The sequence below is a fragment of the Burkholderia aenigmatica genome, from assembly GCF_048627025.1.
Taxonomy (GTDB): Bacteria; Pseudomonadota; Gammaproteobacteria; order Burkholderiales; family Burkholderiaceae; genus Burkholderia; species Burkholderia aenigmatica.
Map to the genome: position 1 here is coordinate 272081 of NZ_CP184471.1, position 49492 is coordinate 321572.

The following is a 49492-nucleotide window of genomic DNA, read 5'->3' on the forward strand; positions in this document are numbered from 1 at the left end:
ACGGTATGACGTGCTCCCAGGCGCGCTGCCACGATTGCACGATGGTCGGATATTTCTCGCCCCACGGGCCGTCGGCGAAGTCCTGTAACGCCTGCCTTGCCGCCTCTTCGCTAGCGGCTGCGTAGATCGGGCGCAGGGCTGTGGCGAGCGCCTTACGGTCCTTGTAGCTGGCGTACTCGAGGCTGTTGCGGATCAGATGCACGATGCAGGTCTGAACGGTTGTCCGCGGATAGGCTGCACTGATGGCCTCGGTCAGCCCCTTCAGGCCATCGACCACGGCGATCAGGATGTCCTGGCAGCCGCGCGTCTTGAGTTCGTTGAACACCTTGAGCCAGAACTTGGCGCCCTCGGTCTGCTCGATCCAGAGGCCCAGCACGTCGCGCTGGCCGTCGGCCTGGATGCCCAAGGCCAGATAGACGGCCTTGTTGCTGACCACGCCGTCGTCGCGGATCTTGACCCGCAGCGCATCGAAGAACACCACCGGGTACATTGGCTCGAGCGGGCGGTTCTGCCAGCTCAGCGCCTCGGCCATCACCTCGTCGGTGACCGAGCTGATGAAGTCGGGCGACACTTCGGTGCCGTAGTGCTCGGCCAGAAACCCTTGAATCTCGCGCACACTCATGCCGCGGGCGTACATCGCGATGATGCGTTCGTCGAAGCCGGTGAAGCGGCGCTCGTGCTTGGGAATCAGAATCGGCTCGAAGCTGCCGTCGCGATCGCGGGGGACTTCGACCCGAACCGGGCCACGATCGGTGATGACCGTCTTGCCGCTGGCGCCGTTGCGCTCGTTGGCTTGCCCGGTAGGCTTGGACTGGCCGGACGGGTAGCCCAAATGCAGATTCATCTCGGCGCCCATTGCGCGTTCGATGATCGCTTTGTTGAACGCCAGCATCAGATCCTGGACCTCGGTCGGCGTCATCGGCCCCTTGACCAGTTGGTCCAGCAGTTCCTTGGGCAACTCAGGCAGCGGCCCGCGGGCCGCTGCCTGACGCGCTACGGTTTGTCTTTTCTTCTTCATCGGCATATCCATGGCTTTTACACCTCATGATATGCCCCGCCCACAAAATGACTACAAGGGCTCCCCGTTGGTCGCAAGCTCAACGTTTCTTTGAAACCTTAAGTACTGCGCTGCTTCGCTGGTGCAAGTGAGAAGGTGAAGGACTGCGGTACTACAAGCGGTCATATTGGACCAATGGTCCGGACCCTGATGAAAGACGCGCGCGAGGGCCTCGTTCGGATATCGGGATTGAACTCCCAGTATTTTGTCCAGGTATGCCCCGCGCGGGTCCAACCCGCTTCACATCACCGCTGGCAGTGCAAAGTGATCTTTTATCCTGTCATGGGTACCATCGTGGTTTTCACGTGAATAGTTGGCAGATTGGTCCGATGCCTCACGTCGCCACCGGCCCGTGCCTAAAATCGTCGCCGTACTTCAGCACGGCCCAAGCCATCCGTGCATTCTTGGCGGCGATGGCGACGGCTGCCCGCCAGTAACCGCGACGCTCCATTAAATTTCTGATCCATCGGCTGAACCGGTCTTGCTTGTCGCCCAGGTTGGCCATCACGGCACGGGCTCCGAGAACCAGCAGGCTACGCAGATACGCGTCGCCTGCTTTCGTGATGCTACCCAGCCGGGCTTTGCCGCCACTGCTGTGCTGTCCTGGCGTCAACCCAAGCCACGCCGCGACCTGTCGGCCATTCCGGAAGTCATGCCCAGCGCCAATGCTGGCCAGCAAAGCGCTGGCCGTAGTCGGACCAATGCCGCGTAATTGCATCAGTCGCTTGCTGCGCTCATCTTCTCGGGCAATCTCGGCAATCGCGCGGTCATATTCACCCAGCCGGTCCTCTATGTTGCCGGCATGCTCCAGCAAATCGCTGATGCACCGCTGTGCCCAGCCAGGCAGCAAATCCATGTGAGTCGTGATGTCTAGCCGTAGCCTTTCGGGACTCTGCGGTAGAACCACTCCAAACTCCGAGAGCAGGCCTCGCAACCGGTTGTAGGTCGCTGTTCTTTCCTCGACAAATCCTTGGCGCGTCCGATGTAGGCAAAGCGTCGCTTGCTGGTGCTCGTCCTTGAGCGGCACGAAACGCATGCTGGGTCGTGTCACCGCCTCGCAAATGGCGGCCGCATCAGCCGCGTCATTCTTGCCGCGCTTGCCGGACATCCGGTATGGCGCAACTAGCTTTGGCGCCATTAACTTCGCTGTGTGGCCGCACCTCTGGAACACGCGCGCCCAGTAATGTGCTCCCGAACACGCTTCCATGCCGATCACACACGGCGGAAACTGGGCGATCAATGCGCTCAGCTGGTCGCGAGATACACGTGGCTTGATCAACACTGCTTTGCCGGCCTCATCCACGCCGTGGACGGCAAACACATTCTTGGCAAGATCGATCCCGACGGTGACAATTGGCACGGACTTCCCCTCCTGTTGGTGTTGATGAAGTTTCGACACTCCATCATGGCACTTCGATGCCGACTCGCGGCTTCCGCCGCTGCCTCGGGACGGGGAAGTCCCTTTCATTCGGATAGGTCCTCAGATTTCGCGATTTCGGCGGAAAGATAAGCTTCGCCGACACATTCGTGGCAAATCCTCGGCATGACTCGTTCCGTTAAAGCCGAACCCAATCGCTCGGAGACCAGTACGCACCCGGCAACTCCGAGCCATCTTCTATGATCACGCCATACCCGTCGCGGACTTCGACGACTCGGCCATCAACGAAACGGCATACCAATTCAAGCCCGCTACGCTCGCCGAGCAGATGAATCCAGTCGTTCAGGCGAGGGTTCCAGAATCGCCCCCTCGTGTCGATACGGACGAACAACCCTGTCTCGTCGATATCTCCATCAACGCAACAGGTGAGCTCATCGTCGTCCGGCATATCCTTCGACTGAAACTGCTCGCCCGCGCGAGCTGCCGCGGGAAAATGCTCGCAGTCACGCGAAATTTTGATAGTTGAGAAGTCGCTCATGCTTTCCGATTCAAAAATCGATCACGTCGACTGGAACATCAATCCCGTGGTGTTGGAGAACCGCCTCACGAAACGCTCTCCACTCGGCTTCCCCGGCTGGCTCATGCGTACAATGCAGGCATTGATCGGCCCCCTCCAGTTGCTCCGTCACGGTTCGATGCACATCGATCCCGAAGCGCTTGCTGAAGCGTCCAACGCACGAGCCATCGTGCGCTGTCACCCATACGATATCTCCCCTCGAGGACACATCTATGCTGTGAGGTTTCGTCACGCTTTTTCCTATTCCTTGGCCGTCGCGGGCGGCGCTGAGCAACCAGGGCAGCGCCAGCCCGTCGCGCGAGTCCATGTCCAACCATGCGCTTTACCAAAGGTAGATGCTTCGCGCTTCGTGCTGCCCCCGAACACCGCTTCACCGCATCCGCAGCCAAGCCAAAATTCCGGAAAGATTTGCCCGGGCGTCGCCATCACTGTTCCTCGATCAGCGTCTGCCGTTGCCGGCCTCTACGACATAAGCCTTCAATGGCAAATTCCCGAACTGAGTTTTTCAGCCCACGCCCTATCCTTAGTAGCATCACGTACCGTCAGGGCGCGATATGCGCGAGCCTCATCGAGGGCACGCTCGCCTGCCCGGAACCTCTCTTCCGAGAAGCCATCGAGAAATGCCACTTTCTGCACGCTACCGTCGGGGTAGTCGTGCTTCGTTTGCCCTGTGACCCCGTGCTTGCGAAATGCGGCGCGACCTTCGCGCTCGCAGTCGCCGATCGCCGGTGCTGCTGTCTTAAACAGATTCATTGATTGTTCCTATTCCTGTTGGAGCCGGTCACGCAGCGCCAAACCTGACGGCGTCGCTCGCCAGCATCCCTGATTGTCACGGGTTGCGAAACCAGCTCGATACAGCGCCTGCATCGTATCCACGTTGCAGATACGCACGCCGTTCACCATCACGGCTGACCCGGCGCCCGGCTCGGCCGGCCAACCACGAGACAGCCATCGCATGACGCGGACTTGTGCGTCCGTCAGCTTGGGCGAGATTGCTTCCATCGGTTTCCTTTCAATCCCCGAACTGGTGGTTCAGAATTTCACGATGCCAAACCAGACCACACCTCCGGTCGCGATCGCCCATGTTGTGGCCCACCCGTAGAGCCCGCGCCGCTTGGCGTGACCAATGACTACGATCACATGCATGACAAAATGAACATCCCCGCGCGCATCGTTACTGCTCCGATTTTCCTCGATATACGGACGGCGCGGCACCGCCATCTGCGTCCTTTGCCTTCCGTTCGCACTCGACGCACCGCACCTCCTGCGGCAACGTCATGAATTCGGCCAGCGGAACAAACTTCGCGCGCACGCTCGGCCTGGATGTGTAGCGGCAGCGCGATCGACCTCCGGTATCGTTGGCCAGGTGAATCCGCCTCACCTTCTTCTGCGGTCTGATCGGAAGCGTCATCGCATTTTCCTTCGTCGCCTAAGCGCGTTTCGAATCGACACTGTACCGAACAGCGCGCCTGGATCAAGCTCCTCCGACGGGAGCAACGAATCGCATGGGCCGTGCCTCTTCGCTGTTGCCGGACTGCGAAACAGTGCCCATGCGAGGGCCGTCGGTCAGATGACGGAGATCTTCAGGCTGTCCGCCAGCTGCAATACCTTGCTCCGGAGCGGATCGACCGCCAGTGAGTCATCGCCGAGAACGTGGAGACCGGGTGATGACAGCCTCTGCCCGAAAAGCATGACGCACCGGCCCGCGTCATTCCTGCGGGATCCGTACGCAATCCCGTGCGCCGTCGGGCATTGATCGTGTGCAGCCTGCGACCACTGGCGGGTCTGCGGATACTTGGCCGGAATGCTGTCGATCAAATCGGCCCGCGTCAGCTCCAGGGCGGGCAGATACGGCGTATGGAAGCTAACGCACTGGATCGAATCAGGCAGAAGCACCTTCGCGATCCGGTAATGCGTCAAGCGGTCAAGATAGAAGACCCCGGGCGGATTGAGCGTCACATCGTGGAAAAGCGACTCCATGATGGCGCACTCGAACGAGCTCGCCCCGTACCACGTGTGGACGGGCGAGCCGTCCAGAAGATTGATCGGTGCGAACCGCGTATTGCCCCAGCCTTCGGAGAACGTGGTCGCCGACGTGCTGTGAGGGTGAGTGCAATACGCGTGATACCAAACGGGTACATCCTCCCGGGAAATCGGCAGGACGGTGAACGGCTCCGCAGCGCCGGGTGCGTGCAGGCCGGCCATCAGGCGACATACTCCCCGTGCAGATGATGGGCGGCTTCAACGACGTCATCTCGACGGTCGAGTGCGTCCCGCGGTGCAACCGGTTCGGCCTCATGTACGCCTCGCCCGGCAATCCATCCATTCGGGAAATGGAACCACGCCGCGATCTTCCACGCATCTTCCACTGGCCCAAGCGCCTCGAGGATGTCTTTGATCACGGGCAGCGGCTGGCACATCGCGTCGAACTGGTAGCCCGCGAAGTATTCCTTGCCATTGAACGTCACGCCAAATACCCGCCCTCGCCGCTTCCAGTCACTCGCGGGTTGAGCCTTGTTGGTGGGGGGCGTCGCCTGCAGCGCATTGATCTGTTCTGCCGTGAGCCAGTCTCCCCGCGCGAAAACCTCGCGCATGGTCTTCTGGCGCCGGATACGCTCCTCGATCAACGGTGCCGCCGGCGCCGACAGGCCCGAAAAAACCCGGGCGATTTCATCCGCGCGCTGGAACAGCCCTGTTTCCCATTGAGGCGTGGCCAGAAGGACAACCAGCAACTCTTCGATCCCCTTTTGCAGCGAGGAAGCAACGACCGGATCGGTGCCGCTCGGGAGCGGCAGGCTCAACACTACGTTCGTGTTTGAGTCTTCATGGACTTGAATCATGACTCCCTCCCAAAATTTGCGACTCTGCCAACATTATAGTTGTCGTCGTCAAAATCGCAAGATTAGAGAGTTTGGGTACGAGGACGAAATCACCGTTCAGGGCATATCGGCAAAAAATGCTGCGTCTGCAATGCGAAATTTCTCGCCCGGCATCTCTTGGTGCAGAATACTGTGTTTTTGTACAGTGCCCCAAGGATTCGCCATGTCCGCCACCCCGGATCCCAACACCGTGCCGCAGATCGACTGTGGCAAGCCCGTGCCCGTGGCCGAAGTCCTGGCGCGCGTTCCGGCTGGCTTCCCGTCACCCGCGCAGGACCACGCCGTCTCGCGCATCGACCTGAACCAGGTCTTGATCCGCCACCAGCTTGCGACCTATTTCCTGACCGTCAGCGGCCCATCAATGCGCGACGCCGGCATCGACGACGGTGACCGCCTGATTGTCGATCGCGCGGTGCGACCGCGCCACGGCGATGTTGTCGTGGCGGTGGTCGACGGAGAACTGACCGTCAAGCGGCTCTATCAGCGCGGCGGCATCGTCAAACTGCAGGCTGCCAACCCCACGTTCCCGGACATCCGCCCACGAGACGGTAACGTGCTCGAAATATGGGGTGTGGCGACGTATTGCATCAAGGCGTTGCCATGAGAACGTCGCGCCCCGTCGCGCTTATTGACGGAAACGCCTTTTATTGTTCGTGCGAAAGGGTGTTCCGCCCGGCGCTCGCCGGCAGGCCGCTGATCGTTCTGTCGAACAACGATGGCTGCGCGATCGCACGCACTGCAGAAGCCAAGGCGCTGGGGATCAAGATGGGCCAGCCTTGGTTCGAGATTCGCCACCTCGAGCACGACGCAGGCCTCGTCGCACTGTCCGCGAATTTCGAACTGTACGCGGACATCAGCGATCGCATGATGGCTATCATCGGGCAATTCGGGCCCGACCAGCACATTTACAGCATCGACGAGTCGTTTCTGTTCGTCGACGGCATACGTGACAACCTGACCGACTACGCGCAACAGATGCGCGCTCGCGTGCTGCAATGGGTCGGCATCCCAACGTGCGTCGGCATCGGTTCAACCTACACCCAGGCTAAGCTCGCCAATCATGTCGCCAAGAAGCGGCCGCACTGGAACGGCGTGTGCGACCTCACTGCGATGCCGCGCGGTGCGCTGGCGACCCTGATGAGGGAAGTCGACGTCGGCGACGTATGGGGTGTGGGGCCGCGCTTAGCGCCGCGGCTGCGCGAACTGGGTATCGCTTCGGCACTGGACCTCGCACGCGCCGACCCCGAGGCGATCGCTGGTGAGTTTTCGGTGGTTCTTGCCCGGACTGTTCGCGAGCTGCGCGGCACGCCCTGCATCGACCTGGGCGCGGACACTGCGCCGCGCAAGCAGATCATGACGTCGCGCTCGTTCGGCCGCGCCGTGCTCGAGCAAGCCGAACTCGCCGAGGCGATCGCGGAATTTGCTGAGCGCGCTGCGCACCGTCTGCGCGCGCAGCGCTCGCGGGCGGGCGCACTGCAGGTCTTCATTCGCAACAGCCCGTTTCGGGAGCGGGAAGCACCTTTCTCCGCGTCGACCTCGATCCGGCTGACACCGGCAACCCAAGACACCCGGCAGATCGTCCAAGCCGCACGATACGCGCTACGCGGGATTTTCAGGCAAGGGGTGCGTTACGCGAAAGCGGGCGTGATGCTGTTCGACCTCAGTTCGGTTGATGTCGAGCAACTGGAGCTGTTCGGGGCCGACGAGCCGACAATGACGGGCAATGGCCGAGATCCGCAAGCGCTGATGCAGACTGTCGACGCATTGAACGCGCGCTTTGGTCGCGGCACCGTGAAGTTAGCCGGCGCCGGACTCGCGCAGGAGTGGCGGCACCGACCTGAGCGGCTAACACCAGCCTACACGACCGATTGGAACCAACTGCCAATCGTACGTGCTTAGGCTGCACGACTCGGGACAGGCGATGACGCCGGCGGTACGACGAATCAAAAAAAAAGCGTCGCACTTTCCAGCGCGACGCTTCAAAAGTGTTCTAGCCAATCCGAGGGCCGTGCTAGAACCTGAGAGGACTTCAGTATGGCATAACAGCTTCTCATTGGGAAGCTGTTTTTCCAAGCTACGCAACTCATCAATGCCAATGACTTTCAGCAGGACGATTGCTGCTACAACGACAAACGTGCAGAGATACATGCGGATCGGCGCCTTTCGCTTTCTGCCTCGATCGACAGCAGGGGCGACGAAATCATCGACTTTCCCCTGCCTTGGCGACCTTAAACTCAGGCAAGCGACATTGGCCGAGTACGGGCGGGCGTGGCCGAACGTACTCGCCGTTCCGTTGAAAGCCACGATGGCCGCTCGCCGGATCATCCACCGGCCATTTACCATGAACCATGAAATACAGTCGCATGAGGTAGTCATCTTGAGTCGCAAGATGACCCGCGTGCCACCAATGCTCATCGAAAAACGACGATTGGGAAAGCGTTTCGACCACTTCCCGATGTTCATCCAAACGCTTGCCGACGCTGCGAGAAAAGTTCAGTTGTGCAGTCAGGTCTTTGTGCCGAACCAGCCCTAACCGTCTGAGAATCGAATCGAAATTCATCGTCTCGCTCCGTCAGAGAACTCGGAGATTCGAGAGCATGACGTCACGCGTGTTCTGTGTCGGATGGTCCGTTCTGACCCCGTCTTCGTCTGAGGCTTCCCCAGGTTCGGCGAATGCGGCGAGACAGACCATCAGTTCCTTCGAGACGCCGAGGCCGATACCCATCGAGGCCACGTCTTCCTGCAGGAGCGGTCCGTGCATCAGTACCTTCGCCAGACCGCGCACGCTTTCCACGAGCGCGCGGTCGTTGTCAGTCCATCTGTCAGGCGGGAGATTGCGGAGGTCAAGGAATTCTTTCAGCCTTTGCGGCATGGGCCGCCGGCCGACGCGAGTCGCATACCCCGACATCACGGAATCCGTGATGGTGGTCCCCACGAGCATGTTCCAAAGGTGTTCCGGTTGCATTCACGCTCCTGTCAGTTATCCGATATGGGCGTGTCGCTGTTCTCGGCAGCGACAGGCACCCTTGGCCAAAATTCTATTGACGCCGCTTCCGCGCAGGAATCCGGAATGAGCGTCTATTCGGGCCTCTTTCTGACGTACGCGCGGGCAGCTCGAATGTTCCCCGACACGAACTTGCGAAATTTCGAAATTTCGCAAACTGGACGCACCAATAAAAAACCCGCCGGTGCTCCTTTCGGAGCAGACGGCGGGCTAACTTCATGTTGATGGATTACATGGTGGGCGAAGACGAATTGCCCTGCATGTGCCTCGGGTTCTCGAACGGAATGGCGAAGTGCGCCGCCAGTTCCGCGATCGATTGTGACGCGCACTTCACGGGAACGTCCGTGTGCTTCACTTCGGCTCGAAAGAAAAACTCGTCATCGGTAACCACCAGCATGTCGCACTCGGAACGGACGGAATTCTCTTCGCCCGCATCCAGTGCGTCTTCAGGATCAGTCTCCGGATCGTACTGAAGATACTGAGCACGACAGTCGTGCTTCTCGACCGTGTACAGATCGTTGGCTCTGACCACCGAGGACAGCTTGACGATATCCCGGGCCGACGCCTCACTCACCTCGAAGATTGCGACCCGAGGCTGGTTATCCAGATCGCCGCCGCCCGTCACTTCGACGCGGTAGGTCTTCGGCAAATGCGCGGGTGTGGCCACCGTAACTTCCGGCAGTTTCCCCGTTGCCTGTCCTGCGAAGGGATGGTTCTGGTAGGCTGACCATGCTTCATCGCTCGTCTCGGGACGGAATCCCAGGTTCTTCCACGCCAGTACGCCACGGACATAGCCGTGCGCATAGGCGCGATCCTGATGACCCTCCATGTCCCTGACCGCCGCACGTTCCGCTTCGGCCGTGCCATCGTGAAAGCCCCAGTTGAATCGCACGCGCTCCGGGAAGGAGCCATTGCGCTGCCCGTTCCTTTTCATGATCGTCAAAACGTCGCTGGGCGTGCCGCGTTCCAGCGCCTCTTCGACCATCTTCAGGAATGTCGCCTTGTCCTGCTCGGGGCCCACATGGGCAGTTGCTGCCGGATCCGGCTTCCCGGACCACGAGTTCTTTTCGCCTTCCGAGTTGTAAAGAACCACCTCGTATGCGTCGTCGTAATCCGGACGGCCGCGGAGCGCTACGTGACCGATCGCAACTCCATCCACCTTCGCGATTTCCGTAGCGAAACCGTTGGACACCCAGACGATTTCCGGCAATTTCACTTGATTCATGCTGCTTCTCCAAAGTTGATTGCAAGAAGCGCTCCCCACGATCGGGGAGCGTCCCCGCGAGGGTTTGAAAATTCACTCGAGACCCGTTGCCCCGCTAGGGGGCAACGGATAGCGAGTCGATTACTTGCTCTCGAGCACGCCAATCGCGGCGGAGATGGCCTCGGCCGATTCATGGCGTTTGCCAAGCTCGTTGAAGCGGAGGGCATTGCGCAGCATCTGCAACGGATCCGGAGTCGAACCTTGCGTCACCGAATCCGGTTGCGAAACCTCCTGCACACCGCAATCGACGGAGTCGACCGCACTGGACAGGTCAGTGCCGTTGTATTCCTCAAGCATCGCGGAAACGACGTTCCAAGCCGAGATTGCGCGAGGGTTTTCGCTCTTCCGTACTGCTTCGCCCGAGAATTCAAAACCCCAGGCCTTCAGCAGGACGCGCGCCATCCGTTCGGCGCCTTCCACGACTTCCAGGTCGGTTATCCCGATGGACTCCACAAGCGAATTGCGAGGCTCATGCAGTTTCCGGTCCAATTGCATGTCCAACAGGCCACGCAATCGAATGGAATACGCGTCTGCGTTGAGTCCGTCTACGAACGCTACAGCAGCACGAATGGCATCGTCCTTCGTTGCCGGGTCGGAGGCGTTAGCTGCTTCGCAAACCCGGCTGAAGAGTTCCGTGACTGCTTCCGCCGCTGCTTTATCGCCGACTGATATCTCGAACTGAATCAGATCCGGTGCATCCGCCGAATCGCCTTCATCGTAGGCCGCTTTGGTGGTCAAAAGCAGTCCGACAAACGGCGTGTTATCGGCAGATGTACCTTCATGCCAGTCCAAGCGTACACGATCGGTCGTTTGCAGCAGTTTCCTGTCGACTGCTGCGCCGAACGAGACGACTTGGTCGAGCCATGCCCACTTGAACGCTACTCTCGACCTTTCGCTCGGGACGTGGTTGTACTCGAAGTCGATCACCGGCTTCCCATCTTTGGTGCTGTGACCTGTCACAACACCCTTGATGAGTTCCCCGTGAATGTTGACCTCAACGGGATCGCCCACTTCCGGCAATTTCCGTGCATCGCCGTGTTCCATCGTCTCCAGGAATTCAGATGGCGAACCGAAATTCTCCCGAATTTGCTCTTCACGATACCGAGCAACCGTGGCTCCTTCCGGCATTTGCTGTTGTTCCATTTACTTCTCCACCGTGTGTGTGAGAAGCGCCCCGGCAGGGAGCGCTTCCCCGCAAGGGTTATAGAAAGAGGACTTTCAGGACACTGACTCCCCTTTCCATGCACGCCCAGCAAGGGCGCACAACAAAGGAAGAGGGCCTTGCGGCCCCATCCTGCGACTGAAGCCAGGCGCCGTCACTCCGCTACGCGGAGGCCGTTACCAAAGCTGACCAGCCTGACCGACGCACCGAGGCGCGGCTGATGCACGCGATCCGCCGTCGCGCTGTACAACTCACCGTCGCTTGCGCGCACGCTGACTTCGACGAGATCCTGCGCGGATACAGCCTGAACGGCATGGTTCCCTTGCGGGACCGGCGCCGGAACGAGACGGACACGCACGACAGTGCCGGTCCCGCCAAGCATCGCCTGCTGATCGGCCTGCTGCGCGAAGGCGTTTCCGCCGGCGAGCATGCTTGCGACGGCGAACGAAATGGCGACGATCGGGGAGATTGCGAATTTCGACATGGTTTGCTCCTGAATGAAAAATAGGGGCAAACCGATCCCTTTGGGGAACGGAGCCCCAGAGGGAAAGACAAGATGCCGGCAGGCGGCAACACGAAGCACGGACGAGGAATCGACCGAGCAGGCTGGAAAACGGACCAGCTACCGATGGAAAGCGGTTCCAAGTATAGCACTCGACTTCCTGATGGGAATCATCCTGATTGGAAAAACTTGCGGCGGACGTCCCTATCAGAACGTGTCCGCACTTGCTCCGCAGTCGAGCATTTGACGGACCAGAAGGGCTTCCGCGGACGGCCGCGCTGCAATGGCTCGCTCCGTTTTGCGATCGGTCGCAGCGGACTGCTTGGCCAGCTTCACGGTTGCGCACCTCGGGGGAACGAGAACGTGACTGTTGACTATTGACGCGACATGAAATGCTAGAAACTAACGTTCAATGTCAGTATCCGACATCCAATGCGGGAAAGCGAGATCGACCGTTCAGGATTGGCGTTGCGCGCTAAGTCACTGATTCCACTTGAATTTTAGCTTTTTTTGACGGAACCCACATCAGGTGCAGGAAACGGCTGTTTCCTGCACCTGATGCAAGAAACTCACGTTGAAAATTTACATTTTTGTTTATAAATCAATGGCTTAATATCTGTTGCAATAGTCAAGAATCCCGACGTCAAAAGTGAAGAGAGTGCATCTGGTCCATATCTAGCTCGGTTTCCTGTACGTAGGATATGGATAGCACGACGCTACGTTCAATTTTCCGTTCAGTCATCGGCCCGCTCGCGAGCCTGTTGATTCAGATCGACGACGGCGCGGCTCGATAGCAGCACGCGCACGTCGGTTGTGCCGATGACAACAAAGTCGTCGAGAACTTCGTTGCATCCGGCCTGGTCGAGTAGCGCGATAGCCGCTAGCGAGAGTTTCGTCGCCCTGTTTTCCGTGTCCTATGCCTCGCTATGCCGGAAAATTCCGCGGCCAGAGTTGTGACCGGAACCCACAAAAAATAACGCCCGCCAGGCTCTCCGAAGAGAGGCGTGGCGGGCGTGAGTTGCTGGTTAGCGCTTACGGGCGCGGCGAGATCGATGCCGATGCTTTGGCACAGATACCGTACTCCGCGAGCACGTCATCGGTGGACGCGCCATCGATTGCGGCGTGTTCGCTGGACAACGGCACATGCTGCACCAGATAGGCCCGGAATGGCACATCTTCGACCACGGAGTTCTCTTGGTCGTCAAAGTATTCGCTCACGCGGCTATCCCAATGGTTAGCGCCACGTATATCGATGTGACGCTCGGGGCGAACCGGGAATGCGTCGACGATCCTCTGAAGAGCCGTTTCGATGCCATTCGCCTCGGCCAGGGAGTCGACCTCGAACGTAGCGTTGCAATTGGCTCCCACGTACAAGGCGCTTTCCGACAAGCCCTCGATACGGCCAAGAGCGTCGTGGGCGAAGTTGCCGATTTCGTCACGATCGTAGCTTCCCGCATAGGCATGGCCTTGCGGATAGCAAATCACCCGCCTGTAGTCCCAACCTGCCCCAAAGTCATCAGGCAATTGAAACTTGAGCGACATACTGGCGAGCGACACCTTTCGTTCCGGTAGTTTCCCGTCAAATGAGACTACTGGCAATTCGGTAGTCGGGTCGATCCCGTGTTGGCAAACCGTACCCGTCCCGCATTCACCACCACCACAAACTTGCTGGCAGTAGCTTTCGATCGCGGGCTCATCCTCCGGCAGTTTCCCATGCGCTTCAATCTCGGGACCAGCTTCTCCCGAGATATTCAGCGCCTTCGCGGCGATCGGGGGCATTGCGAATTTCAACATGGTTTGCTCCTGAATGACAAATAGAGGCAAACCGATCCCTTTGGGGAACGGAGCCCCAGAGGGAAAGACAAGATGCCGGCAGGCGGCAACACGAAGCACGGACGAGGAGTCGACCGAGCAGGCTGGAAAACGGACCAGCTACCGATGGAAAGCGGTCCGAGTATAGCACTCGACTTCCTGATGGGAATTATCCGGATCGGGAATAAACTGCGGTCGTCCCGATCAGGGCGTGCCCGGCGGTCGAGTGTCTACCGTCACCGGGCTCTGCGCTGCGAAAGCGATCTGCGGTCCGCTCTCTCGCGTATGCGCTCGTCGATTTCGTCCTTCCAAAGTTCGTGCACGGCGTCCAATACCTCAGTCGCCTCCGGCTGATCGGTGGCGTCCTCATCAATTTCGACCTCTATCGATTCGATGGTTTCACCGTATTGCATCCACCTCGTGACATCGTACGAGTACTGAAAGAACATAGATACGACCGTCCCAAGCTGAAGGCTCAGGTAGTCGTATCCGTCTTCGATCACTACAGCCTTGGCGTCGCACGTGAGCAAACAGCCCTTCCGTGGCGACCCAACATAGATTCCAATCCGAAACACGCCACATCCGCAAATATTCTTGGTTTCCCTGTCCACCAAGATTAGGCGGACATCCTTGTATTGAATGACGGACGACAGACTCACATCGCATTCGACAACTGGCGACGTCACCTCCGCCCGACACACCTTCTCCACAATAGCGGCCACGCTTGCGCCGCGCGCAGCCCGAGTTCGCTCGACGAATTTCGCGATCAACGCGTTCGCGTCTAAGTCCCGCGGCAGGCTCTCGTAGCAGGCGAAGCATTCACCCTTCCCGTAATTATTCGAGCCGTAGTCGACACCTGGGGATTCGCGAGAGAAAAAGCGATCGTCGGCGGCAAAAGTCTGAAGCCGTGGCGTGCCATTCGGCACGTCAATCAGCCGCTTGGGACGCCTCAGAATCGAATGATTGTCCGCACGAAGCGTCCAGGCCGCCACGTCTTCGGCAAAGGGGGCTTCGTCGCCAAGAAGCTCCTGCAGCTTTTCGACTTGGTGCTCGTAGAGCTCATGCAACCGTTCAAAATCCTCTGCGTCAGGATCGAGTTGATTGAAAAGAGGCGTAGGCGTTGCAAACTCGTCGACAGAGCTCTGCAACTCATGCCAGTTCCGATACCCGAAGATCTCCGCTACCCATTCAAGCGCAGTAGCGTATTGGAGATTGGGGAAAGCGGCGGTGAGACTTTCCGCGACAAGCTTTGGTCGCTTCGTGTTGCGAAAGTAGGTACGCATGGACGGACTCCAGTAGGTTGAACGCCTGCGTTCCCACTTGGCCGGGCATTCTCTGGGGTCTGAGAAATCGGCGAAATTTTGCTGCACCGGGCCTGCTTGAGGCTTCACCATGACGTGGGAGGTAGGGACCGGTCTTCCCTATGCGGGACGAGTATATAGCACCTGACTTCGTGATGGGAATTTGAAGTTATTGTGCCTACTCCGGTTGGGTGAGCTGCAGTCGAGAAGCACCGACCTCTGGACGGCAGGCCAACCCAACAATCCTCCCTGCACCGTTTCTGGTTCGTGGTTCAACCTTCGTCCATCGACTCGGCTTTCACGGGTCCGGCGGTGATCGTTGCACGGGCCACGCGAACCACTTCGGCAGCGCTCAGTGGGTCCGACGCGAACCACGCGTTGCTTCCTGCCGCAGCGAAGATCTTGCGCACTGTGTCCTCGCTTGTCACCTCGGCTTGCGATGCCACCCGGGGCGTGGGCGAGAACAGCCAGCAGTTCCAGCCACGGCCTTCCGAGTGTGCGAACGCCTCACGCCCTTCCTTTTCGGATTCGTAGATGGCCAGACCTCGATCCGCATCGTCGAACATGAGCAACCACCGCGGATCGCGCCGATCGCCGGGCTGGCAGTAAGGGCCGACGCCCGTGTTCGCAGGATCGTCATGCCAGGCGAACATTTCGCGGCCGGTCACCACTGCCTGTTCCGCTACGGCGGTACCGGCAAAGAGCGGCACGATGGCCCTCGCCGCCGTCTGCGCGCACCGGAGGATGTCACCGCCGCGGCTCGCAGTTCGGATGGCGTTCTGCACCAGCGCTAGGACGGACGGCTCGTCCGCCCGAAGTTCGACGATGGCGCATTCCCGGAGCTCGAACGAATCGGGCGCCCGATCGATCACGACGCCCTCGCCGCCGGCGTTGGGCGTACAGAGGTATCGCGCCGCGTGGCCGGCGTGCTGCGCGGCCACCAGATCGGAAACATCGGGGTAGAGAAAAGCCCTGGCCTTGGACGAGAGCGTCTCGTCGGGCTCGGCTCCCGTAGGCACGGTCGAGGCAGAGGCGAGCGCATATCCCCGTTGCAGTCCATATTCGAAGGCTTTGCGCTCTGCTCTGGCGATGGGTGCACGCGCTTCGTCCGCGTCATCCGTTACGGAAATCTGCGGCTCTCCATGCGTCGCGATGCGCCACATGGTGTGTTCGAGATTCACGCGCGCATCGTTCAGCGTCGCCTCGGCAGAGGCTGCTGATTCGACGAAAAGCACTTCGCCTTCGAAGCCGTGATCGTGCGCATCGTTGATCGCTTTGTCGATCGTGGCTTGATCGTCCGTAATCCACGGCGTCCAGTCAAAACCGGGCACGCGGGTGCGAAAGCCGACCGGCACTGATCCCACTTTCACGTTGGCAGAGGCAAGCGCCGCTTCGATGCAGTTCCAGACGTCCTCGAACGTGTAGCTGTCGCCGGTGCGATATTGGCCGCAGGCCTTCGAAATGATTGCTTCGATTCGCGATTCAGGCAGTTGGGTCGTATTCATCGCGGGTCAATCCAGTTGAGTTGCGGCGGTTGTCTTGGCGGAAGGCGTCGTGACGCTTTCGTTCGAAGCGGCGTCAAGCGCATCCAGGCGGCGGCGCACTTCGGTTTTGAGCCTCACGATGGCCTGCCCTACGCTCAACCCGACGTGAAGATCCGTGCCTTCGTGCATGCCAAGCATCGGCTCGGCCCAGAACTCGCACGTCGTCAAACGGCCGACGTCCCGTCCGTCCAGGACGTGTCCGAGCAGTGCGCTGCGGAACGAGAAGCCCATTTCGAACGCTTCCCAGAGCGTAACCTTGCGCGCCGCACCAGCGGCTACCGGCAGCGCGGCCGCGCGATACAGGCGGATCGTTCGGTTGGGCGTCTCCAGACCGACGTCGAAGATGCTGTACAGCCCCGCGTCGAAGAGTCGGAGATTCTCGGCGCTCACGTAGATCGCCCGATTCTCCTCACCCCGCGCCGCCATCGTCTGGGCTCCCGACGCGCTACCGGCGGCCAGCTCACGAGCTTCTCGCTCGACCATTTCGCGCCGCGCGGCATCGAGCCCATGCAAGTAGTCGCAGATCTGCTGCAGGCTCGGCACGCCGCCACGTGCGTCAGCCGCACGTTGCACGGCATCCCACGCGTCTCGAGCCGCCTGTTCGTCGCTGATCTCGTCCGCGTGCGTGCAGCGCCACTCGGCGAACGTCAGGGCCACGCGCTCACCGTCGTGCGCCGGATCCGGAGCCGGGAAACTCGCGTCCGCGCCCTTCAACGCGTGATAGGCAGCGTCCGTGCGCTTTAGCGCGATCGAAGCCACGGCGCCGGTATCGATGATGCGCGTGCGCCCGGCCACCGTATCGAAGTGCTTGCCGGCGGCGTACCAGCGCAGCGCCGCCTCGGGCGTCCAGTCGTTCCGCTCGAGGTCACGTTGGATCTCGTCGGGAATCGCCGCCGAGCCGTCGAAGTCGGCGAGGCGAAGATTCGCCCAATGGGCGAGCCTGCGCGTGGGCTCGTCTTCCAGACGTCGCCCCATGGCGAGCCGGGTCAACTGCGTGCTGGTGACGCCGCTTTCGTTGGTGACCTGCTTCCACTGCACGTCTCGTTGCTCACGCACGGCGTTCAGCGCGACATAGAACCCCTTCGTGTCGAAAACCTGCGCGCCGCGGGCCGCCGGTGTGTTCGTCGACTGCGCCCAGCGCAGCGCCTCGCCGACCTGAACCGCGTTGAGCGGTTGCGACTCGCCCATGCCGAGCGCGAACCGGATGGCGCGGCCGATCGGGCTGCGGCGGTCCAGGTTGTGGTAAAGCACCCAAACCAGCGCGGCGCGGCCCCAATCGGTGAACTCCGGTTCGGTGACCGGTTCCACGAGCAGGCCGGCGCATCGCTCGAGCACGCCAACCTCCTCCGCACCAAGCGTGAGCGCTTCGTGGCTGTACGTTGCGTTCCGGATCCGAGCCACCAGCTCGCGCAGTGCCTGACCGTCGGCGCTCACCGTCTGTCCGCCGGCGTCGCGCATGGCCGCAGCGCAGGGGAGCGCGGCGAGAATCGCGTGGTACGTCGCCTGGATGGCGTTCGCGTCGCGCGCCTCACGAGCATTGCCGTATTCGATGACGCGCTGAGCGAGCTCGCTCAGCGAGATGGCCTCGTCGCGCTCGTCCGGAAGCTCCCGTATTAGCCTCTCGATGACATGCACACAAGCACGGGCGCCGCTCGCATCGCCCGCCCACTCGCGCGCTTCGTATTCGTTGACCCTGTCGAGACAGACGTGCAGCGCCTCCCCGAGGCCTTTCGCGTGCGCGTCGATTCGTGCGATCGCGACAGCCGCGGCGGCGGTGACCGGCCCAGCATACAGGGGCTCGGTGCTGACGCCCTCCGGAGCATCCAGCAACGTCGCCTGCTCCCAGTCTTTCGAGCCGCCTGCCACCTCGGGTGTGACGTAGCCGACCGCCTCGCCCGGGAACTGCAACGACGCCTGTTCCAGTGCCGTGATCGCCTGCTGGATAACCGCCTTGTTCCCGATCGGGACACCCGTCCAGTCGAGGTGCTTCAATGCCTGCGCAATGTCGGTCGCGTTCATTTCATCGATTGGTGTTGACCCGGACCATCCGGGGGTTCATAGACCACGATACCGGGGAAGCCCCTCAAATCAAGGCCTGCTCGCGCGCCACGGACGCGCCGGCGCCAACCGGAGAAGCTACCGCGCGCGCTCGATCGGCCGCGGCCTGCTGTTGCTGTGCCCGCGCGGCCGCAGCGATGATTTCGTGCGCGGCGCGGAAGTAGTCGCTCGGTGTGTCGAACGTGCGGAGCGCGATCGGCCCGTCCTCGTTCCAGTCGGTGTAGTGCTCGATCACAGCCCGCTGAAGCGCCTCCCATGCCGTGTGTTCTTCCCACTCGGGCTCGTAATAGCCGACAGACTCGCCGACCATCACCGTCCCCTTCCACGGCTGCCAGGGCTCGCTCATCACGATCCAGTTGCGCCCGTGCTTGGGCTGGTACTTGAATGAGCCGTGGTCCCGTCTGCCGTGAGGGACGCTCATCCGGTCCCAATGTTTGAAATCGTGTCCGCCGACATTGGTGAATGACTTGCACGAGTCATCCGCCCGGAACTGCTCGCGCTCATCGCCAAGTAGCTGCAGCAACGGCGCGGCGCGCTTCGACAGCTTCTTCAGGATGCGCAGGTTCAAGATTTGTCTCCCGATGCATGCACGTTGGCGGCGAGTGTCGCGCCTGGTGCAGTGTCAGACTGGTTCCCGTTTATGGGGAAGTGGCTACCATTCGTGCGGTTCGTTTGCTCACGCTGCTTCCCGACCGGATTTCCGTGCTCATCGCCGTCGAACCTTATCGTGACCGGCCCGTGACGCATGTCGCCCGTCATCCGGCCGTTGAGGGCGCGCTTCTCGGCAGCGGTAAGGTTGCGCCACTTGGCAATCCAGAACTCGCCCACCAGCAGACCGCGCGGCGCGGGGCCTTGCATCTCGCCAACGGAGATCCCGCGTTCGCGGCACCACTTCTCGGCGGCGTTGCTCGCCTCGAAATCGCCCGGCTGATCGAAAACGATGGTCACCATACAATCCTCTACGCATCATCCAGACTGCCGGCGTGCACCGCCGCGCGATCGCCGGACAGCGTCTCGCGACGGACCGATGAGGCGAACGCCAGCAAATCCGCATAGCTGATGCCGCTGATGTCGCCACCGCGAGCCTGGATGAACTTGTCCACCAGCGGGCGCACGGCCGATATCTCGGCCATGACGTCGTTGAACGGACGCTCCAGCGGACCCTCCGACGACAATGCCTTCCCCGCTTCCTGTTGGGAGCCGGAAGGGGCGGGAGCAACGAGCGCGTATTCGATGTCGCTGTCACCCTGCTTGTCGGCGCACCACGAAACTTCGTGGAGGCCTGCGAATTCGAATTCACCGGGCGGCAGATCGCCGACGTTCAGATATATGCGCTGCGGCGCATTCTTGATGTTCGTATCCATCGACCTCTTCTCAGTGAGCATTGCCGCAAGTGGCGGCGATTCCGCCACCCCGAGTTGGAAGCCCACGATACCCGTTGTGCCAGGCAAATCAAGGTGACCGCGCGAGCCGTACAGGTGGCCTGATTTACCGTGTTCGAATCTGCATCCAATATACTTCCTATCAGGAAATGACGTGCAAAGTGTACCTGCCGCTGGGCGTCGAAAAAACAAAAGCCCGCTGCTCCCAAGGGGGCGCAGCGGGCATGGTTTAAGGTTAGATGCTACCGGTTGGCCGAATCGTCAACTTTGCGGTCGAGAAGCCAGTCGTTGATTGGTTTCGACGATGAAGTCCGCCTCCTCTGCGGTCAGTCCATAGTCGCTCGGGACGGCAGAATCAGCCATACCAACGTCGAAGTACGGCTCGGTAATGAAGACGCCGTCGTGCGTGATGCCGACCTGGGGATAGCTGTTGTCCGTCATTTCGACTTCGAGCCGGCCGCGTAGCGAAACCGGAATACTGGCCGCCGGAAGATCCAGATCGTCAAGCGTCATTGGGTTTTGCATTTTGCTTCTCCAGTGTACGCAAGTGATTCCCCAATCTGGAACGCATCCCAGCGAAGTCGGGTGAGAATTTCCGCATTCGACTCCCGACTCACGCTCGGCTTGACATCGCTCGAACGGCTTGCGATCGGAGTGATTCCACCTGGATCGAACACAACGACACGGCCATGGATACGGCCGATGTTGTCCACACCCATCTCGCCCCAATCAAAGCCTTTCGTGCGTAGTACCTCACGCATCCGCAATGCATCCGCATCGGAAACGGATTCGGTATCCGCGCGTTCCGTGAGCTCATACCGGAGGTATCCAACGGTGCCGCTTGCCAGCGTCTGCAACACTTCCGGAATGTCCGGACGAATCGCAAGATCGCCCATGCCCAATCGCAGCACCTTGTCTTCGCCAGCCTTCAACGCGACCGACGACGCGCCGCCGCCCAGAGGTTCCAACGTCACGACTCCGATCTCGTGGATGCGGTTCACAAGCGCAGAAAAATCTCGCGAGTGAAGAATATCCTGAGCGATGGGATCGGGCCACTCATCTACATATGCCCCAAAATTCACTTTCCGGGTCGACGCAAGCAAGGCGTCTCGCAGGATCGTGCTGGGTGTCTCTGCTACCCGTTCGATCCGCTTAATGGCTCGCCCAGAAAGCTTCTGGACCGATCCGACGTAATTGTTCATAGACCTGCTCCTGAAAAATTGCGAAGCAGGCTCCCAACGGGAATCTGCCCCGCTGGGTTGGATGTGCATTGACGTGCGATTGAATCGCGGGATATCCCGCTGGCTGGCTGTCGGCCCAGCTACCGTCGAAGTGAGACTCCAATATACCCCAAGTTCCTACCAGGAATCTATCCGCGATTGACGGCGGGCTCGCCGCGAGGCGGTGCGACTATCGGTCGCTTTCAGCTTCGCGGAAGCTTTCGTGGCGACGCGCCAGGCCCATTGCCGAGGGCTGGTCCTCGGACCGATCCGGAATGGTCTTCAGGCGCTTTCCGTGATACTGCCAGTAGTCCGTGTTGGACAACGTCCTGGAGACATGGACGACGCACCGCTCGTCGACCGACATGAGGTTGAGATCGAAAAGGGTGTGGATGTCGGTGCGCAACAGCAGGCCGTTTCGGGTCGAGTAGTCCGTCATGAGCGAGTGCGACACGATGTGCGCGGCCTCGAGCAGTTCCACCACGCGGGCGCCGGTGACCGCGCAGCTCTTCCGGTACGCGTCGAGCAATTGCCTGCGGAACCGCTGCTGCCCGCGCCGCGTCTTGATCGCGCGATTCTGGACCTCGTCGTAAGTTGCGTCCTCGTCGTACTCGACGTCGCCGTCAGCGGCGCCGCCCGAATCCTCCGGTTCCACCTCTCTCACGACAAGGCAGTCACCCGTACGGCTATCGTAAGCGTGGACGTACCACTCCGCGACGTCGAGATGCCGTCGTGCGACCGACGAGGCACTCTTTCCCAGCTCGTCAACCCGGCGGCGATTGCCTTCGCAGAGGATGACACGCGCCGCCAGCCCCCTCCGGAACGACTCGTGAATTGCATCATCGAGGGCTTTGGCCCGCGCCGCCTGATCGTGCGCGCGCAGGCGCATTGAAGCGTCGGACGCATCGTCTCTCGCGATCACCAACAGGGCATCGAGCGTTTCCCGCACATTGCCGTCGAAGACGATCCGGCCGAGTGGATCGGTTGTCAGGTTCTCGTACCAGAAGCACATGGCAAACCCCTCGCTCACCGAGCCGAAGCACCATTCGTAGCAGAACCGCGGGTTGGACCTGTAATTTTCGACAGGGTCGCCATGCGAGGTGCGATGCCACTCCTCCACCGAAAAACCCGCATCCTGCAACAGGTCGTAGAGCAGCCCCTTGGTTTGCGGCTTCAGGCCTTCCAGGTCGGATGTCATCGCATCGGCGCGGCGGAAGGAGACATGCCGGCCAGTGAGGTCGAGACGGACCTGGCGCCAACCGGCGCCGCGCCACAGCCGGCCCGGATGACCGTCTTTCACTCCGGAATTTGACCAGTATGGTCTGAACCGGCTGGCGGTCTCAGGAAGGGAGAAGCCGAGGATCCGTTCGATCTCCTCGAAGGAGAGCGTGACCTCGTTCCCGTCCAGATTGCGGAGGTAGTCTGCGAGGGGGGCGTATTTGGACATTGTCTTGCTCGCACGTTGGAAGCGACGGGGACCGCGGTCGACGCCCAGACAGACTGCCCAGGCGGGTTCACGCATATCCCTGCAGGCGCAGAGCGTAGCACGACACGACCGGCGAGTTCCCTTCCCTGCAGGACCCGTCCAGCACCTTCAACGATTCACGAGCACCGCGCGTAGCGGTTCTTCGCGACGTCCGGCAGGGCGTCCCTTCCAACGATCGCTTCAGCGAGGTCAGCAGCCCTGTTCCAGCCAATCCCCAGCTGCCGCTGGATATGCGCCACGCACACCCCATCGAATGCGATGATCTGTCTTGCCTGTGATATCTCGTTCGCCGTCAGCGGTACGAGCGCTGCCCTTTCGAGAATGCCCATGTTTTCTGCCCTCCTCGCATCAATTGGCGCTCGCCGGCCGCCGGCGCCGCGCCCGCTACGACGCAAGACGGCGACCGGCCGGTAGCTGGACACTTCCGCGTGACGCGGTTTCCCGATCAGATGACGACGGTCGGCACGCCACGGGCCGCCGGCGGGATCCGGGCATGTTCCGTCATGGTGTATTCGGTCCCCCCGACAATCGTCATCTTCGTGATGCCGTAGGCCGCGCCGCCGACTTGCACATCGACGGTTTCCGCACCGCCCAGCACTCCGTCGAGATCGTTCACGAGGGTCGGTGCGCCAGCATCCGGCAGCGATCCGACAGCGTCATCGCCCTTGCTCCGACCGGAGACGGTATAACTGCCTGCCTTCACCTGGATCCAGATGGACGAGTACATACCAAAGATCAACTGATCGATTGGCGTCTGATTGACGAGATTAGCGAGAGCGGCGGCTTGAGGCATAGGTTCTCCTGGTGGTTTGGGGACTACAAAGCGACGACTGGTTACCGAAATTACGCGTTTCTGGTCGCCGAGGGGTTAGCCCGTATGCGGGTTTTGGGGTTGCATAGCTTCGGTAGCGGTCAGGTCCCCGTTCCTCGAAACTCGTCGGATTCGTCGTCTCGCAGCCAGCGCCGACCTTTACCCCAGACGTCCTCGGGCGGGATCTCACCCGCTCGCAAAACGAATTCCGCAGGATCGAAGCGCCGACACGACCGTATACCCGTCTGGATCAGATCGAACAGATCCATCGGCGCACCGATTGTGCGTAACGCACGGACCTTGTTCGTGTTCGAGTCAACCAGCATGACGAGCACGACATTGCTGTCCGGCCTTTCTTCTGCCCACGCCCGCATCACGTCGACGTGAGCCGCTATCGGCGCTGCCAGCGGCCAGACCCTGTCGTCGCCCGTAAGCAGCACGAGCATCAGCATGCCGACCGGCAGATCGGGCGTCTGCATCAGCGCGAGGCCATGAGGAATGCCCTGCACGCCGGCTATATCCTCGTCCGAGACATCCGGCAACTGGAGCACCATCGTCAGCACACCACTGACGATCGTCGCGGCCAGAGCCATTTCACCCGGGCCGGGCGATTCGAGCGGAGAGGCATCACCTACCGCGATTGTCATTGCGCGCACGTTCATATTTTCTCTTCCCCTCATCACGCTTCTTTCTAGCTATTCGTTCGCCAGCTTCAACAGGACGCTCGCGTGGCAGCAATCGTCCTCGTATGGCTGCGTGGGCTTCGGGCACCAGCACCCGAGATTCTTCCCGCGGAGTTCAGCACGTGCGGCCGCGACGAGCCGCTCATTCAGAGGCGCGAAGCCAAGGTACAGGCTCCAGGCGTGCCGACGATCCCGAACGATGCAACCCGGCAGAAACGGAGACTCTTTGCCGACGACGAACGGATTACCCCACTTCGTCGTGCGGTCCACCTTGACCGTATCCGGTGGCATGCGCCAGCCCTTCGTCCGCTTCAGTTGCACGCGCTCAGGCATACGATTCCCCTGGCCGTCAGTAGCCGAGCAGATCGCGAGCCGCGCGCATCGTCGCCGGAATCACGTCATGCTCGATGAAGGTCCTGCCGCTGGCGTCTACCGTAGTGGTCGCCACGGTCAGCGTGCCGTCGCCATTGAAAAGCGTCGGTTCAGGTCGATCATGCTCGTTGATCCATTCGATCAGGCGGGCGACGCGGACGGCTGTCTGGTAGGCGGCGTACCGCTCAATGTCGTCCGCGAGCCGGGCTTCCTGCACACAGCGTACGCAGTAGGCTCGCCCCAGCGAGATCGCATAGGCAAAGTCTCCGCCCAGCTTCTCGCGGGCTTCCGGTTCTGGCATGTCGTCAAGCCAGAAGATTCGGTCGTCTGAAATCATGTCAATCCTTCGGACGCCGCACTAAGTTCGGCACCCACACATCGAATTTCCCCGGCTACCTGCTCTCCAGCGCCGGCGCCGGCGCCGGCGCAGCCGGAGCCGACGCGTTCTCTTCGGGCCAGATTTCACCGCGGCACCAGTCGATCCTGCAGCACCGAAGATCACCCATCATTTTCTCGATCATCGCGCCGTAGAACTGCTCGACCGAATAGCGCGACTCGAGAGAGGACGGACCCATGAAGTCGATGGCGTGGTGACCCGTGATCGGCGCGAGGAGCAAATCTTCGGCCGCGTTGTGCCTGCCGGGCAACTCGAAGCGCGGTTCCATCAGCGCTTGCGTGTACGCGGTCAGAAGGACCTTCAGCACGTCGACGTAGCGCATCTCGGGGTGATAGACCGCACCGAGCACGTTGTCGCGAATCCCCTGCCACGTCGGGTCGCAGTTCTCGCGCTTGATGTAGCGGAACAGCGCCTTCAGCGTCTCGTTCATCGGGTTCCCCGCGCCGGCACGAATTTCGCAGCGAGCTTCTTAAGTACCCCCCAGAAGCCCTTGAGATCGTCGGTCGCGGAAGATGATGAGACCGGCCCGCAAAAAGCCCATTCCAAAGCGGTCAGAATCAGCGTGCCCAGTTTCACGATCGTCCAGAAGTTATCGGACTGGAGGATGAGCACGAACTGGCGCAGCAGGTCCTTGTCCGGATTAACGGATTGCAACCCGAGCAGGAACGCAATCCCGACGGTGTAGAAAAAATTCTTGATGATGGGCATGGTGACTCCGCTTTGATGAAAATACAGTTGGCTACCCGGTTCAGGCGCGCACGCCCGTAACGTTGATCCGGCCGGAGATCCGCCCGACCTTGTACTGCGCGACTATCGACGAGCCGCACACTACCTTTTCATAAAACGATCCAGTCACGTCGACCGAATCGCTGCCGATTCCGATATCGACGTCGAGCGTCCATCTGTCCGGATGGAAAATCGGCGTCGGCATTGAGGTCTTGGTCGCCGCGTTGTAGACGTAGATGTACTCGGTGTAGGCCGGCCGGAAGGCTTTATCCCTGACGGTCCCTTCCCTGCTGGCCACTGGCATGCCAAAGAAATCGAGCAGATGGTAGATGCCAGCCGCGCCGAGGCAGACCAGGATCACGACAAGCGCCAGCATCAAGAGAAAAAGGATGCTGCCGATGATAGTGCCGACCGGCCAGTCAATCAGGGCGTCACCAAAAGTGCTGATGATGTCTCTCACGAATCGCACCCGATCGTTCCTCGTTAGGTCGCCACGAAGTGCGGAGGCTCGATAAATTCGACATGCCGAAGCTCGCAGAGGCCAATAAAATCGGCCTTGCCGAACGCGTGGATGTACGAGATCCCTCGGGCGCACACCATGAACACTTCCTCTCCCCGATGCAGGGTGTATTGCGTGCGCGCGATGTCCCGAACGGTCCCGACACCAGGCATGTCGTAATCGACGATACAGATGATGCTGGCCTTGCTGGCTACCCCGGCGAGTCGCTCGTAATCTCTCGAGCCGGCATACCCGGCAAGCACAAATTCTGGCGGCTGTTGTTCAGTGAGCATCGAAGGTTTCCTTGGTCAGCCGCGGCTGCGATCCCGTCTGAATTCGCGCGGATTGTAGACAGCACGCTTCCAGTCCTGCTCGGCACGCGCACGCGCCTTTCGTCTTTTCCAGATAACGCACCCAGCGATAACGCAGAGAATGGCTGCGACCAGCGCGGCCGAAAATGAAGTCATCGTCTCTTCACCTGTGTCCTTGTCAGCGCACGTCTTCGACGTATCTCGGCGCAGACTCCGCTGGCTGGTACCTCCATGCCTCGACAACCGCAGACAATCGCTCTATCGCCAGATCCTTATTCCGATCGCACATGAGTTCGTAGATCGCGAGCATCTTCCCCAACCAATTGGCGTGTCCATGATTGCCACACGGTTGCGGGACAACCCTTGTCAGTTGGTCAGCCCGCTCACGAGACAACGTGTGCAGGCTCCATGCAAACTCGAGCATCTGCCCCAAGGACATCGTGTCGCGGTTGGAAATTTCGCCGCCCAGAGCTTTGACTTGACGGATTTCGTAGTCATACAGCGGAACCTCGTAGGCGCCGGCCCGGTCGGCCACCTGCCTTCGAAGTCTGGAGGCAATCGTGTCCAGCACGTGACCATCGTGGGTGTGGTGATAGTTCCGGTCGATGTCAGCGCGGATGGCCTCAAGGCTCGTTGAAACTGCCCCGGCGAGCGTGCAGTAGTCGGACATCAACTGCTTCAACTCCCCGACAACGCGTTCCGCCGCCTCGCGTTCTCTAAGCAGGCAGTTGGCCATAGACCGCTTGTCCGACCGGTACATTCGAACCGTAGCCACCAATGCAAGGCATAGCAGTGCAGTGGCGGCGATCGAAATCCAAAGGCAGTACGTCATTTTCATTGACCCCTGTGTCAGCCTGCAGAACCCACGACGTGCGGCGCCATCGCATCTCGCAGCCCTTCGCGATGCAGCGATGCGTCGCTCATCAGCGCGTCGTAGCCCGGAAGCCCTTCCGCATCGGAATACAGATCGACCGTGGTACTGAAGGGATGGGCTGCGCAGTGCCGGAAGCCGTAGAAGGCCACCATGACCGACGCGATGCCGAGGTTCGAGATCAGGACCGAGCTGCCGAACCAGTCCCAGGCCTTGAACCAGAGGTACAGCGCAACTTGCTTGCCATCGACGTCGCCAGTCGGATGCTCGACATAGACATCCTGATTGCCGATGTCGTAGTGATGGGTGATCCGGTAGATCTTGGCACCTTCGGCCTTCAGATCGCCCTCGACCTCCGCGGCCATCGCGTCGAAATGCTCGTGCTCCTCGCTCGACATCGCATCGCCGACCGCGCCGCCGCGATCGTGCAGTGCGTCCGCCTTCCCGTCGTTGTAGGCCATCAGCAGCATGCTCTCCAGTAACCCGAAATTGCGAAGAGTCCTGGGATCGTCCACCGACAACCGGGCGCTCACGGTGAATGTGTCCGCACCGATGATGGCGAAGGCCTTTTCCGCCAGGCCCAGCGTCAGCTCGCTGTGATCCGGCATCGCGGACTTGTCCGGAGCAACGCCCTCAGCTACGACCGCCCCGTCGATCTGCGCGGGTGCATCGAAAGCCCTCTCCAACATCATCCTTCTCCTATTCCAGCCCGGAAATCCCGGGCGATTTGATGCCGTCCTCGTAGAACGCCCGCGCGGCTCCCGAGTAGTAGTCGATCTTGCCGCACAGCCTGCATTTCACGCGGTGCAGGTCGATATCGTCCATGGTTGAGAGCTCAACGTGTTCGACGTCGACGACCTCGTTACCGTCCGGTTCGATCGACCGGTTCTCGACGGGCCGCTGCTCGGTGTGCGGGCACGTGTCCTGGTCTCGCGTCAACATCCTGCTCTCTCCCATCGGGCCGATCGTGTCTGCCCAACCAGCTCCTGCATCAGCGCATAGGTCTTCGGCGCCTGCTTGCCCGCTGCCGTCTCCTCGGCAAAGCGCGCCGCCAGCTCGTCCCATCTGGAAACGAGTCGCGACCATTCGGGGGAAACCTCGGCCATCTTCTGCAACTGGTCCTGCGCGCCGGTCGCCTCGAGGAACAACAGGCAGCGCCGCAGATCGTCCGGATCGTGGGGGTACTCAGTTCCGGCGTCCACCGGCACGCCGTAGATGGCCTTGCACATCGCGTTCGACGACTTGCCGCGCTCGCCCTTGCGCAGCCACATGGCGACAGCAATCAGACCGAGGTTCGTCGCGGCGAGGTAGTCAGCGTGGCGCTTCGCCGAAACCGGGAGATCGACCTGACGCAGCTCGTCGAGCGCGGTCGGCTCGCCGATGACGAACGTCGCGCCGATGAGGTCTGCAATATCCGTCGCCATCAGCGCCTTCTTGCTGAAACCGTGGGTCAGCATCGCGAATGAGGACAGCGGCACGGACCCATAGACGATCCGGCACCCGCAGATCGTCTTGATCGTGAATCCTTCATCGCCGACCCCATCGATCCCGCCCAACTGCATCCTGAATTCATCGCTCATCTCGGCACCCCTGCTGTCCTCTGTCCATCGGTCAGGCCCGGCAAAGCTTCACCGTACCGGAACGTCGCTGCGTTTCAAGGCTCCGGCGGCCCTCACTCCCTGCTCCGGTACCGAACGCGCCGCCACGGCCGGCCGCGTGCGATATCGGACAGGAGTACGTCGAGATCCTCTACCGACAGGTCGTCGAGCGTCCCGAAAAGCGCGGCGTCCCTGTACGGGTTGCCGTAGGTCACGCTGTTCACGTTCGGAGTCAGGAAATGCCACCGGATAAGAACTCGATCTCCGCGTTTCAGGCTCCAGAGAATCTGTTCCGGAAACGGCAGACCAAGGGCATACCAGTCCTTCTCGTCGATCAGCTTCTCGATATCGGGGCGGCGGATCTGTTCGCCGGCCGCGCGGCGCTCCTCTTCACACTTCTTGACGCCATCATTCCATGCGTCCTCAAGCTCTTCGGCATCGCGCAGCAGGGTCGGGATGGGCTCTCGAGCGTACAGGTAGCCTGCGCGTGCGGCGAGCCGGTTTGCTTCGGCCAGGTGGTGCTTGAACGCCGGCGAGCCGATCTCGCCCGCGACTACGCGCAGTCGCATCAGCGCGTACTCGCACCGCGCGTTCAGCGCCAGCGAGAACAAGCTCTCGTCCCCTTTCCGCTCGGGATTTTCCAGTGGCCGGGGCATGTCCTCTCCGGAGCGCGCGGCAGGCCGCGCTTACAGATCGACGCCAGTGTTTCCGTTGACCGCCTGGACAATCAGCCGAGCGAGAAGCAGCGCATCCGTTACGTCGGTGACGCCCACGTCCATGCTGACCGTGCCGAGCTCGGCACTCGGGAGCGACGGTGCTTCCGCGATATGGAACGTCACGGCGAAAACGTTGTTCTCGCCGTCCGACCAGTCGAATCCGAGCAGTTCGCAACTGCCGTACCGATACGGCATCATCGAGACTTTCCGTGGCCCGGAAGGCAAGCTGGCTTCGATTGCCTTGCGGATGTCCTCGACAAAACGCTTCGCCTCGGAACTAGGGACCGGATTGTTATCCGGGCCCGCTTCGATCAGAACCTCGCTCTGGACTTCCATGTTCATCCCCGCTTCGCGCGTTATGCGCCAAGATGGCAGGGTATGGAGAGCGCGACTGAACAGCAATCCCGAATGAGCGTCCATTCGGGCATGTTTCGCTCAATTGCCGAGATTGTCGCGTCCGTCATGTGCCCGTTGTTATGTCGGGGTCAAAGCAAGGTGCTGAGCTTGCTGTGGCAGGCAATTTCAGGTACAAAACCGGCAAGGGAGCTCCGACCCCGGCCGCCCACACTGGCAAATCTCCGTTGAGTAATCGGCTGACTAAGAGCAGACCGTAGTGCACTCGACAGTTCTTTTTTGCAACCCGGTTAAGTGGGCTCGCTGGATTGAGACGAAAAAGGAACTCTCATGCGCATGCACTTTCGCACGCTGACGCGTCCCAAGCATCTCGCGGAACGCCTTTCAGTCGTATTCCCCGCCTTGTCGCACATGCAGACACAGGAGTGGGCCTCGCAAATGCTCGGATACCGTAACTGGCACGAACTATCCAAATCCGTGGGTCCCACTGTCGAAGAGACACCTGACCACATCGTCTCTGTCGAATCGATGACGTCAGGTAACTGGTCTGAGGAAGACCGCGCCTTCTTCAAGCGCGGGTTGGATCAACGCGAAGTACTCGAGCGTCTCATCGGCGAGCCGATGCCCGGTATGGATACTCTGTTTCTCCATGTGGACCCTAACTATCCTGACGTGCGTTTCAAGAAGTTAGGGAAGACGGGAAAGGGAAGTCCTTGCTTCAGAGGCTTTGAGTATGACCTCTTCCAGTTTGAGGGGGAGACCCCTGGCGCCGGCGGCGGTTGCTGCCACGACGGTAGCATGATGGGTGATAGCATCGACATCTATCTGGGGTTGCCACTCGGTGTCGACGAGGACGAACTGATTTCCCGGCTTACCCAGCGAATGCGCACAGCCAAGGTTCCATTCCGCAGCTACGACGCTGACCTGCAGAACGCTTTGCGCGGAAGCCATTTCGGAATCACGCAATTCGAAATTGAGCCCTACGATGATTACGAGCCCGACAAGGAGATTTTCCTAGCGTCTCAGACAAGATCGTATCGATTCTTTCTGCTGGAAAACGAGTCGCCTATGGGAGCTGCGGTCCTCAAGATTTGGGCAATGGCTTCGTCTGACTCAAACGAAATCTGCGTCGAAGTTACTGTCGACGAAGCCTGGACCGCGTTCGAAACTCAGGAGGTTTTTGACGCTCTCGTCATGTCGCTGGCTGGCACCGTGTGCGAACCCCTTCGAAGGTTGATGTGGTTTCGCGTTGGCAACCCCGGTGTGAGTATCGAAGTCTTCTTCCTTTCTGACAGCGAGAGCCAATTGACGTGGGCGTTGGCGAGTGAGCTAGAAAATCTCGTCCCTGAGTCTCTGCTAGCCGACGGAGCCGAAATGTCAGAAGCTGGGTTGGCGGCCCTGAAGTTCAGCGGCACGATCGCACTTTGAGAAAATTCACAGATCACTCGGGGACGTTTCGTACGCGTCTCCGGAATCCGGGTGCGATCAGGCCGGCACTTTCGCATCGGCTTACACCGCAGGAGCGTCGCTGTCAGCGGCAGGTGCCCGCGCGACTCAATTTAGCCTTGTTGCAAGCGCTCATCACGGTGCTTTACTGCAGCATTACGGATCTGCGGACATTGGACACCGACGATCAGGCTGGTTCACCCCAGTCATAAAGCGAGGCAGAATTACAGTCCCATTGAGGTTCGCCGTCGACAGGAGGTTCCGCCTGCGCTCCACACTGGATAAACGTCCAGCATCCAGTTGATAGCGAACGTGGGGAGTTCCACACAAACGCTTTGCCGCCGTTAGCAACCGACGAACTCGCTGAGATCTACGGCCAGAATCCTGGGCCCGTCGTGCGTCTGTTACGGGAATCTCCAGCTTCTCGAGATATTCCGCCGATCGAAGCGATTCCTTTACCATCTCGTTGTTTTTGAACTGCTCTTTGAAACATCGTGACAACTGAAATCCAGAATCTCCAGGCACAACTGCGCGATCTGAATATACGTCTCGCAGACATCAAGAAGGATGAGAGGCAGGCCTATTTGGCAACCGTGCGAGAGCATGTTGCGCTATATGGCATCACGGAGGAGGAACTGCTGCGTGCGGCGGGCTTCCGGAAGGCGCGCAAGCAGCGGGCGCCAGCGCAATACTATGATCCGTCCACGGGAAAGTCGTGGTCCGGCCGTGGCCCACGCCCAAAATGGCTCGAGGGCAAGGCGCTTGACGACTACTTGGTCGACCGAGCCGCGAAGCCGTGGTGGCCCGGCGACGGTGCCTAGAACTTAGCGCGGGGATAGCCATCACCATTGACCCGGCAGGATATCAGGCGATTCCGAGAATTCAGACGGCATTTCTTCGTCTCGTCGTCCGCACGCACCTGCCGTTTTGGTGCCTGCGGAACGGGCTTGGCCGCCATCTCGTCTTTCGTCCCCTGTCCCTGTCCGTTTTGGATTTTCCAGTGGCTGGAGTCAGTCCTATCCCGAGCGCACGGCGCGAATGTCGCTCTCGTCCGCGTCTCGTCCATTATCATCGGGTGAACCCAACAGACCGGAGGTTGCCGTGTGCTATTCGGCTCAGATCGAGGCGGATTACCGGAAGTACGTGAGGGAGTTCGGTGCGGACATGGACATCGCCGAGTTCACTCGCCTGTTCTTTGAGCGCGTCCAGGGCAGCAAGGCATTGGTGCCGAAAGGTGTCGAGGACGCGTTCGCCCATCCGGCGACGGACGAGGAGCGCCAGGCAAAGACGTTCATCGACGAATTTCGTGCGCAGCAGGTGACGAAGCTCGAGCAGGCCATCTTCAAGCAGCGCGAGCGGCTGGCCAAGGCAGAGCGCGTGCTGCAGACCAAGGTGACCAAGGCCGCTACCGAAGACAAGCGCATCGCGACCAACAAGATTGACTGGTCGCTGCGCCAGCTCGAGGACCTTCGACGTACCACGCCGAAGGACCGCGATTCACGCATCTTCCCCAGCCACTACGCGCCGGTGATGGTGATGGAGAACGGCCGGCGCGTCATCAAGCCGATGCGGTATCTCTGCCGCATTGCGGGCAAGCCGGCCAATTACGATGTGCGCTTCCCGGGCACATATAACTCGAGGCTGGACAACCTAGAGGGCTTCTGGAAGCCGCTCTTTGGCCACACGCACGGCATCGTCATCGTCGACAAGTTCTTCGAGAACGTGAAGCGTCACAATCTCGAACACCGGGAGCTCGCCGAGGGCGAAGAGGAAGAAAACGTGGTGCTGGAGTTCGCACCGAACCCTCAGCACCGGATGCTTGTGGCCTGCCTGTGGTCGCACTGGGCGAACGGCAAAGATCCTGACCTACTCTCCTTCGCCGCCATCACCGACGAGCCCCCACCCGAGGTGGCGGCCGCCGGCCACAACCGCTGCATCATCCCGATCAAGCCCGAGAACGTCGACGCCTGGCTCAACCCTGATCCGGAGAACCTCGCGGCGCAGTACGCAATTCTTGAAGATCGCGACCGACCCTATTATGAGCACCGACTCGCCGCCTGACCCCCACCCGGGCATGGCATTCGATTCGGCCTACGCAGCGCGGGTAGAATCCGCTCAGGTGCGTGTGCGCCTGGCCTTTTCGACGGGACGATGATGACGGTAATAGTTCGGGAAGTGGTGGACGGCTGGCTGATCGCAATGAACGATGAGGTCGGCAAACGCGCGGCCCCGGGCGCGGTCTTTCGCATGGGGCGCATGTCGACGGATGGACGGTATCCAGTCGTTGAAACCCGCCAGCCTGGCTGGAGTTCAGGCGCTCGCTATTTCATGCCGTTCAAGGACGAGGCCGAGGTACGCGAGTTCTTGTTAGGCCTTGGCTTCACGGAACTGCCTCGCTGGACGCCGGGCACACCGCTACTCTCGCTCGACGGGCCGCGTTGACCGTCGCTTCAGCGATCGCGCCTGCCATCACCGGCACGACACGCTGCAGGTATTCGGGTATTCGACCATCGAGCCCGACCTTTTGGCATCGGCAGCGCTATATCGGAGGGCATCGTGACGGACTTACCTCAGCCAGATTTGCCTCAAGCCGACGGCGCCGACCCAGCGACGGTGTTCACCGCGGCGCTGGGCGTTCTGTTCAAGACACACCCGGACCCCGCACGTCTTCTTGCCGAGTGGGAGAAAATCGCCTCGCAGATGCCCCTCACGGTCCTGAAAAACGGCGCAACAAACGTTTCGCACGACGCGAACGTCGTCATCGCGCAAGGACTACTGCACATTGCACGCATGGCCGCTGACGGCGCCCAATCAGGCGGCGGCGCGTAACCGAATGGTCGGGCGGCACGCTCAGGCTTGCTGGCCGTCCGACTCCCCGTTTTCGCCCGACTGCGCCGACTCCCTCGAGTAGTGCTCGGTCATGTAGACGCTCGCTTCCTCGGTCGTCTCAAACGTCCGGAGAACCCGCATCTCGTCGTCCGGCCTCTGCGGCATTAGTACAAGGTGCGGCTTCACGTCGAGGTGCACAACCGGGCGCTCGCGGAATTTCAACCATTCCGCCAGCTTTTGAGCAGCGAGCGCGCAGGCCTTGTCGTGGTCCTCGGCAATGCCGTACGACGTTGAACGGTCCCACGCGCCCCCGTCCAGGCACCTGACTGCAATGCTACCGTCAGGTCGCGTCACGCCGAACGGATGATCCCACCAGGCGTCCAGTTCTTCCTTGGTCCGAGCATCGTTGGGCGTATCGTCGAAGTCGCGCGGGAGCTTCGGATCGAGAGGAATTCGGGCGGGCATGGACGCTCCTGAGACGGGTCGGAACGCCTATTGTGCCCGATCAGCGCGAGCAGCTATCCACAGATGGGTTTTCGCGCTTTGCCGGCCCCGTCGACGCGCCCTCGCGTCTCAGGCCGCCATACTTTCGGCCGGCGCCGCACACGGACTCGCGCCGCGCAGCGTGTAGACGCCGAGGGACTGCGTAACCACGATCGGAGACCTGGACAGCAAACCTCGAAGTGTCATCTCGTTCATTTCGCCCGTATCAATGAGATCTGCCGCAAGGGTTTCCCAGCTCAATGTGGGGCCATGCCGTTTAAACGCCGAATACAGCCGATATTCCTGCTCGGTCAGTTCGCTCTTTGGATCAAGGGGCGTGGCAGGACGGTATCGCCCTGGCGCTCCAGCGAGGAATCCGGCTCGCGCGAGGATCGCCGTGGTGACAAACCACGGTGGTGCCGGGTATTGCGTCGCGCAACGTTCTTCCCGGCTTAACCGTAGCTCCCGTATGCGTTCGACGGCGCCCATCGCAACATCGGCGACGATCGGCGCGTCGGCGACCGAGGAAACACGCCGGAGTGCGACGATCACGGGGTTATTGCGCAAAGATTCGCCGTACCAGAACCACTCAGGTTTTTTGCGCTCCCTGCGGTCGAGCCATTCAAATCCCTGCCCCTTCTGAATCACTTCCCGAATGGAACCGACAGCCTCGATGCTCCAGCCCAGCTCTATGGCGTAGCCCATGAGGACGCCGACGTGCGCTGCACCTACGGCCGTGATCATCGACTGGGCCATCTGCCGTACGATGGCCGTCCGTTCGTCTTCGACAGGCGCCACAGCCGAGTCATCGTACAGATGCGTTTCGAGAGACAGGAGCGGCTTTTCCAAGATGTCCATGGCGAAGCGCCAGGCGTCTTCTATAAGCAGCCCTTCGCCGAGCTGCGGGCGCAGAGCGGTTTCCAGATGCTCGGGAGTGCATGGAAGGTGCTGCTTTGCCGTGGCGTCGAGCTGATCGAAGGTCCCGGCAAATTCCGCTGGTAGTTCCGACGCCCGCTTGCGCATCGCGCCCAGGATCTGGCATGCACGGCTCTCGGTAATCCCGTATTCACTGGCGACGGTAGCAAGCGTACGCCCGCCGCCGTTCACGCCATAGCGAGCGGCGAACAGAGCCGCGTTGCGCTCCGCTGTTTTTGGCGTCGCCAGCGCGAGGATTCTCCCAGTCTCGAGGATGACCTGCGCCACCGTACAGTTGGCTGCTGCTGACCCCGCCTGCAGGGGCTGCGGCGACACCGACGGCGCCGCCGGTTCTTTGCCGATAAGCCAGCCGGGTTTAACCTGCAGCGCCTTCTCCCACGCGTAGATCTTGTCAGCACCGAGGGAATGCGGAACGCCGGCGTTCTCCCACTGCCTGAGCGTGACGTCCCGAACCTCAAGCCGCAACGCGAGATGATTGCGCGCGATGCCCAGCGTTTCCCGCCGCATCCGGGCGCGATCACCCGCAGTACGCAGACGGGTCTGCAAGGTGGCTTCTGGCGAAATCCGCGGCTCGTCGCCCTGTGTTGGCTGTTCCGGACTGAATACCCAGCCGGCGGATACCTTCAGCGCACGCTCCAGCCGTCGCACGTCAGTGCTGCCGGACATATAAGCCGGCACGCCCCTTCGCTCCCAGCGGGTGACAGACGACAGATGTATGCCACTGGACTCCGCCACCGATTTCCGGGATAAGCCCAAGGCTTCACGTCTTTTGCGGATTCTGTTCGCGATCCCGATTTCAGGCAGATTGAGCGACCCCGTTTCAGAAAAACTCATCATGTTCGCAACTCTCTTTCGTGCTCTCCTGCAGGCTGGATCGCCCGCTCCGCGCCGCCGCGACCATTGCCGCGCGACATCAATATTCCTTATTTACGGCGAAAGATAACGGTTCTTAAGGCAGGGGCAAAAACTCCATGCGGTATGGATATGCCTCGATCAGACGTTGTCGCCCGACAGTGGAAAACCCCCGGCGCATGCTGGTGCTGATGGCCGCTCGTGGCGTTCCGGCTGCCGCTGACACCGACCGGAACACGTGCCACATCGGATCAGCATTGTGACGGAGGTGCCCCTTGACGTTTCGCTTCGGTAGCCACGTCCACACGGGTTTGCCTGCGTGCAACCACCCACGAGGACCTTGCCTTTCGAAAGATCGAGGCTAATATTGCAATCGGCACCTCATGCCAGCTGTGCGCTACGGAAGTGTTCCGTAAATGCGAAACTGAGGCGTAGCACCGATTGACCCATGCTGACCCGTCGACACGTCGACCAGGAACGGCGCACACCTGAATATCGACGCTTATTGTCTACGGAGACCGCAGCATGATTACCCCGCAAATGCGCGCGCTCGCGCGCAAAGTATCCGAGCTCGCCAGTTCCTACCGCATTAGGTTGTCCGAAAACGAGGCGCTTGACCTCACCGGGCACCTGCTGTGCGATGAAATGATGGCTGTCGTAGAGAGCGATCCGCCTGACTGGCATTGCATCCTCTGGAATCGGGATGCGGCGGCTACGGGAGAGGTCTACTCGCTCTGCCGCAGCGCGCCAGCTGCGGTTGCCGCGGTTGAGAACCACGCACAGTCTGAGCTGCACGACCTTGACGAAGTCGAGGTGGCTGGTACCGAACTGACGGTGTACAGCAATGGCGAACTCTACGCACGTATTCGTCGTCCCGATTGGGTTGAGCCGAACCCAACAACCTATCGACGCATGGCCACGCTTGTATCACCCTTGCGGACATGGGAGGAGGATCGCCTCCACGAAGCCTTGTCGAGCTTACCGGCGTGGCAGGTTGAACAATACAACCGCTATCCCACCTGGTTTCCTGAGGGGGAGGAATTCGAACGGCGTGGAGAGTGGCTGCCCAGACTCTCGGCGAACATGACAGAGGGCGCACCACTCGAGCAGAACCTCCTGCCCATGTGGCCCACTCCCAATGCAATGGCTGCCACGTTGCACCAGCAACTGTCAGAACGCGCCGGTGGGCGGCTCAAACTCGCCCACTGTCAAGAGGGACTCGCGACGATACTGGGCGTTGGGTCGTGGCAAGTGCTTCTGGCCCGATTCCGCGCCAACAGTTTTCCGCACGTGATGGTGCAGACTGTGGCGGAAGAAAACGCTGAACCAGGGATTCGCTTATACAAGGGCCCAGTTGAACTGTTGGCCTGGACCTATGATTTGGCCTTGCAGAGGAAGGCTGTAGGAGCTTCAACGCTTTTTGTTCAGGTTCAGTGGTTGAACTCGTTTCATCTGGCGCTGACCCACAGACTGATGTCCCGGGCCGACCTGCATCTGGCAGTGAAAGCGAAAAGCACGGTTCCTTCAGACCTTTCGGGAGAGGAAAGCATGCGGTGGGACGAGGTGAATCGCGGCGTGGCTGAGGAGGCACAAGAATGGACGGACTACGGGTTCGGCCTCGACCAGTTGGGTGCCTCTGATGAGGATACAGAAGTCGCCAGGCAAAAACTGATTGAGTTGGGTTACAGCTAAAGGCACACGTAAGACTGATGAGGTTTGTCCGGGCGGCGGCCGCCGCGCGGGCGAGCCCACGGACAAATTGAGAGGAAGCAGGAGGGGCTCCAGAAGGTGGGTCCGATCGCTGGGGCATGCCTGCCGAATGCGAGCGAAGCGGATGCGGCGCTTGCCGCGGCCGAAGGGTTTCTCGCCAATCTCGGCGCCCTGCCCGACTAGGGCGGACGTTACGGCGAGGCGGGTCCCACCCCAGATGATCGCAACAGGGGCTGCTGGGCCTCCACCGCCCCTCTGCGTGAATCACGCCAAGGGCCCGCCCGCCAATACCTCAGGATGCTTCTTTCTCATCCCCTCAATGAACGTCGCCTGTGCCGGAGCGAGCCCCGCCTGCGGAGGTCTGCAGCGTGTGACGCCCTCGACGTCGAGCCCAACGCCATAGTCCGTCGCCAGTTTCTCCAGCGCCTCGGTAACCTCCCGTCCAAGACCGCTCAAGGGCACTTTGGCGCCCGTCGTGTCCGTCGCATCTATCACCCATTTACCGGAAGCCTGGCGGCGGAGCACAGTGACCGCAGTGGGCTCGGTGAATGAGCCGCCGGCGCCTGTTTCGTTGAACGCGTCGAAGCTAAAGCTGTCGTTCGCGGGTTGGAAGATCAACCGGAAACGCCACTTTCCGAGACGCGCCTCATGTGCGATCCAGAAGCCACCGCGCGGGCCGCTGGGGGCAGACGCATGCTCTTTCAGGTACTTTTCTATTTCCGCGAATACACTCTTGACCGGGTGATCGGCGTGATACGACTCGATCTCAGCCTTGGCCTCCCGATAGACCACTTCGGCAGCGCGCAGTACAGCGCGCATGTCATCGGGGCCTTTTCGGGTGGCGAGCGCCGCCAGCAGTTCGGGGTCGGGCTCGGAATATGGCCCCTTGAGCATCATGACGCTCTCCTCCAGCGGCCACGCTTCGACACGCAGGCGCCGTCGCGGACCGGCGTATGAGAGAAGCAAGCTTTGTCCCGCCAGGGCGCCGGGGTGCTCGCAGTCCGTGAGTTTCACGGTGAAATCGTTAGGGCTGCCGGGATATTCCTGGTGGCCATCGAAGTGCTGCCACACCATCCAAACCATCGCGAGCGCGTCCATCGCGCCACGGATGATCCGGATGTCCGACTGGAACGGTGCGTCGCTGCTCGCTGCTGAATCAGTGGCGAACTCGCGGATGTCCACCATCCAGAATTCATCCTTGACGCTGCCGCGGGAGGCAGTTCCGGCAGTTTCGGGTTGCCTGACGCGCTCTGCGTCACAGGCGGCCTGCCAATTGGGAAAGCCACGCAGACGAGCGACAAATCTCTGGCCGTCGTGGAGTTGTACTTCTCCTGGTACGCCGAATTCCTTGAGCAGGACCTGGGCGTTCTTGGCTTGCTTTTTGAGATGATCAAGCGACATGACGGAGACTCCTTGGAAGGATTCGGGATGTCAGACGCCCGCTATCTGCACCCGAAGCCAAAAGGATTCGTCGTGGCGCTGTGAGACGCGTGCCTCGCGTTGCGCGAGGGTCCTGCGCCCGGTGCCCGTAGAGCTTCACCCTTGCGGGCGGTGCGGCTCCGGGAAGCCGCCATACGAGCTTAGTAAAGCTTTGGAAATGCAGCAAGCCGCAGTGCTGCGGCGGCGGCCCAGAGACCGCGGCTAGGTGTTCAAATAAACAGGGCCAATACATCCGCGAGCTTCCCCATGAAGCATATTTTGCGCGAAATCGACACTGCCTGCGGCCCAAAACCCTCCTTGTTTTGGTCTAAATTTTTGCCCCATCAGGCCTTAAAAATCGCTCACATTGAAATGACATAAGTTACGGTATATCATGCACTTAGAAACGGGTATCGATTACATAACAATGTAAACGGATGGCAGCATATCAATGTAAACCACTCATGCCATATCAATGTAAACCATCCCGGCATGTCAATGTAAAAGCTCGGCGTAGTTCAAGGCAATTTTCGCGTCCCCCACACTGTCATCCATGGCCACCTCTTCCAAGACCAAACAGTCCGCCAAGCTCGCGTCTGCCCTCAAGGCCCTCAAGAAGCTGCAGGACAAGCACCACGGCGTTGTCGAGCACACGGACCTGACCGACGAGCAGCGCGCCCTGCTCGTCGACACCGGCTTTCTGCGCTCGATCATGAAGGGCTGGTACTTCTGCAGTAATCCGGGCGACGGCGACGGTGAGTCGACGAGCTGGTATGCAACGTACTGGGCATTCATCTCGCGCTACCTGGGTAAGCGCTTCGCTAAGCGTTACTGCCTGAACCCCGAAGCTTCGCTGCTGCTGCACACCGGGAACACCACGATACCGGCGCAGGTGGTCGCAGTGGTCAAGGAAGGAAGCTCGTATTACCTCAACTTGCCCGCCAGCAAGTCAGTGTTCGTCTACGCCGACGAAAACCGCGTGCCCAAATCCCGGGTGGAGATCCGCGGCCTTCAGGTGTGGCCGGTTGCCGAGGCGCTATGTCTGGTCGGCCCGCAGTTCTTCGTGAACAACGCGGCCGATGCGGAAATCGCGCTGATGCTAGTGCGAAATGCGAGTGAGGTCCTGACCACGCTCCTCGCTGACGACGGGAAGACCGCCGCGGCCGCACGGCTGGCGGGCGCGTTCACATTCATGGGTCGTCCGCAGGAGACGAAACGCATCGTCGACAGCTTCGCCGCGGCGGGCCGGCCCATCAAGCCGGTCAACCCGTTCGAAAGGCAGGAGCCATCCCTCACGCCGAGCCGCCAGCGCTCGCCGTATGTGCTCCGGCTGCGCTCCATGTGGGCGAGATGGCGCGGCGCGGTGATAGCCGCGTTTCCGCAGCCGCCGGGGATCGGCCAGGACGCCGCTGGCTATCTGGCGCAGGTCGACGAGCGCTACGTCTCTGACGCGTATAACTCGCTGTCCATAGAGGGCTACCAGGTCACGGACGAACTCATCGAGCGTGTGGCCCGCGGAGACTGGGACCCTGAAGGCGATCCGGAACACGAGAAGGAAAAGAACACGCTTGCAGCTCGCGGGTACTTCCTCGCGTTTCAGTCGATCAAGGAGAGTATTGCGCGCCTTTTCGCCGGGGATAACGCCGGCGACATTGTGGAGCACGACCACCACAACTGGTACGCGCAACTTTTCGGGCCGTCGGTACAAGCGGGCATACTCGCAGCACATCAGTTGGCGGGCTACCGAACAGGGCCGATTTTCATCCGCAACTCGCTGCACGCGCCTGTGCCGCGCGACGCGATCCTCGACTGCCTTGAGGCGCTCTTCGACCTGATCAGGGAGGAGCCACACCCGGCGGTTCGAGCGGTTCTTGGGCATCACCTGTTCGTGTTCATTCACCCGTACTTCGACGGGAATGGGCGCATCGGCCGATTCCTGATGAACGTGCTGCTCGCGTCGGGCGGGTACCCGTGGACGGTGGTTCGTGTTGGCCGCCGCGCCGAGTACATGAAGGCGCTCGAACAGGCGAGTGTCGACGGGGAAATCACGCCGCTCGCGACGTTCATCGCCGAGGAGATGACGCAGTGGTCGCCAACGCGCGAGTGACTCGCCGCGGATAGCTGGAGCACCCAGCCACCTGCGGCGTGGCCCTGCACAATGACTGTGCCGGGCTCCGCCACCGGCTGCTGGCGGCGCTCCCTCGGTATGTTGTTTCGAGTACGCTTTTTCCTTAGCTTAAATCTTGACCTCGAACGTAACGCCTTTGGGACCAGACGCTCGATCCGCAGTCTGGTAATCACCGTAGACGCCTTCAAAGCGATGGACGTCCATCGTCCGGTCGTAGGTCTGCGCGACATAAACGAACTGCGGGTCGGACTGCGGACCAACTACCTTGACTTCACGAACCTGTGATCCCGGCCGATCATCAGGTCGAGTCAGATGTACACCAGCGTACTGTTCCCCACCCATGGCGTCACCGATAATAACGAATACGTTCATGATCTGTTCCTGTTTCCAAGCGGCCAGACGAGCCGGCGAATTTTCCGGGGTTTAGGCGGGCAACTTCGACGGCACCGCCGACATGCCGTAGATCGTTTTGCCGACCGTGAAGTGATGCCCGTCGCGCGCGAGAACAGCGCTCTCAGCCGCTTCGGCTGCCGCTATAGATGCCACGAGCCCATCTCGCAGCTTCACGGCGTCAGCGAGCGTCAATTCAATTGCGACACCATCAAGCGTTACCACGACTGGATGCTGGACGATGCCCCCGGCAACCGTTCGTGCCTGCACCCCACCCTCAAACGTCTGTTCGTTGTACATGATGATTTTCCTATGCCTTTGCGGTGCCCAAGATACGCACCCAAAACGAATGCGCCCGAGCGTTCGCTGCAATTGCCAAAAGCACGAGCACTCCAACAGTGTCGGCCACCGGACCGCCGAAGTCACAGAACGTAACCACACCGCGCATGATTGCCCCAGCCGCGAGCGCCGTCGTCACGAGGCACATACTGGCCGCCAGTCTTCTAGCAATTTCGCTCATCAGTTTGCCGTGGGTTATCGACCAGCCTTGCGACGCGCGCCCCAGCTCGTGGCGATAAGAAAGCCGACCGCAAGAAAAAGTACAGGCGCGCCGATCACAACCCCGGCATCTGCCAGCTTGAGCGCCCAATTCGGCGCGGGGAAAATTCCCGAGCCGAGAATGAAACCGCTGCCGGTCAAAATGGCGGCCGATACAGCAATCCGCTTCACGGACCCTTTCAGTGCTTCGAGCATGTCTGTAATTCCAATCGGCTACCGGCCGGTGCGGAGCACTCACGTGCCAAACGGTTTTCCGGTGCGTCAGTCACAGTTGACGCCGAGAACCAGCAACTGGGTTCCGGCAGGGATATCGGTATTGTCGAGGCCAAAGATGTTCAGCGTCTCGCGATCCAGTCTTAGGGGATAGACAGCCTGCTTCAGCTGGGCCATATCGCCCCCTGCTAAGACGTTCTTGGCGAGCCAAGCGAGGTAGGCCTCCTTGTGCTCCACTTCTACCCCGTAATCAATCCGATCAGCCTTGCACGTCCGGCAGAATTCCTCATTCGCGAGTGCCGCCATCAGCTCGCAACCACGGGTCGGATTGAGTTCAAGTGCGTACCCATTGAGTTGATCGCCGGAGAAACCGTTGCAGGTGTGCGATAGCGCGCCCCAGTCGGTTTCGTCCCTCCTGATCGAGGGGTGCCAAAACACCAACCACGGCCCGGCATCGTCAAGCTAGACCTCGTTCGACCGTGCGTCATTGCCCCATTGCTTCAACATATGCGCTTCCCGTTTTCCTATGCCTTAATGGACTGTAGAGCTTCCGCTCAGATCCAGCAGACCAGCCGCGACGAACGCGCTCCGATGTTCCAAGAACGCACTCTCGACCTTCTCGATGTCAAGCAGGTTCAAAGTCACGCGGTTCTTGTCGAGAGTCGTCACCGTGACCGTTGCGAGCAGCCCATCACCGACCACCGTTCGATCAAGCCCGTTAGCGATCCCAACGACTTCTCCGTCTGCCACGTCGGTAAGGATAATCTTGACGAGCCCACCGATCAGGTGCATCGACAGTTCTTCTATGTGGGCGATCTCGGCTTCCGTTGCCGCAAGCCGCTGTTCCGTAGGTGCGTTCATGTGTTTTCCAGTGCCGCGCGTGGCGACGAATTTTCCGATACGTCTCAATCAACCTTGACGACTTCTAGATCGTACTCGGCCATCCAATCGGCTCCGGCGCCGCCATCGCTTGTAACAACCCCGTTATCCAGCTGATTGCGGATTTGTTCCTCGAATTCTTCGATGGATTCGCATTCCATTGCTTCGAGGTCCGCGTCCGACACTTCGATCCTGATAAGCATTTGTCGCTTCCTTCGCCGGCGCGGCCGGCTGTGGTTTTGAGTCGGGCGACTCACGGTTGCCGCCATGAGCGGTAACGATCAGGCGTCCAGTAATTTTCCTCTGTCACTTGCCAAGCGCCGCACGCTGGCTTTCTTCAAGGCGGGATCGAACTTCTGCGTCCGCGATTTTTGCCGTCGCCTCGCCCTCACCTGGTCAGCGAGCCGGCCACGGTCGAGCATGCCGTAGAGAGCGTCGACGGGCACAAGGCCGTCTTCGCGCCTGTACAGGTCGCGATTCTCCCAGCACGTCTTGAGTTCGTTCCGCACGTCTGCCGACGCATGGCCGAGCACGACGCGGGCAACTTCGGTAGGGATACGAATGAGGTTTTCTGTCGTTTGTCCGTTGCGATCGCGCATACCTGTTTTCCCATGCGTTCACTTCTTGCCGACGACACCGGAAATAATGGCTCCCGCGATATTCCCGACAACCTTCCCGGCGTCTTTCACCGCCGATAAAGCCTGTTCTTCCATGTGGAGTTGACGCGTCATCGCGCTGACCTCACCGCGCACCAGCTCGCGGCTCATCGCACGCACTTTCTTTGCGTAGCTCTCGGTGAAGATCGACTTCGACCAGTCCCAACTAATGGCCCCTGGCTGCGACTCCCACGGAGACTTTTTCGGCGTCAACTCGCCGTTGTACGCATCGACGGCCGCGCCAACAAGAACCTCAAGACCGAGAACGCCAGGTCCAAGCGCGATCTTTTCGCCCGTTGTTAGCCCTCGGCTATCCGCGTGAAACGCGCCGTCAATCTCGGCCTGCGTCGGCGGATCGTTGAAGATGCTGAAATCGCTCATAGCTTATTCCGTTCTGTTCTCCGATGTCAGTTAGCGCGCTTCCAATTCATGTCCTGGACGCACACGAGTAGTTTGCCATCAGCGGACATCTTGGGGGCTTGACCGGTCCCGCAAAGCCGCCCTTCTGCCGGCTCAGAGAATCTGTAAAGCACTCCGCCTCCAATCAGAAATACACCGCAGACGTACCAAACCCAAGCTTGCTTTGGGCGTGCCCGCGTCTTTCCACCGATCAGTAGGCACACGCCCATGATGCCCAACGACACCGCTGCTACCGTCGTGATATCCATTTATCCCTCCGATTTCCGGTCACTTGCCACAGACAGCTGCGTCCGCCTTCCAGCGACGCGGCGGCTCCATGTCGGACTTCGGCGTGTACGGACGCACGAACACTTTGCATTTCGTGTCCGCAACCGTGACCGGTACGCTGTACCCGCCTTGACCAGCGACCGGTTCACCTGTCTTCATGGTCGCGTCTCGCGCGGCCCATTCAGCCGCGCTCTTGATGTCATACCGATCTGCAGGATTCAGAGTCTGCGCGCCGACAGACGTAGAGATGGCACAAGCCGCAATGAGAGTCGAGGCAACGAAAATCTTCATGGTCTGATTTTTTTCCTCCCGGCTACTGGCCGGTACAGGGCACTCACGCGCCGATTGTTTTCCTAGTCGGCGATGCAGCGGGCGTGCGTCGCATCTTCCAGCGTGCAGGCAGCCGCCGCGTCAACCCCGTGCCAGCTCAGCCAAGGCTTGCCGTCACGTTGGTAAAAATAGAGGCTACCCTGCAATTGCCAGTCGGTTGGCAAGAGCGAAGCTCGGTCGGCGCGCAGGTCGCTCACGTCCCGAGGCAGCATTCCGCGTCGAATCTGGTATTCAAGCGCAGCGTGAGCGACAACCCCAAGCGAGATCACTTCCTCATGTCGAGGATCTGAAAGAGGAATCACGGCGTTGGCCGCGATCGCCTTTAGCACCAGGACTCCTGCTAACGCCGCTGTTCCTATCGAGATTCGCATCGTCCGTTTTCCGATTACACGGTTTTGCCAACATCACTCGGCCCGCTGCCGACCAGCGTGCCTGCCTGCTCGACGGAAACCTTGCCGCCCGGATGCCCGCATTCCCCCAGCTTTACCAAATCAGCGGGCGCTGTTTTGCCATTGCTGATCGATCCGATCACAAGGGTATGACCCACATCGCCCGAGTGAAAGTTGAACTTGAATGGCCGCTTTTGCTTCGTCATTGAGACTGCTCCCATGGTGTTGCGCTCTTTGATGACTCGGTCATTGTGGTGCGCATTGCGTACAGTAATAGCGGACAACTTTCGCCCCGATATAACGGCTTTCAGCACCGAATCTTGAGCTCGCTGGACAGGCAACCGCCGTGTAAGGTGTTCGGGTCGCCTACCTGTTACGAGGACGTTCTCCGGCAACCGGGCGCCGTCAGGCCGGCACATTCGCCATCGGCATGCGCCGCAGGAGCGTCGTCGTAAGAGACAGGTAACCGCCTTCAAGGCGCTGCGCGTAGTCCCGCGCCCACTCCGCCGCGATCGGAGACGCCAGCGCTTCCTCGACCTGATCGAGCGTGACCGCGCCGCCGGCGACGATGCTCAGATTATGATTGATCGGCAGGATGCCGGGCGGCACGCGCACGGCCTTGGGCGTCTTCGCGATCCGCGGCACGATCAGCGACTCGCGCGACAGATCGAGCGCATGAAAGGACTCCGGGGGCATCCATACCTTGCCCTGCCGGCCGCGTTTGGCCATCAGGTGCATCCGGCTCGCCAGATGCGTCATGACTTCTGGCGCAGGTTCCTTGCCGGGGAACGTGCGGATCGCCCAGCGCGTCGGCGTGCCGAGCTTTCCGTTCTGAATATCGTCCGTGTCGATGGCCGGCACCAGGCACTCGGGCGGCAGACCGCGAGCCGTCGCGGCGTCGACCACGAACACCCCTTCAGTACCGAGCCAAGGCGCGATGCGCACATCCGCGAAGTCGCCGAGCAGCTGCATGCCCTCGTAGCGGGACTCATCCACGCCCGGATGTATCGGCTTACCGCTCAGGTTCTGCCCGGCGCCGTCGTCGGATACGAGCACCACGGCCACAGGATGCACGCGCGGCGGCGAGCCGGCGCGGCGCTGTTTGGGCCGATAGAACGCCGTCTCGGCACTCAGACGCTCCACGTGGGCGAGCGACAGGCGCTGGCCAAGCCGCTCGCGCAAACGGCTCGCTGCTGCGCCTACCATCCACCTGTCTGCCGTTACCAGCCCGATACGGCCCGCCGGGCGCACCGTGCGGCTGCATCGCTCGAGGAAGCTGTGCAGCATGTCGCCCCGCGCGTAGTCCGGCACGTGGCGGCTGTATTCGTTCCGGAGCAGATCGGGCACGTTGGCGGCGCGCAGATACGGCGGGTTGCCCGCCACGATGTCCCACTGGGGCGTCGTCGGCCCTTCCGTCAGAAAATCCCGGTTGTGGACCATGTCGTTGGCCAGCGTCGCCGCGCGGGCTGGCGACCAGCCGCGCGAGGCAAGAACGGCCGCGAGACGCGATCGCGCATCGACGCACGCCGCCGGGTGAATCTCCCACCCTTCGATCTGGCCGCGCGGATCGAACCCTGCTGGCCTGGCTGCGAGCAGCGCGTCGAGCGCACGTGCGAGGAACATGCCGTCGCCGCAACTCGGATCCACGAGTCGGCCGTTTCCGTCCGGCCAGCCGAGGCGCTTGAGCAGGTCATCGACGACGGGGCTGGCGGTGTAGATCGCGGTCCGGACGTGCAGCTCGTCGATCGCGGCCAGCCGCGCGGCAGTTTCTTCGTCTTCGAACAGGAGCAGACCTTGAGAATCGGCGGATTGGGTTTGATGGTGCATGGGTTCGGTCGTGATGGGTTCTTGTCTGGAATCAGTCCGGTAGGTCGCCTCAGGCAGTCGCCGCTGCCTTGCGAGTCTTGCCGGCTCGCGACGGCGGCGCGCAGAGGCCGCACACGAAGCTGTGGTGCGGATCGTGCGCGTGCATGACGAAATTCCCGCCGCAGCGCGTGCACGGCGCCATCGTGAGCAAACCCGAATCGAAGAAGCGCACCAGCGTCCAGGCGCGCGTGAAAGTCAGCACCGCTTCGTCATCGTCCCGCTCGATGTTCTCGAGGTAGAGCCGGTAACCCTTCACCATCGCCTGAATCGAGTCGCAGCGCGCCTCCCGCAACATGAAGCGGTAGATGTTGTAGAACAGCGAGGAATGGATGTTCGGCTGCCACGTCATGAACCAGTCAGTCGAGAACGGCAGCATGCCTTTCGGTGGCGATTCGCCCTTCAGTTCCTTGTAGAGCTTGATCAGGCGATCGCGCGACAGGCTGGTCTCGGACTCCAGCAACTGCAATCGCGCACCGAGCTCGATCAGTTCGATCGCAAGAGTGACCTCCTTGATCTCCCCGAGCACGCTCTTTCGGGCCGGGCCGGCGTTCGATCTACGCGTAACCTGATTCACCGCGCCGCCTCGGTCGTTTGATCCGGCGCCACGAGATCGCCTTCCGCGCCGCCGCCCGCGGAAAATGCGTTCCTGGCCGTCGACACGAATTCCCGAATGAGATCGACACGATGCTCGATCAGGCGTGGTGCCATCGATTCGCCATCGCGCACGTCCAGCTTGATGCGACAGATTTCGTTGCGATCGCGATGCCACTTGATGTCGATCTCCCGCGCAAAGCTGAGCAGCTTGCGCAAGAGTCTCTTCTCGGCCTCTTCGATGGTTACCGTCCGTACCGCGCCGGCTTGCGCTACTGCCACGCGGGTATCGCGCGCCTGCATGCAAGCTCTTGCGTACCGCTCCATGTCAATCTGCGTGTAGCGCCGCTCATCGCTCAGCGACCCTGCCGCCCGGGCCGGATGATGGCATGTGCCTTCGCTCTTACACTGGCCCGGCAGGTCACAGTGGTGAAACGAGCAATTCGCAAACGGCGCGGTGCGCTCATCCCGTGCCCCTGCCGCATCATCGGCGACGGGCCTGGCATAGCAATCAGGAGGGTTATTGGTGCACCTTGCAACGCACCCCGCGCACTTTTCCGGAGCGTCATTTGCGACGGTGCAGGCGGAGCGATCCCAGTTATCCGCCTGGCCGGACGTCTGGATGCTGGCCACGCCGACCGTCGGCACGTCCGCAGGACGCCAGACCGTCGCACACGCATGGCACTTGTGCGACCGATGCGGGGGGTTATCCCACTCCTCCTCGCCATCGTGCGCCGGCTCGGGAGCGTCGACGTGTTGCAGACCACATGCTGGGCAGAACAGCAGCATCGGTATCGGCTGGCTGATGATGGCCTGTCCGGGCGTCTGCAGGGTAGCGTCCAGCAGCATCCAGCACTTCGCGCGGCTGTTCATCCATTCGTAGTCTTCTGGTGATGGGCCGTCGCGGCACTGAGCATCCACCCATCCATCTCCAGTGAAGTCCCATCGAGCGACGACCGGCATAATTCGCTCGCCGTCGTGAAGTAGGACCGGCACGCTGTACTGGTCGCCGTAGAACTCCAGCGTCTCTGCTGCGGGAATATCCGGTACGCGCCTCCATCCCACCGGGATCGCCCCCTGTTGAGCCGCCTGCGGGGGGACAGTTTGCCCCGATTTTGTCACGTCGCTCATCTTGAATGTCCTCTTGACCTGTTCAGGAGGTCGTA

Annotated in this window: 63 protein-coding genes and 1 pseudogene (1 of these 64 only partly in view); 10 read left to right on the forward strand and 54 right to left on the reverse strand. The window is 60.8% G+C overall.

Going from position 1 to position 49492, the window contains the following annotated elements; genetic code table 11:
- The 8 genes from ACN8ZM_RS39365 to ACN8ZM_RS39400 all read right to left on the reverse strand — a co-directional run.
- On the reverse strand, positions 1 to 1024 hold the 5' portion of the coding sequence (locus ACN8ZM_RS39365) for an IS256 family transposase (RefSeq protein WP_371295762.1). 251 nt of this gene lie to the left of the window's left edge; the window shows 1024 of its 1275 coding nt (coding positions 1–1024); it begins with the start codon at positions 1022 to 1024; the stop codon falls past the left edge of the window.
- Positions 1025 to 1391: 367 nt separating this feature from the next.
- Positions 1392 to 2417: an IS110 family transposase gene (locus ACN8ZM_RS39370; RefSeq protein WP_212253897.1), complete on the reverse strand. Its 1026-nt coding sequence runs from the start codon at positions 2415 to 2417 to the stop codon at positions 1392 to 1394.
- A 196-nt stretch (positions 2418 to 2613) separates the two neighbouring features.
- Positions 2614 to 2973, reverse strand: a complete 360-nt coding sequence (locus tag ACN8ZM_RS39375) for a hypothetical protein (RefSeq protein WP_025496241.1) — start codon at positions 2971 to 2973, stop codon at positions 2614 to 2616.
- 516 nt (positions 2974 to 3489) lie between these two features.
- Positions 3490 to 3765: a hypothetical protein gene (locus tag ACN8ZM_RS39380; RefSeq protein ID WP_089454688.1), complete on the reverse strand. Its 276-nt coding sequence runs from the start codon at positions 3763 to 3765 to the stop codon at positions 3490 to 3492.
- A 9-nt stretch (positions 3766 to 3774) separates the two neighbouring features.
- The gene (locus tag ACN8ZM_RS39385; protein WP_210771950.1) at positions 3775 to 4014 is read right to left on the reverse strand and encodes a hypothetical protein; all 240 of its coding nucleotides are present in this window, start codon (positions 4012 to 4014) and stop codon (positions 3775 to 3777) included.
- Positions 4015 to 4186: 172 nt separating this feature from the next.
- Positions 4187 to 4423: a hypothetical protein gene (locus tag ACN8ZM_RS39390; RefSeq protein WP_089454689.1), complete on the reverse strand. Its 237-nt coding sequence runs from the start codon at positions 4421 to 4423 to the stop codon at positions 4187 to 4189.
- A 155-nt stretch (positions 4424 to 4578) separates the two neighbouring features.
- On the reverse strand, positions 4579 to 5217 hold the full coding sequence (locus ACN8ZM_RS39395) for an RES family NAD+ phosphorylase (RefSeq protein WP_089454690.1): 639 nt from the start codon (positions 5215 to 5217) through the stop codon (positions 4579 to 4581).
- Entirely contained in the window at positions 5217 to 5852 is a 636-nt protein-coding gene (locus ACN8ZM_RS39400; protein WP_089454691.1) for a hypothetical protein, read from the reverse strand. The genes ACN8ZM_RS39395 and ACN8ZM_RS39400 overlap by 1 nt, the downstream gene beginning before the upstream one ends.
- 202 nt (positions 5853 to 6054) lie before the next feature.
- Between ACN8ZM_RS39400 and ACN8ZM_RS39405 the strand changes: the two genes are divergently transcribed.
- Both ACN8ZM_RS39405 and ACN8ZM_RS39410 read left to right on the forward strand, forming a co-directional pair.
- Positions 6055 to 6495 (forward strand): LexA family protein, encoded by a 441-nt coding sequence (locus ACN8ZM_RS39405; RefSeq protein WP_089454692.1) that lies wholly within the window; start codon positions 6055 to 6057, stop codon positions 6493 to 6495.
- Positions 6492 to 7790 carry a Y-family DNA polymerase gene (locus tag ACN8ZM_RS39410; RefSeq protein ID WP_089454693.1) on the forward strand — a complete coding sequence of 433 codons (1299 nt, stop codon included), beginning with the start codon at positions 6492 to 6494 and terminating at the stop codon, positions 7788 to 7790. The genes ACN8ZM_RS39405 and ACN8ZM_RS39410 overlap by 4 nt, the downstream gene beginning before the upstream one ends.
- 301 nt (positions 7791 to 8091) lie before the next feature.
- Here ACN8ZM_RS39410 and ACN8ZM_RS39415 read toward each other — a convergent pair whose 3' ends face one another.
- The 4 genes from ACN8ZM_RS39415 to ACN8ZM_RS39430 form a co-directional block, all read right to left on the reverse strand.
- On the reverse strand, positions 8092 to 8451 hold the full coding sequence (locus ACN8ZM_RS39415) for a hypothetical protein (RefSeq protein ID WP_137962598.1): 360 nt from the start codon (positions 8449 to 8451) through the stop codon (positions 8092 to 8094).
- Between the two features lie 12 nt (positions 8452 to 8463).
- The gene (locus ACN8ZM_RS39420; protein ID WP_089454695.1) at positions 8464 to 8856 is read right to left on the reverse strand and encodes a hypothetical protein; all 393 of its coding nucleotides are present in this window, start codon (positions 8854 to 8856) and stop codon (positions 8464 to 8466) included.
- Between the two features lie 268 nt (positions 8857 to 9124).
- Positions 9125 to 10120 carry a hypothetical protein gene (locus ACN8ZM_RS39425; RefSeq protein WP_089454696.1) on the reverse strand — a complete coding sequence of 332 codons (996 nt, stop codon included), beginning with the start codon at positions 10118 to 10120 and terminating at the stop codon, positions 9125 to 9127.
- Between the two features lie 120 nt (positions 10121 to 10240).
- Positions 10241 to 11302 (reverse strand): hypothetical protein, encoded by a 1062-nt coding sequence (locus tag ACN8ZM_RS39430; protein ID WP_235996075.1) that lies wholly within the window; start codon positions 11300 to 11302, stop codon positions 10241 to 10243.
- 239 nt (positions 11303 to 11541) lie between these two features.
- Between ACN8ZM_RS39430 and ACN8ZM_RS39435 the strand changes: the two genes are divergently transcribed.
- Entirely contained in the window at positions 11542 to 11829 is a 288-nt protein-coding gene (locus ACN8ZM_RS39435; RefSeq protein WP_143331240.1) for a hypothetical protein, read from the forward strand.
- A 1026-nt stretch (positions 11830 to 12855) separates the two neighbouring features.
- Here the strand turns inward: ACN8ZM_RS39435 and ACN8ZM_RS39440 are convergent.
- From ACN8ZM_RS39440 to ACN8ZM_RS39560, 25 genes are all read right to left on the reverse strand, one after another.
- Positions 12856 to 13617 (reverse strand): hypothetical protein, encoded by a 762-nt coding sequence (locus ACN8ZM_RS39440; RefSeq protein ID WP_089454698.1) that lies wholly within the window; start codon positions 13615 to 13617, stop codon positions 12856 to 12858.
- Between the two features lie 254 nt (positions 13618 to 13871).
- On the reverse strand, positions 13872 to 14918 hold the full coding sequence (locus ACN8ZM_RS39445; RefSeq protein WP_089454699.1) for a hypothetical protein: 1047 nt from the start codon (positions 14916 to 14918) through the stop codon (positions 13872 to 13874).
- Positions 14919 to 15208: 290 nt separating this feature from the next.
- The gene (locus ACN8ZM_RS39450) at positions 15209 to 16441 is read right to left on the reverse strand and encodes a hypothetical protein (protein WP_235996077.1); all 1233 of its coding nucleotides are present in this window, start codon (positions 16439 to 16441) and stop codon (positions 15209 to 15211) included.
- 6 nt (positions 16442 to 16447) lie between these two features.
- Entirely contained in the window at positions 16448 to 18499 is a 2052-nt protein-coding gene (locus ACN8ZM_RS39455; protein WP_089454700.1) for a hypothetical protein, read from the reverse strand.
- 64 nt (positions 18500 to 18563) lie between these two features.
- On the reverse strand, positions 18564 to 19106 hold the full coding sequence (locus tag ACN8ZM_RS39460) for a hypothetical protein (protein ID WP_089454701.1): 543 nt from the start codon (positions 19104 to 19106) through the stop codon (positions 18564 to 18566).
- On the reverse strand, positions 19103 to 19489 hold the full coding sequence (locus ACN8ZM_RS39465) for a hypothetical protein (RefSeq protein WP_175023356.1): 387 nt from the start codon (positions 19487 to 19489) through the stop codon (positions 19103 to 19105). Before ACN8ZM_RS39465 ends, ACN8ZM_RS39460 begins: the two co-directional genes overlap by 4 nt.
- An 8-nt stretch (positions 19490 to 19497) precedes the next feature.
- Complete coding sequence (locus ACN8ZM_RS39470) at positions 19498 to 19902, reverse strand: hypothetical protein (RefSeq protein WP_089454702.1); 405 nt, start codon at positions 19900 to 19902, stop codon at positions 19498 to 19500.
- 279 nt (positions 19903 to 20181) lie between these two features.
- Positions 20182 to 20445 (reverse strand): hypothetical protein, encoded by a 264-nt coding sequence (locus tag ACN8ZM_RS39475; RefSeq protein ID WP_137962600.1) that lies wholly within the window; start codon positions 20443 to 20445, stop codon positions 20182 to 20184.
- Complete coding sequence (locus ACN8ZM_RS39480) at positions 20430 to 21122, reverse strand: hypothetical protein (RefSeq protein ID WP_089454704.1); 693 nt, start codon at positions 21120 to 21122, stop codon at positions 20430 to 20432. The genes ACN8ZM_RS39475 and ACN8ZM_RS39480 overlap by 16 nt, the downstream gene beginning before the upstream one ends.
- 208 nt (positions 21123 to 21330) lie before the next feature.
- Positions 21331 to 22587, reverse strand: coding sequence for an HNH endonuclease (locus tag ACN8ZM_RS39485; protein ID WP_235996079.1), 1257 nt, complete (start codon positions 22585 to 22587; stop codon positions 21331 to 21333).
- A 155-nt stretch (positions 22588 to 22742) separates the two neighbouring features.
- Positions 22743 to 22955 (reverse strand): hypothetical protein, encoded by a 213-nt coding sequence (locus ACN8ZM_RS39490; protein WP_089454705.1) that lies wholly within the window; start codon positions 22953 to 22955, stop codon positions 22743 to 22745.
- 116 nt (positions 22956 to 23071) lie between these two features.
- Entirely contained in the window at positions 23072 to 23419 is a 348-nt protein-coding gene (locus ACN8ZM_RS39495; RefSeq protein ID WP_137962601.1) for a hypothetical protein, read from the reverse strand.
- A gap of 119 nt (positions 23420 to 23538) precedes the next feature.
- Positions 23539 to 24099, reverse strand: a complete 561-nt coding sequence (locus ACN8ZM_RS39500; RefSeq protein WP_137962602.1) for a hypothetical protein — start codon at positions 24097 to 24099, stop codon at positions 23539 to 23541.
- 33 nt (positions 24100 to 24132) lie between these two features.
- Complete coding sequence (locus ACN8ZM_RS39505; protein WP_089454708.1) at positions 24133 to 24453, reverse strand: DUF4326 domain-containing protein; 321 nt, start codon at positions 24451 to 24453, stop codon at positions 24133 to 24135.
- A gap of 16 nt (positions 24454 to 24469) precedes the next feature.
- A complete protein-coding gene (locus tag ACN8ZM_RS39510) occupies positions 24470 to 24829 on the reverse strand; it encodes a hypothetical protein (RefSeq protein WP_210771951.1) in 360 nt (119 codons plus the stop codon).
- Between the two features lie 55 nt (positions 24830 to 24884).
- Positions 24885 to 25319 (reverse strand): hypothetical protein, encoded by a 435-nt coding sequence (locus ACN8ZM_RS39515; RefSeq protein WP_089454709.1) that lies wholly within the window; start codon positions 25317 to 25319, stop codon positions 24885 to 24887.
- Entirely contained in the window at positions 25316 to 25597 is a 282-nt protein-coding gene (locus ACN8ZM_RS39520) for a hypothetical protein (RefSeq protein WP_089454710.1), read from the reverse strand. The genes ACN8ZM_RS39515 and ACN8ZM_RS39520 overlap by 4 nt, the downstream gene beginning before the upstream one ends.
- Before the next feature lie 40 nt (positions 25598 to 25637).
- Positions 25638 to 26075, reverse strand: a complete 438-nt coding sequence (locus tag ACN8ZM_RS39525; protein WP_137962603.1) for a hypothetical protein — start codon at positions 26073 to 26075, stop codon at positions 25638 to 25640.
- A gap of 23 nt (positions 26076 to 26098) precedes the next feature.
- Positions 26099 to 26407 carry a hypothetical protein gene (locus ACN8ZM_RS39530; RefSeq protein ID WP_089454712.1) on the reverse strand — a complete coding sequence of 103 codons (309 nt, stop codon included), beginning with the start codon at positions 26405 to 26407 and terminating at the stop codon, positions 26099 to 26101.
- Between the two features lie 196 nt (positions 26408 to 26603).
- Positions 26604 to 27161: a hypothetical protein gene (locus tag ACN8ZM_RS39535; RefSeq protein WP_235996081.1), complete on the reverse strand. Its 558-nt coding sequence runs from the start codon at positions 27159 to 27161 to the stop codon at positions 26604 to 26606.
- 113 nt (positions 27162 to 27274) lie between these two features.
- On the reverse strand, positions 27275 to 27985 hold the full coding sequence (locus tag ACN8ZM_RS39540; RefSeq protein WP_137962604.1) for a hypothetical protein: 711 nt from the start codon (positions 27983 to 27985) through the stop codon (positions 27275 to 27277).
- 10 nt (positions 27986 to 27995) lie between these two features.
- The gene (locus tag ACN8ZM_RS39545) at positions 27996 to 28238 is read right to left on the reverse strand and encodes a hypothetical protein (protein ID WP_137962605.1); all 243 of its coding nucleotides are present in this window, start codon (positions 28236 to 28238) and stop codon (positions 27996 to 27998) included.
- Positions 28232 to 28876, reverse strand: coding sequence for a hypothetical protein (locus tag ACN8ZM_RS39550; RefSeq protein ID WP_137962606.1), 645 nt, complete (start codon positions 28874 to 28876; stop codon positions 28232 to 28234). Before ACN8ZM_RS39550 ends, ACN8ZM_RS39545 begins: the two co-directional genes overlap by 7 nt.
- A 92-nt stretch (positions 28877 to 28968) precedes the next feature.
- Positions 28969 to 29550, reverse strand: coding sequence for a hypothetical protein (locus ACN8ZM_RS39555; protein ID WP_089454717.1), 582 nt, complete (start codon positions 29548 to 29550; stop codon positions 28969 to 28971).
- Between the two features lie 30 nt (positions 29551 to 29580).
- Positions 29581 to 29952 carry a hypothetical protein gene (locus ACN8ZM_RS39560; protein WP_137962607.1) on the reverse strand — a complete coding sequence of 124 codons (372 nt, stop codon included), beginning with the start codon at positions 29950 to 29952 and terminating at the stop codon, positions 29581 to 29583.
- 342 nt (positions 29953 to 30294) lie between these two features.
- Here ACN8ZM_RS39560 and ACN8ZM_RS39565 point away from each other — a divergent pair, with 342 nt between their 5' ends.
- The 5 genes from ACN8ZM_RS39565 to ACN8ZM_RS39585 all read left to right on the forward strand — a co-directional run bounded on the left by ACN8ZM_RS39565 (position 30295) and on the right by ACN8ZM_RS39585 (position 34239).
- Positions 30295 to 31392 carry a hypothetical protein gene (locus ACN8ZM_RS39565; RefSeq protein ID WP_089454719.1) on the forward strand — a complete coding sequence of 366 codons (1098 nt, stop codon included), beginning with the start codon at positions 30295 to 30297 and terminating at the stop codon, positions 31390 to 31392.
- 512 nt (positions 31393 to 31904) lie between these two features.
- A complete protein-coding gene (locus ACN8ZM_RS39570; protein WP_021159061.1) occupies positions 31905 to 32231 on the forward strand; it encodes an H-NS family nucleoid-associated regulatory protein in 327 nt (108 codons plus the stop codon).
- A gap of 280 nt (positions 32232 to 32511) precedes the next feature.
- A complete protein-coding gene (locus ACN8ZM_RS39575; RefSeq protein WP_089454720.1) occupies positions 32512 to 33471 on the forward strand; it encodes an SOS response-associated peptidase family protein in 960 nt (319 codons plus the stop codon).
- Positions 33472 to 33561: 90 nt separating this feature from the next.
- On the forward strand, positions 33562 to 33852 hold the full coding sequence (locus ACN8ZM_RS39580) for a hypothetical protein (protein ID WP_046196959.1): 291 nt from the start codon (positions 33562 to 33564) through the stop codon (positions 33850 to 33852).
- A 114-nt stretch (positions 33853 to 33966) separates the two neighbouring features.
- Positions 33967 to 34239: a hypothetical protein gene (locus ACN8ZM_RS39585; protein ID WP_089454721.1), complete on the forward strand. Its 273-nt coding sequence runs from the start codon at positions 33967 to 33969 to the stop codon at positions 34237 to 34239.
- A 21-nt stretch (positions 34240 to 34260) separates the two neighbouring features.
- Here ACN8ZM_RS39585 and ACN8ZM_RS39590 read toward each other — a convergent pair whose 3' ends face one another.
- Positions 34261 to 34704, reverse strand: a complete 444-nt coding sequence (locus ACN8ZM_RS39590; protein ID WP_175023357.1) for a DNA-binding protein — start codon at positions 34702 to 34704, stop codon at positions 34261 to 34263.
- Between the two features lie 108 nt (positions 34705 to 34812).
- Positions 34813 to 36495 (reverse strand): helix-turn-helix domain-containing protein, encoded by a 1683-nt coding sequence (locus tag ACN8ZM_RS39595; protein ID WP_089454722.1) that lies wholly within the window; start codon positions 36493 to 36495, stop codon positions 34813 to 34815.
- 540 nt (positions 36496 to 37035) lie between these two features.
- On the opposite strand from ACN8ZM_RS39595, the gene ACN8ZM_RS39600 reads away from it, so the two are divergent.
- Positions 37036 to 38202 carry a hypothetical protein gene (locus ACN8ZM_RS39600; RefSeq protein ID WP_137962608.1) on the forward strand — a complete coding sequence of 389 codons (1167 nt, stop codon included), beginning with the start codon at positions 37036 to 37038 and terminating at the stop codon, positions 38200 to 38202.
- Between the two features lie 282 nt (positions 38203 to 38484).
- Here the strand turns inward: ACN8ZM_RS39600 and ACN8ZM_RS39605 are convergent, their stop codons facing one another.
- A complete protein-coding gene (locus tag ACN8ZM_RS39605) occupies positions 38485 to 39621 on the reverse strand; it encodes a hypothetical protein (RefSeq protein WP_137962609.1) in 1137 nt (378 codons plus the stop codon).
- 571 nt (positions 39622 to 40192) lie between these two features.
- On the opposite strand from ACN8ZM_RS39605, the gene ACN8ZM_RS39610 reads away from it, so the two are divergent.
- Positions 40193 to 41746, forward strand: a complete 1554-nt coding sequence (locus tag ACN8ZM_RS39610; protein WP_089454809.1) for a Fic family protein — start codon at positions 40193 to 40195, stop codon at positions 41744 to 41746.
- A 129-nt stretch (positions 41747 to 41875) separates the two neighbouring features.
- Here the strand turns inward: ACN8ZM_RS39610 and ACN8ZM_RS39615 are convergent, their stop codons facing one another.
- The 14 genes and pseudogenes from ACN8ZM_RS39615 to ACN8ZM_RS39680 form a co-directional block, all read right to left on the reverse strand.
- Positions 41876 to 42139, reverse strand: coding sequence for a hypothetical protein (locus tag ACN8ZM_RS39615; protein WP_089454808.1), 264 nt, complete (start codon positions 42137 to 42139; stop codon positions 41876 to 41878).
- A 51-nt stretch (positions 42140 to 42190) separates the two neighbouring features.
- Entirely contained in the window at positions 42191 to 42457 is a 267-nt protein-coding gene (locus tag ACN8ZM_RS39620) for a hypothetical protein (RefSeq protein ID WP_089454807.1), read from the reverse strand.
- Between the two features lie 234 nt (positions 42458 to 42691).
- The gene (locus ACN8ZM_RS39625) at positions 42692 to 42910 is read right to left on the reverse strand and encodes a hypothetical protein (protein ID WP_089454806.1); all 219 of its coding nucleotides are present in this window, start codon (positions 42908 to 42910) and stop codon (positions 42692 to 42694) included.
- A gap of 66 nt (positions 42911 to 42976) precedes the next feature.
- Positions 42977 to 43369 (reverse strand): hypothetical protein, encoded by a 393-nt coding sequence (locus ACN8ZM_RS39630; RefSeq protein WP_089454805.1) that lies wholly within the window; start codon positions 43367 to 43369, stop codon positions 42977 to 42979.
- Between the two features lie 90 nt (positions 43370 to 43459).
- Positions 43460 to 43789 carry a hypothetical protein gene (locus ACN8ZM_RS39635; protein WP_089454804.1) on the reverse strand — a complete coding sequence of 110 codons (330 nt, stop codon included), beginning with the start codon at positions 43787 to 43789 and terminating at the stop codon, positions 43460 to 43462.
- A 44-nt stretch (positions 43790 to 43833) separates the two neighbouring features.
- Complete coding sequence (locus ACN8ZM_RS39640; protein ID WP_158077532.1) at positions 43834 to 44010, reverse strand: hypothetical protein; 177 nt, start codon at positions 44008 to 44010, stop codon at positions 43834 to 43836.
- A gap of 78 nt (positions 44011 to 44088) precedes the next feature.
- Entirely contained in the window at positions 44089 to 44406 is a 318-nt protein-coding gene (locus tag ACN8ZM_RS39645) for a hypothetical protein (RefSeq protein WP_089454803.1), read from the reverse strand.
- A gap of 18 nt (positions 44407 to 44424) precedes the next feature.
- The gene (locus ACN8ZM_RS39650; protein WP_089454802.1) at positions 44425 to 44844 is read right to left on the reverse strand and encodes a hypothetical protein; all 420 of its coding nucleotides are present in this window, start codon (positions 44842 to 44844) and stop codon (positions 44425 to 44427) included.
- Between the two features lie 306 nt (positions 44845 to 45150).
- Positions 45151 to 45441, reverse strand: a complete 291-nt coding sequence (locus ACN8ZM_RS39655; protein ID WP_089454801.1) for a hypothetical protein — start codon at positions 45439 to 45441, stop codon at positions 45151 to 45153.
- Between the two features lie 62 nt (positions 45442 to 45503).
- Positions 45504 to 45809, reverse strand: coding sequence for a hypothetical protein (locus ACN8ZM_RS39660; RefSeq protein WP_089454800.1), 306 nt, complete (start codon positions 45807 to 45809; stop codon positions 45504 to 45506).
- Between the two features lie 56 nt (positions 45810 to 45865).
- Positions 45866 to 46075 carry a hypothetical protein gene (locus ACN8ZM_RS39665; protein ID WP_137962685.1) on the reverse strand — a complete coding sequence of 70 codons (210 nt, stop codon included), beginning with the start codon at positions 46073 to 46075 and terminating at the stop codon, positions 45866 to 45868.
- Between the two features lie 199 nt (positions 46076 to 46274).
- Complete coding sequence (locus ACN8ZM_RS39670; RefSeq protein WP_089454799.1) at positions 46275 to 47696, reverse strand: Eco57I restriction-modification methylase domain-containing protein; 1422 nt, start codon at positions 47694 to 47696, stop codon at positions 46275 to 46277.
- 49 nt (positions 47697 to 47745) lie between these two features.
- On the reverse strand, positions 47746 to 48309 hold the full coding sequence (flhC, locus tag ACN8ZM_RS39675) for a flagellar transcriptional regulator FlhC (RefSeq protein ID WP_089454798.1): 564 nt from the start codon (positions 48307 to 48309) through the stop codon (positions 47746 to 47748).
- Positions 48306 to 49492 (reverse strand): annotated as a pseudogene (locus tag ACN8ZM_RS39680) (hypothetical protein); the annotation flags it as partial. The gene flhC and the pseudogene ACN8ZM_RS39680, both read right to left, overlap by 4 nt.

Excerpts from the sequence above, each read along its gene's own strand:
- ACN8ZM_RS39375 (WP_025496241.1), bottom strand. The coding sequence starts at position 2,973 with ATGAGCGACTTCTCAACTATCAAAATTTCGCGTGACTGCGAGCATTTT.
- ACN8ZM_RS39380 (WP_089454688.1), bottom strand. The coding sequence starts at position 3,765 with ATGAATCTGTTTAAGACAGCAGCACCGGCGATCGGCGACTGCGAGCGC.
- ACN8ZM_RS39385 (WP_210771950.1), bottom strand. The coding sequence starts at position 4,014 with ATGGAAGCAATCTCGCCCAAGCTGACGGACGCACAAGTCCGCGTCATG.
- ACN8ZM_RS39390 (WP_089454689.1), bottom strand. The coding sequence starts at position 4,423 with ATGACGCTTCCGATCAGACCGCAGAAGAAGGTGAGGCGGATTCACCTG.
- ACN8ZM_RS39395 (WP_089454690.1), bottom strand. The coding sequence starts at position 5,217 with ATGGCCGGCCTGCACGCACCCGGCGCTGCGGAGCCGTTCACCGTCCTG.
- ACN8ZM_RS39400 (WP_089454691.1), bottom strand. The coding sequence starts at position 5,852 with ATGATTCAAGTCCATGAAGACTCAAACACGAACGTAGTGTTGAGCCTG.
- ACN8ZM_RS39405 (WP_089454692.1), top strand. The coding sequence starts at position 6,055 with ATGTCCGCCACCCCGGATCCCAACACCGTGCCGCAGATCGACTGTGGC.
- ACN8ZM_RS39410 (WP_089454693.1), top strand. The coding sequence starts at position 6,492 with ATGAGAACGTCGCGCCCCGTCGCGCTTATTGACGGAAACGCCTTTTAT.
- ACN8ZM_RS39415 (WP_137962598.1), bottom strand. The coding sequence starts at position 8,451 with ATGAATTTCGATTCGATTCTCAGACGGTTAGGGCTGGTTCGGCACAAA.
- ACN8ZM_RS39420 (WP_089454695.1), bottom strand. The coding sequence starts at position 8,856 with ATGCAACCGGAACACCTTTGGAACATGCTCGTGGGGACCACCATCACG.
- ACN8ZM_RS39425 (WP_089454696.1), bottom strand. The coding sequence starts at position 10,120 with ATGAATCAAGTGAAATTGCCGGAAATCGTCTGGGTGTCCAACGGTTTC.
- ACN8ZM_RS39430 (WP_235996075.1), bottom strand. The coding sequence starts at position 11,302 with ATGGAACAACAGCAAATGCCGGAAGGAGCCACGGTTGCTCGGTATCGT.
- ACN8ZM_RS39435 (WP_143331240.1), top strand. The coding sequence starts at position 11,542 with ATGCACGCGATCCGCCGTCGCGCTGTACAACTCACCGTCGCTTGCGCG.
- ACN8ZM_RS39440 (WP_089454698.1), bottom strand. The coding sequence starts at position 13,617 with ATGTTGAAATTCGCAATGCCCCCGATCGCCGCGAAGGCGCTGAATATC.
- ACN8ZM_RS39445 (WP_089454699.1), bottom strand. The coding sequence starts at position 14,918 with ATGCGTACCTACTTTCGCAACACGAAGCGACCAAAGCTTGTCGCGGAA.
- ACN8ZM_RS39450 (WP_235996077.1), bottom strand. The coding sequence starts at position 16,441 with ATGAATACGACCCAACTGCCTGAATCGCGAATCGAAGCAATCATTTCG.
- ACN8ZM_RS39455 (WP_089454700.1), bottom strand. The coding sequence starts at position 18,499 with ATGAACGCGACCGACATTGCGCAGGCATTGAAGCACCTCGACTGGACG.
- ACN8ZM_RS39465 (WP_175023356.1), bottom strand. The coding sequence starts at position 19,489 with ATGGTGACCATCGTTTTCGATCAGCCGGGCGATTTCGAGGCGAGCAAC.
- ACN8ZM_RS39470 (WP_089454702.1), bottom strand. The coding sequence starts at position 19,902 with ATGGATACGAACATCAAGAATGCGCCGCAGCGCATATATCTGAACGTC.
- ACN8ZM_RS39475 (WP_137962600.1), bottom strand. The coding sequence starts at position 20,445 with ATGCAAAACCCAATGACGCTTGACGATCTGGATCTTCCGGCGGCCAGT.
- ACN8ZM_RS39480 (WP_089454704.1), bottom strand. The coding sequence starts at position 21,122 with ATGAACAATTACGTCGGATCGGTCCAGAAGCTTTCTGGGCGAGCCATT.
- ACN8ZM_RS39485 (WP_235996079.1), bottom strand. The coding sequence starts at position 22,587 with ATGTCCAAATACGCCCCCCTCGCAGACTACCTCCGCAATCTGGACGGG.
- ACN8ZM_RS39490 (WP_089454705.1), bottom strand. The coding sequence starts at position 22,955 with ATGGGCATTCTCGAAAGGGCAGCGCTCGTACCGCTGACGGCGAACGAG.
- ACN8ZM_RS39495 (WP_137962601.1), bottom strand. The coding sequence starts at position 23,419 with ATGCCTCAAGCCGCCGCTCTCGCTAATCTCGTCAATCAGACGCCAATC.
- ACN8ZM_RS39500 (WP_137962602.1), bottom strand. The coding sequence starts at position 24,099 with ATGAACGTGCGCGCAATGACAATCGCGGTAGGTGATGCCTCTCCGCTC.
- ACN8ZM_RS39505 (WP_089454708.1), bottom strand. The coding sequence starts at position 24,453 with ATGCCTGAGCGCGTGCAACTGAAGCGGACGAAGGGCTGGCGCATGCCA.
- ACN8ZM_RS39510 (WP_210771951.1), bottom strand. The coding sequence starts at position 24,829 with ATGATTTCAGACGACCGAATCTTCTGGCTTGACGACATGCCAGAACCG.
- ACN8ZM_RS39515 (WP_089454709.1), bottom strand. The coding sequence starts at position 25,319 with ATGAACGAGACGCTGAAGGCGCTGTTCCGCTACATCAAGCGCGAGAAC.
- ACN8ZM_RS39520 (WP_089454710.1), bottom strand. The coding sequence starts at position 25,597 with ATGCCCATCATCAAGAATTTTTTCTACACCGTCGGGATTGCGTTCCTG.
- ACN8ZM_RS39530 (WP_089454712.1), bottom strand. The coding sequence starts at position 26,407 with ATGCTCACTGAACAACAGCCGCCAGAATTTGTGCTTGCCGGGTATGCC.
- ACN8ZM_RS39535 (WP_235996081.1), bottom strand. The coding sequence starts at position 27,161 with ATGGCCAACTGCCTGCTTAGAGAACGCGAGGCGGCGGAACGCGTTGTC.
- ACN8ZM_RS39540 (WP_137962604.1), bottom strand. The coding sequence starts at position 27,985 with ATGTTGGAGAGGGCTTTCGATGCACCCGCGCAGATCGACGGGGCGGTC.
- ACN8ZM_RS39545 (WP_137962605.1), bottom strand. The coding sequence starts at position 28,238 with ATGTTGACGCGAGACCAGGACACGTGCCCGCACACCGAGCAGCGGCCC.
- ACN8ZM_RS39550 (WP_137962606.1), bottom strand. The coding sequence starts at position 28,876 with ATGAGCGATGAATTCAGGATGCAGTTGGGCGGGATCGATGGGGTCGGC.
- ACN8ZM_RS39555 (WP_089454717.1), bottom strand. The coding sequence starts at position 29,550 with ATGCCCCGGCCACTGGAAAATCCCGAGCGGAAAGGGGACGAGAGCTTG.
- ACN8ZM_RS39560 (WP_137962607.1), bottom strand. The coding sequence starts at position 29,952 with ATGAACATGGAAGTCCAGAGCGAGGTTCTGATCGAAGCGGGCCCGGAT.
- ACN8ZM_RS39565 (WP_089454719.1), top strand. The coding sequence starts at position 30,295 with ATGCGCATGCACTTTCGCACGCTGACGCGTCCCAAGCATCTCGCGGAA.
- ACN8ZM_RS39580 (WP_046196959.1), top strand. The coding sequence starts at position 33,562 with ATGATGACGGTAATAGTTCGGGAAGTGGTGGACGGCTGGCTGATCGCA.
- ACN8ZM_RS39590 (WP_175023357.1), bottom strand. The coding sequence starts at position 34,704 with ATGCCCGCCCGAATTCCTCTCGATCCGAAGCTCCCGCGCGACTTCGAC.
- ACN8ZM_RS39595 (WP_089454722.1), bottom strand. The coding sequence starts at position 36,495 with ATGATGAGTTTTTCTGAAACGGGGTCGCTCAATCTGCCTGAAATCGGG.
- ACN8ZM_RS39600 (WP_137962608.1), top strand. The coding sequence starts at position 37,036 with ATGATTACCCCGCAAATGCGCGCGCTCGCGCGCAAAGTATCCGAGCTC.
- ACN8ZM_RS39605 (WP_137962609.1), bottom strand. The coding sequence starts at position 39,621 with ATGTCGCTTGATCATCTCAAAAAGCAAGCCAAGAACGCCCAGGTCCTG.
- ACN8ZM_RS39610 (WP_089454809.1), top strand. The coding sequence starts at position 40,193 with ATGGCCACCTCTTCCAAGACCAAACAGTCCGCCAAGCTCGCGTCTGCC.
- ACN8ZM_RS39615 (WP_089454808.1), bottom strand. The coding sequence starts at position 42,139 with ATGAACGTATTCGTTATTATCGGTGACGCCATGGGTGGGGAACAGTAC.
- ACN8ZM_RS39620 (WP_089454807.1), bottom strand. The coding sequence starts at position 42,457 with ATGTACAACGAACAGACGTTTGAGGGTGGGGTGCAGGCACGAACGGTT.
- ACN8ZM_RS39625 (WP_089454806.1), bottom strand. The coding sequence starts at position 42,910 with ATGCTCGAAGCACTGAAAGGGTCCGTGAAGCGGATTGCTGTATCGGCC.
- ACN8ZM_RS39635 (WP_089454804.1), bottom strand. The coding sequence starts at position 43,789 with ATGAACGCACCTACGGAACAGCGGCTTGCGGCAACGGAAGCCGAGATC.
- ACN8ZM_RS39640 (WP_158077532.1), bottom strand. The coding sequence starts at position 44,010 with ATGCTTATCAGGATCGAAGTGTCGGACGCGGACCTCGAAGCAATGGAA.
- ACN8ZM_RS39645 (WP_089454803.1), bottom strand. The coding sequence starts at position 44,406 with ATGCGCGATCGCAACGGACAAACGACAGAAAACCTCATTCGTATCCCT.
- ACN8ZM_RS39650 (WP_089454802.1), bottom strand. The coding sequence starts at position 44,844 with ATGAGCGATTTCAGCATCTTCAACGATCCGCCGACGCAGGCCGAGATT.
- ACN8ZM_RS39655 (WP_089454801.1), bottom strand. The coding sequence starts at position 45,441 with ATGAAGATTTTCGTTGCCTCGACTCTCATTGCGGCTTGTGCCATCTCT.
- ACN8ZM_RS39665 (WP_137962685.1), bottom strand. The coding sequence starts at position 46,075 with ATGACGAAGCAAAAGCGGCCATTCAAGTTCAACTTTCACTCGGGCGAT.
- ACN8ZM_RS39670 (WP_089454799.1), bottom strand. The coding sequence starts at position 47,696 with ATGCACCATCAAACCCAATCCGCCGATTCTCAAGGTCTGCTCCTGTTC.